Annotated in this window: 51 protein-coding genes, 1 other RNA gene and 1 pseudogene (1 of these 53 cut by a window edge); 23 read left to right on the top strand and 30 right to left on the bottom strand. The window is 66.1% G+C overall.

The genetic code is table 11. The features are described 5' to 3' along the window. The 3 genes in view from U4Y88_RS34780 to U4Y88_RS34770 are tightly spaced (each overlapping or abutting the next) and all read left to right on the top strand, a layout consistent with a single transcriptional unit that may run on beyond the window. Positions 1-476, top strand: the 3' portion of a protein-coding gene (locus U4Y88_RS34780) for an amino acid ABC transporter permease (protein WP_224004712.1). The gene continues 265 nt to the left of window position 1, outside the view; only the last 476 of its 741 coding nucleotides appear in the window; the start codon falls outside the window, past its left edge; it ends in the stop codon at positions 474-476. Further along, on the top strand, positions 476-1,153 hold the full coding sequence (gltK, locus tag U4Y88_RS34775; RefSeq protein ID WP_224004715.1) for a glutamate/aspartate ABC transporter permease GltK: 678 nt from the start codon (positions 476-478) through the stop codon (positions 1,151-1,153). The genes U4Y88_RS34780 and gltK overlap by 1 nt, the downstream gene beginning before the upstream one ends. Further along, the gene (locus tag U4Y88_RS34770; protein ID WP_310632326.1) at positions 1,150-1,875 is read left to right on the top strand and encodes an amino acid ABC transporter ATP-binding protein; all 726 of its coding nucleotides are present in this window, start codon (positions 1,150-1,152) and stop codon (positions 1,873-1,875) included. The genes gltK and U4Y88_RS34770 overlap by 4 nt, the downstream gene beginning before the upstream one ends. Positions 1,876-2,027: 152 nt before the next feature. Here U4Y88_RS34770 and U4Y88_RS34765 read toward each other — a convergent pair whose 3' ends face one another. Continuing rightward, a complete protein-coding gene (locus U4Y88_RS34765) occupies positions 2,028-2,948 on the bottom strand; it encodes a class II glutamine amidotransferase (RefSeq protein WP_321789401.1) in 921 nt (306 codons plus the stop codon). Positions 2,949-3,273: 325 nt separating this feature from the next. Between U4Y88_RS34765 and pyrC the strand changes: the two genes are divergently transcribed. The 3 genes from pyrC to rnpB all read left to right on the top strand — a co-directional run bounded on the left by pyrC (position 3,274) and on the right by rnpB (position 5,761). Next, positions 3,274-4,329, top strand: a complete 1,056-nt coding sequence (gene pyrC, locus U4Y88_RS34760; protein ID WP_321789399.1) for a dihydroorotase — start codon at positions 3,274-3,276, stop codon at positions 4,327-4,329. After that, positions 4,326-5,273: a DUF3025 domain-containing protein gene (locus U4Y88_RS34755; protein WP_415774539.1), complete on the top strand. Its 948-nt coding sequence runs from the start codon at positions 4,326-4,328 to the stop codon at positions 5,271-5,273. Before pyrC ends, U4Y88_RS34755 begins: the two co-directional genes overlap by 4 nt. 77 nt (positions 5,274-5,350) lie before the next feature. Next, an RNA gene (gene rnpB, locus U4Y88_RS34750) (RNase P RNA component class A) lies at positions 5,351-5,761 on the top strand. Positions 5,762-5,870: 109 nt separating this feature from the next. On the opposite strand, the gene U4Y88_RS34745 is transcribed toward rnpB, so the two are convergent. Then, positions 5,871-6,293 (bottom strand): OsmC family protein, encoded by a 423-nt coding sequence (locus U4Y88_RS34745; protein ID WP_065065131.1) that lies wholly within the window; start codon positions 6,291-6,293, stop codon positions 5,871-5,873. Positions 6,294-6,967: 674 nt separating this feature from the next. Between U4Y88_RS34745 and rplM the strand changes: the two genes are divergently transcribed. From rplM to erpA, 3 genes are all read left to right on the top strand, one after another. Next, positions 6,968-7,396, top strand: a complete 429-nt coding sequence (gene rplM, locus U4Y88_RS34740) for a 50S ribosomal protein L13 (RefSeq protein ID WP_065065130.1) — start codon at positions 6,968-6,970, stop codon at positions 7,394-7,396. 11 nt (positions 7,397-7,407) lie between these two features. Then, positions 7,408-7,800 (top strand): 30S ribosomal protein S9, encoded by a 393-nt coding sequence (gene rpsI, locus U4Y88_RS34735; RefSeq protein WP_065065129.1) that lies wholly within the window; start codon positions 7,408-7,410, stop codon positions 7,798-7,800. Positions 7,801-8,013: 213 nt separating this feature from the next. Beyond that, a complete protein-coding gene (gene erpA / locus U4Y88_RS34730; protein ID WP_065065128.1) occupies positions 8,014-8,379 on the top strand; it encodes an iron-sulfur cluster insertion protein ErpA in 366 nt (121 codons plus the stop codon). A gap of 101 nt (positions 8,380-8,480) precedes the next feature. On the opposite strand, the gene U4Y88_RS34725 is transcribed toward erpA, so the two are convergent. Continuing rightward, on the bottom strand, positions 8,481-9,698 hold the full coding sequence (locus tag U4Y88_RS34725) for an anhydro-N-acetylmuramic acid kinase (RefSeq protein WP_415774538.1): 1,218 nt from the start codon (positions 9,696-9,698) through the stop codon (positions 8,481-8,483). Positions 9,699-9,891: 193 nt separating this feature from the next. Between U4Y88_RS34725 and tyrS the strand changes: the two genes are divergently transcribed. The 4 genes from tyrS to U4Y88_RS34705 all read left to right on the top strand — a co-directional run bounded on the left by tyrS (position 9,892) and on the right by U4Y88_RS34705 (position 13,875). Then, on the top strand, positions 9,892-11,145 hold the full coding sequence (gene tyrS, locus U4Y88_RS34720) for a tyrosine--tRNA ligase (protein ID WP_224004732.1): 1,254 nt from the start codon (positions 9,892-9,894) through the stop codon (positions 11,143-11,145). 49 nt (positions 11,146-11,194) lie between these two features. Then, entirely contained in the window at positions 11,195-11,659 is a 465-nt protein-coding gene (dtd, locus tag U4Y88_RS34715; RefSeq protein WP_224004735.1) for a D-aminoacyl-tRNA deacylase, read from the top strand. Positions 11,660-11,723: 64 nt separating this feature from the next. Next, positions 11,724-12,395, top strand: coding sequence for a histidine phosphatase family protein (locus U4Y88_RS34710; protein ID WP_321789398.1), 672 nt, complete (start codon positions 11,724-11,726; stop codon positions 12,393-12,395). Between the two features lie 334 nt (positions 12,396-12,729). Next, complete coding sequence (locus U4Y88_RS34705) at positions 12,730-13,875, top strand: branched-chain amino acid ABC transporter substrate-binding protein (protein ID WP_224004754.1); 1,146 nt, start codon at positions 12,730-12,732, stop codon at positions 13,873-13,875. A 108-nt stretch (positions 13,876-13,983) separates the two neighbouring features. On the opposite strand, the gene U4Y88_RS34700 is transcribed toward U4Y88_RS34705, so the two are convergent. The 9 genes from U4Y88_RS34700 to U4Y88_RS34660 form a co-directional block, all read right to left on the bottom strand. Beyond that, the gene (locus U4Y88_RS34700) at positions 13,984-14,943 is read right to left on the bottom strand and encodes an oxygenase MpaB family protein (RefSeq protein WP_415774537.1); all 960 of its coding nucleotides are present in this window, start codon (positions 14,941-14,943) and stop codon (positions 13,984-13,986) included. A gap of 28 nt (positions 14,944-14,971) precedes the next feature. Continuing rightward, positions 14,972-16,060 carry a Holliday junction branch migration DNA helicase RuvB gene (gene ruvB / locus U4Y88_RS34695; RefSeq protein ID WP_321789397.1) on the bottom strand — a complete coding sequence of 363 codons (1,089 nt, stop codon included), beginning with the start codon at positions 16,058-16,060 and terminating at the stop codon, positions 14,972-14,974. A 328-nt stretch (positions 16,061-16,388) separates the two neighbouring features. Next, positions 16,389-16,970 carry a Holliday junction branch migration protein RuvA gene (ruvA, locus tag U4Y88_RS34690; RefSeq protein WP_224004760.1) on the bottom strand — a complete coding sequence of 194 codons (582 nt, stop codon included), beginning with the start codon at positions 16,968-16,970 and terminating at the stop codon, positions 16,389-16,391. A 132-nt stretch (positions 16,971-17,102) separates the two neighbouring features. After that, positions 17,103-17,645, bottom strand: a complete 543-nt coding sequence (ruvC, locus tag U4Y88_RS34685; RefSeq protein WP_224004763.1) for a crossover junction endodeoxyribonuclease RuvC — start codon at positions 17,643-17,645, stop codon at positions 17,103-17,105. Between the two features lie 149 nt (positions 17,646-17,794). Then, positions 17,795-19,360 carry a bifunctional phosphoribosylaminoimidazolecarboxamide formyltransferase/IMP cyclohydrolase gene (gene purH, locus U4Y88_RS34680; protein WP_310632317.1) on the bottom strand — a complete coding sequence of 522 codons (1,566 nt, stop codon included), beginning with the start codon at positions 19,358-19,360 and terminating at the stop codon, positions 17,795-17,797. Positions 19,361-19,424: 64 nt separating this feature from the next. After that, positions 19,425-19,658: a Fis family transcriptional regulator gene (locus U4Y88_RS34675; RefSeq protein ID WP_065065118.1), complete on the bottom strand. Its 234-nt coding sequence runs from the start codon at positions 19,656-19,658 to the stop codon at positions 19,425-19,427. Further along, a complete protein-coding gene (gene dusB / locus U4Y88_RS34670) occupies positions 19,655-20,779 on the bottom strand; it encodes a tRNA dihydrouridine synthase DusB (protein ID WP_224005182.1) in 1,125 nt (374 codons plus the stop codon). Before dusB ends, U4Y88_RS34675 begins: the two co-directional genes overlap by 4 nt. A gap of 247 nt (positions 20,780-21,026) precedes the next feature. Further along, positions 21,027-22,400, bottom strand: coding sequence for a UbiH/UbiF/VisC/COQ6 family ubiquinone biosynthesis hydroxylase (locus U4Y88_RS34665; RefSeq protein WP_321789396.1), 1,374 nt, complete (start codon positions 22,398-22,400; stop codon positions 21,027-21,029). A 26-nt stretch (positions 22,401-22,426) separates the two neighbouring features. Then, entirely contained in the window at positions 22,427-23,878 is a 1,452-nt protein-coding gene (locus tag U4Y88_RS34660) for an aminopeptidase P N-terminal domain-containing protein (RefSeq protein ID WP_321789394.1), read from the bottom strand. A gap of 181 nt (positions 23,879-24,059) precedes the next feature. On the opposite strand from U4Y88_RS34660, the gene U4Y88_RS34655 reads away from it, so the two are divergent. Beyond that, a complete protein-coding gene (locus tag U4Y88_RS34655) occupies positions 24,060-24,671 on the top strand; it encodes a glutathione S-transferase C-terminal domain-containing protein (RefSeq protein ID WP_321789392.1) in 612 nt (203 codons plus the stop codon). A 136-nt stretch (positions 24,672-24,807) separates the two neighbouring features. On the opposite strand, the gene U4Y88_RS34650 is transcribed toward U4Y88_RS34655, so the two are convergent. The 3 genes from U4Y88_RS34650 to U4Y88_RS34640 form a co-directional block, all read right to left on the bottom strand. Then, a complete protein-coding gene (locus U4Y88_RS34650; protein WP_321789389.1) occupies positions 24,808-26,415 on the bottom strand; it encodes an FMN-binding glutamate synthase family protein in 1,608 nt (535 codons plus the stop codon). A gap of 271 nt (positions 26,416-26,686) precedes the next feature. Beyond that, entirely contained in the window at positions 26,687-27,913 is a 1,227-nt protein-coding gene (mnmA, locus tag U4Y88_RS34645; protein ID WP_321789388.1) for a tRNA 2-thiouridine(34) synthase MnmA, read from the bottom strand. 33 nt (positions 27,914-27,946) lie between these two features. Continuing rightward, complete coding sequence (locus U4Y88_RS34640; protein ID WP_321789386.1) at positions 27,947-28,483, bottom strand: NUDIX hydrolase; 537 nt, start codon at positions 28,481-28,483, stop codon at positions 27,947-27,949. Positions 28,484-28,854: 371 nt separating this feature from the next. On the opposite strand from U4Y88_RS34640, the gene U4Y88_RS34635 reads away from it, so the two are divergent. The 3 genes from U4Y88_RS34635 to U4Y88_RS34625 are packed head-to-tail and all read left to right on the top strand — an operon-like array spanning position 28,855 to position 31,795. Then, on the top strand, positions 28,855-30,006 hold the full coding sequence (locus U4Y88_RS34635; protein ID WP_224004794.1) for a Re/Si-specific NAD(P)(+) transhydrogenase subunit alpha: 1,152 nt from the start codon (positions 28,855-28,857) through the stop codon (positions 30,004-30,006). Positions 30,007-30,019: 13 nt separating this feature from the next. Beyond that, positions 30,020-30,340 carry a proton-translocating transhydrogenase family protein gene (locus U4Y88_RS34630; protein WP_224004797.1) on the top strand — a complete coding sequence of 107 codons (321 nt, stop codon included), beginning with the start codon at positions 30,020-30,022 and terminating at the stop codon, positions 30,338-30,340. Continuing rightward, entirely contained in the window at positions 30,341-31,795 is a 1,455-nt protein-coding gene (locus U4Y88_RS34625) for an NAD(P)(+) transhydrogenase (Re/Si-specific) subunit beta (RefSeq protein WP_224004800.1), read from the top strand. Between the two features lie 109 nt (positions 31,796-31,904). On the opposite strand, the gene U4Y88_RS34620 is transcribed toward U4Y88_RS34625, so the two are convergent. Together U4Y88_RS34620 and U4Y88_RS34615 are read right to left on the bottom strand one after the other, a co-directional pair. Then, positions 31,905-32,591, bottom strand: coding sequence for a YafY family protein (locus U4Y88_RS34620; protein ID WP_310632308.1), 687 nt, complete (start codon positions 32,589-32,591; stop codon positions 31,905-31,907). Between the two features lie 184 nt (positions 32,592-32,775). Then, on the bottom strand, positions 32,776-33,168 hold the full coding sequence (locus U4Y88_RS34615; protein ID WP_065065108.1) for a VOC family protein: 393 nt from the start codon (positions 33,166-33,168) through the stop codon (positions 32,776-32,778). A 333-nt stretch (positions 33,169-33,501) separates the two neighbouring features. Here U4Y88_RS34615 and U4Y88_RS34610 point away from each other — a divergent pair, with 333 nt between their 5' ends. Beyond that, complete coding sequence (locus U4Y88_RS34610; protein WP_321789384.1) at positions 33,502-34,296, top strand: glycosyltransferase family 2 protein; 795 nt, start codon at positions 33,502-33,504, stop codon at positions 34,294-34,296. A 69-nt stretch (positions 34,297-34,365) separates the two neighbouring features. Here U4Y88_RS34610 and U4Y88_RS34605 read toward each other — a convergent pair whose 3' ends face one another. From U4Y88_RS34605 to U4Y88_RS34570, 8 genes and pseudogenes are all read right to left on the bottom strand, one after another. Next, on the bottom strand, positions 34,366-35,703 hold the full coding sequence (locus U4Y88_RS34605) for a THUMP domain-containing class I SAM-dependent RNA methyltransferase (RefSeq protein WP_224004818.1): 1,338 nt from the start codon (positions 35,701-35,703) through the stop codon (positions 34,366-34,368). 242 nt (positions 35,704-35,945) lie between these two features. Further along, entirely contained in the window at positions 35,946-36,254 is a 309-nt protein-coding gene (locus U4Y88_RS34600; RefSeq protein WP_224004821.1) for a HigA family addiction module antitoxin, read from the bottom strand. Positions 36,255-36,264: 10 nt separating this feature from the next. Then, positions 36,265-36,543 carry a type II toxin-antitoxin system RelE/ParE family toxin gene (locus U4Y88_RS34595; RefSeq protein ID WP_224004824.1) on the bottom strand — a complete coding sequence of 93 codons (279 nt, stop codon included), beginning with the start codon at positions 36,541-36,543 and terminating at the stop codon, positions 36,265-36,267. A gap of 229 nt (positions 36,544-36,772) precedes the next feature. Further along, a complete protein-coding gene (locus U4Y88_RS34590; protein WP_321789383.1) occupies positions 36,773-39,016 on the bottom strand; it encodes a site-specific recombinase in 2,244 nt (747 codons plus the stop codon). A gap of 216 nt (positions 39,017-39,232) precedes the next feature. After that, entirely contained in the window at positions 39,233-39,994 is a 762-nt protein-coding gene (locus tag U4Y88_RS34585; protein WP_321789381.1) for a PqiC family protein, read from the bottom strand. Continuing rightward, complete coding sequence (locus U4Y88_RS34580; protein ID WP_224004833.1) at positions 39,991-41,643, bottom strand: intermembrane transport protein PqiB; 1,653 nt, start codon at positions 41,641-41,643, stop codon at positions 39,991-39,993. Before U4Y88_RS34580 ends, U4Y88_RS34585 begins: the two co-directional genes overlap by 4 nt. After that, positions 41,636-42,301, bottom strand: a complete 666-nt coding sequence (locus U4Y88_RS34575; RefSeq protein ID WP_310632751.1) for a paraquat-inducible protein A — start codon at positions 42,299-42,301, stop codon at positions 41,636-41,638. Before U4Y88_RS34575 ends, U4Y88_RS34580 begins: the two co-directional genes overlap by 8 nt. Before the next feature lie 215 nt (positions 42,302-42,516). Continuing rightward, positions 42,517-43,233 (bottom strand): annotated as a pseudogene (locus U4Y88_RS34570) (paraquat-inducible protein A); the annotation flags it as partial. 627 nt (positions 43,234-43,860) lie between these two features. Here U4Y88_RS34570 and U4Y88_RS34565 point away from each other — a divergent pair. Both U4Y88_RS34565 and U4Y88_RS34560 read left to right on the top strand, forming a co-directional pair. Continuing rightward, complete coding sequence (locus U4Y88_RS34565) at positions 43,861-44,367, top strand: YceI family protein (RefSeq protein ID WP_321789431.1); 507 nt, start codon at positions 43,861-43,863, stop codon at positions 44,365-44,367. Positions 44,368-44,525: 158 nt separating this feature from the next. Then, entirely contained in the window at positions 44,526-45,080 is a 555-nt protein-coding gene (locus tag U4Y88_RS34560; RefSeq protein ID WP_224005185.1) for a YceI family protein, read from the top strand. Between the two features lie 166 nt (positions 45,081-45,246). Here U4Y88_RS34560 and secF read toward each other — a convergent pair whose 3' ends face one another. From secF to queA, 5 genes are all read right to left on the bottom strand, one after another. After that, positions 45,247-46,197 carry a protein translocase subunit SecF gene (gene secF, locus U4Y88_RS34555; RefSeq protein ID WP_321789379.1) on the bottom strand — a complete coding sequence of 317 codons (951 nt, stop codon included), beginning with the start codon at positions 46,195-46,197 and terminating at the stop codon, positions 45,247-45,249. 15 nt (positions 46,198-46,212) lie between these two features. Then, on the bottom strand, positions 46,213-48,270 hold the full coding sequence (gene secD, locus U4Y88_RS34550; RefSeq protein ID WP_224004848.1) for a protein translocase subunit SecD: 2,058 nt from the start codon (positions 48,268-48,270) through the stop codon (positions 46,213-46,215). A 186-nt stretch (positions 48,271-48,456) separates the two neighbouring features. Beyond that, positions 48,457-48,786: a preprotein translocase subunit YajC gene (yajC, locus tag U4Y88_RS34545; RefSeq protein ID WP_065065097.1), complete on the bottom strand. Its 330-nt coding sequence runs from the start codon at positions 48,784-48,786 to the stop codon at positions 48,457-48,459. A gap of 338 nt (positions 48,787-49,124) precedes the next feature. Beyond that, positions 49,125-50,324: a tRNA guanosine(34) transglycosylase Tgt gene (tgt, locus tag U4Y88_RS34540; protein WP_321789377.1), complete on the bottom strand. Its 1,200-nt coding sequence runs from the start codon at positions 50,322-50,324 to the stop codon at positions 49,125-49,127. Positions 50,325-50,461: 137 nt separating this feature from the next. Then, positions 50,462-51,523, bottom strand: a complete 1,062-nt coding sequence (gene queA / locus U4Y88_RS34535) for a tRNA preQ1(34) S-adenosylmethionine ribosyltransferase-isomerase QueA (RefSeq protein WP_321789375.1) — start codon at positions 51,521-51,523, stop codon at positions 50,462-50,464. Between the two features lie 305 nt (positions 51,524-51,828). Between queA and recG the strand changes: the two genes are divergently transcribed. The 3 genes from recG to U4Y88_RS34520 form a co-directional block, all read left to right on the top strand. After that, entirely contained in the window at positions 51,829-54,147 is a 2,319-nt protein-coding gene (gene recG / locus U4Y88_RS34530; protein ID WP_321789373.1) for an ATP-dependent DNA helicase RecG, read from the top strand. A gap of 182 nt (positions 54,148-54,329) precedes the next feature. After that, on the top strand, positions 54,330-55,289 hold the full coding sequence (locus U4Y88_RS34525) for a hydrogen peroxide-inducible genes activator (protein ID WP_205996654.1): 960 nt from the start codon (positions 54,330-54,332) through the stop codon (positions 55,287-55,289). Positions 55,290-55,714: 425 nt separating this feature from the next. Continuing rightward, positions 55,715-56,032 (top strand): catalase (locus U4Y88_RS34520; protein ID WP_321789371.1); only part of this gene is annotated, 318 nt, incomplete at its 3' end.

Raw genomic sequence — 56,032 nt, 5'->3', positions numbered from 1 at the left:
TGCCGGAAATCCTGCCGCCCTCGATCGGCAACGCGTTCAAGCAACTGCCGCCCGGCGTGCAGTTCTTCTCGGCGTCGGTGATCTGTCTCGGCCTGTTCACGGCCGCGCGCGTGTGCGAGCAGGTGCGCTCGGGCATCAACGCGCTGCCGCGCGGCCAGCGCGCCGCCGGTCTCGCGATGGGCTTCACGCAATGGCAGACGTACCGCTACGTGCTGCTGCCGGTCGCGTACCGCATCATCGTGCCGCCGCTCACCTCCGAGTTTCTGAACATCTTCAAGAACTCGGCGGTCGCGTCGACCATCGGTCTGCTCGATCTTTCGGCGCAGGCGCGCCAGCTCGTCGACTACACGGCGCAAACCTATGAGTCGTTCATCTCGGTCACGCTCGCCTATGTGCTGATCAACCTGATCGTCATGATGCTGATGCGCTGGGTCGAAGCGAAAAGCCGGCTGCCAGGCTATATCGGAGGCAAGTGATGCATCATTTCGACTGGAGCGGTATTCCGGGCGCACTGCCGACGTTGTGGACCGGCGCCATCGTCACGTTCAAGATCACGGTCTGCGCGATCGTGGTGGGCGTTCTCTGGGGCACGCTGCTCGCGCTCATGCGGCTCTCGGGCGTGAAGCCGCTCGAGTGGTTCTCGAAGGGCTACGTCACGGTGTTCCGCTCGATTCCGCTCGTGATGGTTCTGCTGTGGTTCTTCCTGATCGTGCCGCAGGTGCTGCAGAATCTGCTGGGCCTCTCGCCCGACATCGACATTCGCCTTGCGTCCGCGATGATCGCGTTCTCGCTGTTCGAGGCCGCGTATTATTCGGAAATCATCCGCGCGGGCATTCAGGCGGTGCCGCGCGGGCAGGTGAACGCGTCGTTCGCGCTCGGCATGCGCTATGGCCAGGCGATGCGCTTCGTGGTGCTGCCGCAGGCGTTTCGCGCGATGGTGCCGCTGCTGCTCACGCAGGCCATCGTGCTCTTTCAGGACACCTCGCTCGTCTACGTGATCAGCCTCGCCGACTTCTTCCGCACGTCCGCCAATATCGGTGACCGTGACGGGACGATGGTCGAGATGGTACTGTTCGCGGGCGCATGCTATTTCGTGATCTGCGTGATCGCGTCGAGCCTTGTGAAAGGTCTTCAGAAAAAGGTCGCAAGATGATTTCAATTAAGAACGTATCGAAGTGGTACGGCCAGTTCCAGGTGCTGACCGACTGCACGACGGAAGTGAAGAAGGGCGAAGTCGTGGTCGTGTGCGGCCCGTCGGGTTCGGGCAAGTCGACGCTCATCAAGACCGTCAACGGTCTGGAGCCGTTCCAGCAGGGCGAGATCCTCGTCAACGGCCAGTCGGTGGGCGACAAGCGCACCAATCTCTCGAAGCTGCGCTCGAAGGTGGGCATGGTGTTCCAGCACTTCGAGCTGTTCCCGCATCTGTCGATCACCGAAAACCTCACGCTCGCGCAGGTCAAGGTGCTCGGCCGCAGCAAGGACGAAGCCACCGAAAAGGGCCTCAAGCTGCTCGATCGCGTGGGTCTGCGCGCTCATGCCGACAAATTCCCGGGCCAGCTTTCGGGCGGCCAGCAGCAGCGCGTGGCGATCGCGCGGGCGCTCTCGATGGACCCCATCGCGATGCTGTTCGACGAACCCACCTCGGCGCTCGACCCCGAGATGATCAACGAAGTGCTCGACGTGATGGTCGAACTCGCCCAGGAAGGCATGACCATGATGTGCGTGACGCACGAAATGGGCTTTGCGAAGAAGGTCGCGCACCGCGTGATCTTCATGGACAAGGGCGCCATCGTCGAGGACGACCGCAAGGAAGACTTCTTCGCCAATCCGAAGTCGGATCGCGCGAAGGATTTTCTGGCGAAGATCCTGCACTGATGCGTTGGGCCCGCGCCGGTTATATCGGCTCGGGTTCGCGCTTGCAGCAGCACGGCGGTCAATGAAAAAAGCCGCGCGGCCCTTTGGGCTTGCGCGGCTTTTTTGCGTGCGTGATCGACGATGCGCGATGTTGCGCTGATGAAATCGCGGCCTTATTCGCCCCAGCTCTGCAGCGCGGCGACTGCTTCCGGGTCGACGGCGCCGGGCTGCTGCGCGCACGGCGACACGCGCGAGGCGCTCGCCGACGCGTCCAGCGACGGATTCTTGAGCTTGTCGAGCACCTTCTGCGGCACCGGCACGCTGGTCTGCGCAACGACTTCGCCGTGCTGGAACATCAGCAGGTCGCCGGGCGCGAAACGCGTCCAGACTTCGTTGTCGGTGAGCGGCGCGGTGGCGATCACGGCCACGCGGTCCTCGGGCGTCGTGTATTTCGCGAAGTCGATCGACACGTCGGCATCCACGAGATGCGCGGTGGAGAACGGCCAGCGCCGCACCAGATAGTAAAGATGCGTGGAGCAGTGCGCGAACAGCGCCTGGCCGTTCGACATCAGAAAATTGAACACGCCGAACTGCGTGATCTCGCGCGTGAGCGTTTCGAGCGTGGCGAACAGTTCTTCGAGCGGCGGCTGCGAATTCGGAAACGCCTTGCGCAGCCCTTGCAGCAGCAGGCAGAACGCGCGTTCGCTGTCGGTGGTGCCGACCGGCTGGTAGACGCCCGACATCACCGGATTGAAGTCCTGCAGGTCGCCGTTGTGCGCGAAGATCCAGTGGCGGCCCCACAGCTCGCGCTGGAACGGATGACTGTTCTCCAGCGCGCAACTGCCCTGGGTGGCCTTGCGGATATGCGCGATGGTGTTGCGCGACTTGATGGGGTAGTTCTTCACCATCTCGGCGATCGGCGAGCGCGCCGATGCCTGATTGTCGATGAAGAGGCGGCAGGCCTTGTCCTCGAAGAACGCGATCCCCCAGCCGTCGGCGTGGTGATCAGTGGCGCCGCCGCGCGCCGCGAATCCTGTGAAGGAGAACGTGACGTCCGTCGGCGCGGCGCAGTTCATTCCGAGAAGTTGGCACATGGTGCTGGTGTCGTGCTGCGGGCGAAGCTGGGCGCGTGACCCGGTACAATGATGATTTTCCAAGCATATCACCGGCCCGCTGCGCGCCAATACGAAATTTGTCGGATGCTTTCCGGCCCGGCTCACAAGGCCGCCGCACGGGCATCGGCGATGCGCGTCAGGTCGGGCGCTGTCGTGCGCACGCGACGCCTCGCGTTATCGAGGCGCGATCGAACCTCGGCGCACGCCGCCGCGCGCCGTTACGCGCAGTTACGATATGCCTGGAAGGTACGGAAAGCCGCCGCCGGCGCTCCGATCGATCCCTAGCCGCGCCTCACATCACGCCATGAACGCTTCTTCCCCCACGACCCTCACGCTCTCCCGCCCCGACGACTGGCACCTCCACGTGCGCGACGGCGCGATGCTGGCGGCGGTCCTGCCGCACACGGCGCGCCAGTTCGGCCGCGCGATCATCATGCCGAACCTCAAGCCGCCGGTCACGACGACCGAGCTGGCCGCCGCGTATCGCGACCGCATTCTCGCGGCGCTGCCCGCGGGCATGAAGTTCGAGCCGCTGATGACGCTGTATCTGACCGACAACACGCCGCCCGAGGAAATCCGCCGCGCCAAGGCGAGCGGTTTCGTGCATGGCGTGAAGCTGTATCCGGCGGGCGCGACCACGAATTCGGACGCGGGCGTGACCGACATCCGCAAGTGCGCGAAAACGCTCGAAGCGATGCAGGAAGTGGGCATGCCGCTGCTCGTGCACGGCGAGGTGACGAGCGCCGACATCGACCTGTTCGACCGCGAGAAAGTCTTCATCGACCGCGTGATGACGCCGCTGCGCCGCGATTTCCCGGGCCTGAAGGTGGTGTTCGAGCACATCACGACGAAGGACGCCGTCGATTACATCCGCGCCGATAACGCCGCGCCCGGCCTGCTCGGCGCGACCATCACGGCGCACCATCTGCTCTACAACCGCAACGCGATTTTCCAGGGCGGTATCCGTCCGCACTATTACTGTCTGCCGGTTCTCAAGCGCGAGACGCATCGCGTGGCGCTGGTCGAAGCGGCCACGTCGGGCGACGCGCGCTTCTTCCTCGGCACCGACAGCGCGCCGCACGCGAAGGGCCTGAAGGAGCACGCCTGCGGCTGCGCGGGCTGCTACACGGCGCTGCACGCGCTGGAGCTTTACGCCGAAGCGTTCGACAACGCGGGCGCGCTCGACAAGCTCGAAGGCTTCGCGAGCTTCTTCGGCGCGGACTTCTACGGCCTGCCGCGCAGCGCCGAAAAGGTCACGCTGCGTCGCGAAGACTGGACGCTGCCCGCCGAAGTGCTGGCCGGCGACGTGCCCGTCGTGCCGCTGCGCGGCGGCGAGACGATCGGCTGGAAGCTGGTTTGAGTTTGACGCCCGGTGCGACGCCTGGTGTGACACCGCAGACGCTCGATGCGCACGCATCGACCGCGGCGCGCGCCGGGTCCGCCGCATCCCAGAAGCGCCGTCTGCCCGAAGGCAGTTTCGCCGACATCGACTGGGCGCACCCGTGGTTCGCCCAGCACGAAGCGCGCGGGCGGCGCTGGCAGCAGGCCGCGCTGGCGGGCTACGCGCGCTATCTGGAAGAACTGAACGCCGATGCGCGCGCGGCCGGTCATCGCACCGGACGCGGCGAGGCGCTCGGCTTCATCGCTCAGGACGATCTGCCCGAGGGCGCGTCCTACGAAGGGCATATCGCCGCGACGGGCGGCGTGCCCACGCGCCACAACCTCCACGACTTCTTCAACGCGCTGCACTGGTTTGCGTTTCCGCGCATCAAGGCGGCGCTCAACGCGCGCCAGGCGGCGGCGATCGACGTGTTCGGCGTCGGCCCGACGCGCGGCGGCGTGCGCGACGCGCTCACGCTGTTCGACGAAAACGCCGTGCTGTTCGCGTCGGCCGATCCGGCGCTCACGCAGGCCTTGCGCGGTTTCGACTGGCGCGCGCTGTTCGTGTCGGGGCGCGCGCTGTGGGAACCGGCGATCGGCGAAACGCTGGACGGCGCGGCGCGCTGCGAAGTGCGCGTGTTCGGCCACGCGCTGCTCGAAAAACTCATCGCGCCGTATGCCGCGTGCACGGCGCACGCTTGGGTGGTCGAGGTGCCGCAGGCCTATTTCACATGGCCGCGCGCCGAGCGCAACGCGTTTCTCGACGCCACGGTCAGCGCCGAACTCGCCGCCGCCACGCAGTTGAGCGGGCGCAGCTTCGCGCCGCTGCCGGTGCTGGGCATTCCCGGCTGGTGGGCGCCCAACGAAGACGCCGCGTTCTACGACGACACCTCCGTGTTCCGCCCCGGCCGGCGCGCGCGCTGAATCGTCCCGGGTTGGTCCCGGCATCGCCCCGGCGCGGCGGGCACAGTCGGCGCGACCGTGCTAAGATCGCGCCTCGCAAAGTAGGCCAGGCAGTCGCGGCCCCGAGGTTTCGGCCAAGGGGGCGAGGAAAGTCCGGACTCCACAGGGCAGGGTGATGGCTAACGGCCATCCGTGGCGACACGCGGAACAGGGCAACAGAGAACAGACCGCCGATGGCCCGATTTCGGTCGGGATCAGGTAAGGGTGAAACGGTGCGGTAAGAGCGCACCGCGTCTGCGGTGACGTAGACGGCACGGTAACCTCCACCCGGAGCAATTCCAAGTAGGCAGGCGCGCATCTTCGGGATGCAGGATGGGGCCCCCATTTCGTCTGCGGGTAGGAAGCTTGAGCGCGTCAGCAATGGCGCGCCTAGAGGAATGGCTGCCACGCGCGGCGCGTCTTCGGATGCGGCGCGTGCACAGAATCCGGCTTATCGGCCTGCTTTGCCGCCTCATATCGACAAAAAGCCGGCGCGGTTCATTGAGAACCGCGCCGGCTTTTTCATTTCCCGACGTCCGGATCGTGTGACTCGCCCGGATCGCGCGAGTCGTGCGTGTCTTACGCCGCGACGATCTCGAACGAGTGCGTGATCTCGGCGGTCTTGCCGATCATGATCGACGCCGAGCAGTACTTGTCGTGCGACAGGTTGATCGCGCGTTCCACGGTGGCCGGGTTCAGGTTCTTGCCGGTCACGGTGAAGTGGAAGTGGATCTTCGTGAACACCTTGGGGTCTTCGCTCGCGCGGTCGGCCTTGAGCGTGACGCTGCAGCCGCTGACTTCCTGGCGGCTTTTCTTCAGGATCAGCACCACGTCGTAGGCCGTGCAGCCGCCCGTACCGAGCAGCACCATTTCCATCGGGCGCGGCGCGAGGTTGTGGCCGCCGCCTTCCGGTGCGCCGTCCATGTTGACGAGGTGGCCGCTGCCCGTTTCGGCGGCGAACGCCATGCCGTCCTGACCCATCCAGCTAACTTTGCATTCCATGCGCTTTGCCTCAGCTCAATATTCTTGATTCAGCCGGCATTGTAGCCCGCGCCTTACAGGTATGTCCGGGGGGACATGGCGCGCGCGGCTTATGCCCGTGACTTGAATGTTGCGGCGCGACATCTCACGAACAAGAGGGATTTCCCTGATGCAATTAGGGGATTCGTTCTAGTCAAAGCGCCCCGGTCCGCGGATGAAATTTCTCAACATATTGATTTTTATGGGAAACACCCGCGCTGCGTCGTGGATTTACCATTTCACATTATGGTTTCGTCTTTCGCGATACGAATTTCCTTGCGCCGCACAAGGCCGATCCGTATAATTCGTCACATTGGTTGTCGTGCTTCACGACACCTCAGCATGTCTCCTCCACCCTCCTCCAAAAGGTGGATTAAGCCCGAGCCAACAACGCTTGGGCTTTTTTTCGTCCGCGTTTTTCAGGGCGATTCCCGTGCGTCATCGCGCGCATCCGGCCCCGCATCCGGCATGGCGCCGACCGCCGTCAGCAGAAAGTCCGTACGATTTTTGACCGCTGGCCAAATTTCCCTTTATAATCCGAGGTTCCCCGCATTCATGCCCGCGGGAGAAATCAGGGAGAGCCTGCGCCGGCGCCAACGAGTGCCATTACACAAGCAGGACCGAATCAGGGCACAAGTTATTTTTTTGGATCGATCATGAAGACTTTTTCCGCCAAGGCACATGAAGTGCAGCGCGAATGGTACGTGATTGACGCGACGGATAAGGTTCTCGGCCGTGTCGCCAGCGAAGTGGCGCGCCGTCTTCGCGGCAAACACAAGCCTGAGTTCACCCCGCACGTCGACACTGGCGATTTCATCGTCATCATCAACGCCGGCAAGCTGAAGGTCACGGGCAACAAGACCACGGACAAGAAGTACTACCGTCACTCGGGTTACCCGGGCGGTATCTACGAAACGACGTTTGGCAAGATGCAAGAACGCTTCCCGGGCCGCGCGCTCGAGAAGGCTGTTAAGGGCATGCTGCCGAAGGGCCCCCTGGGCTACGCGATGATCAAGAAGCTCAAGGTCTACGCAGACGCAACGCATCCGCACTCGGCTCAACAGCCGAAGGCGCTCGAGATCTAAGGGGAGCCCACATGATCGGTAACTGGAATTACGGTACGGGCCGCCGCAAGAGCGCCGTCGCTCGCGTCTTCATCAAGTCGGGCAAGGGCGACATCATCGTCAACGGTAAGCCCATCGCTGACTACTTCTCGCGCGAAACGTCGCTGATGATCGTGCGTCAACCGCTGGAACTCACGAACCACGGCGCGACGTTCGACATCAAGGTGAACGTGAACGGCGGCGGCGAAACCGGCCAGGCCGGCGCAGTTCGCCACGGCATCACGCGCGCGCTGATGGACTACGACGCAACGCTCAAGCCGGCACTGTCGCAAGCTGGCTTCGTGACGCGTGACGCACGTGAAGTGGAACGTAAGAAGGTCGGTTTCCACAAGGCACGTCGCCGCAAGCAGTTCTCGAAGCGTTAATCGCGCTTTGGCGTGCGCTCCTCGCGGAAGCGCACGTTGCTGCAAAAACCGCCTCGCGCACTCGTGCGCCGGGCGGTTTTTTCGTTTACGGGACGAGCCCCTATTCGAGATATGCATCAAGAATGCGGCGAGAAACCCTTGATTTCCTGGGCTTAAGCACGATCTCAGGAACAGCCCTACAATAGCGGCTAGAAGCTTTTTTGGAGAGTTCGAATGAACGCTGTCACCGAGACCCCCGTGACTGAAATGCCCGGTCCCTTCGTTTTTACCGACGCAGCGGCTGACAAGGTCAAGCAACTGATCGACGAGGAAGGCAACCCGGAGCTGAAGCTGCGCGTGTTCGTGCAAGGCGGCGGCTGCTCGGGCTTCCAGTACGGATTCACGTTCGACGAGACCGTCAACGAAGACGACACCGTGATGAACAAGAACGGCGTCCAGTTGCTGATCGACTCGATGAGCTATCAGTACCTCGTCGGCGCTGAGATCGACTACAAGGACGATCTGAACGGCGCGCAATTCGTCATCAAGAATCCGAACGCCTCGACCACCTGTGGTTGCGGCTCGTCGTTCTCGGTCTGAGCGAAGCGCAGCAGGCATAAAAAAACGGGGCTTCATGCCCCGTTTTCTCGTTTACGTCCGCGATTTCTTGCTGATCGTGCGCCGATTTCGCGCAACACGCCTCAGCGCGGATAAATCGCTCCCAGCACGCGCTCGCCCGCCGCGCCCGTGACCGCCGGCAGATTGCCCGGTTCGCGCGCTACGCAGCGCATCGCCAGCCACGCGAACGCGAGCGGCTCCACCTGCTGCGGCGGCACGCCGAGCGCCTCGGTCGTCATGACCGGCACGCCGGCCACGCCGCCCGTCTCCAGCGCCTTGTGCAGCGCATCCATCAGCACCGGATTGCGCGCGCCGCCGCCGCACACGTACACTGCGCGGCAGTCGCCCGCGTGGCGCTCGATCTCGCGCGCGACGCTCACGGCAGTGAGTGCGACCAGCGTCGCCTGCACGTCGGCGGGCGCGAGCGTGCTGAAATCCTTCAGTTTGGCGTCGAGCCACTGTGCGTTGAACAGGTCGCGGCCCGTGCTCTTGGGCGGCTGCTGCTCGAAAAACGGCTCGTCGAGCAGGGCGTTCAGCAAGGGCTGATTCAGCGTGCCGCTGGCCGCGAACTGGCCGTTCTCGTCGTAGGGCTTGCCCAGATGCCGCTCGGACCAGAGGTCGAGCAGCGCGTTGGCCGGACCGCAGTCGAAGCCGCGCACCGAGCCCGTGGCGTCCAGAATCGTGATGTTGCTGATGCCGCCCAGATTGCAGACGACGCGCGTTTCCTCCTGCGAGCCGAACAGCGTCGCGTGGAACGCGGGCACGAGCGGCGCGCCCTGGCCGCCCGAGGCGACGTCGCGGCTGCGGAAGTCGGCGATCACGTCGATGTGCGCGAGTTCGGCGAGCAGCGCGGGATTCTGGATCTGCACCGTGAAGCCTTTTTCGGGCCGATGCCGGATGGTCTGGCCGTGCGCGCCGATCGCGCGCACCTCGCTCGCGTTCAGGTTGCCCGCGCGCAGCAGTTCGTGACAGCACACGGCGTAGCGCGCCGCGAGCGCGTTGCCCGCGAGCGACGCGCGCTCGATCTCGTTTTCGCCGGGCTGTTGCAGCGAAAAGAGCGCCTCGCGCAGCCCCTGCGCAAAGCCGACGAACGCCTCGGCCAGCACGACCGGCCGCTGACCCTGCTCGAACCGCACGGCGATGCCGTCCACGCCGTCCATGCTGGTGCCCGACATCAGGCCGAAATACACGCCGTCGGCGGGATGTGCGCTGTCTTTTCGTGCTTCGCGTGGCGCCACGTTGTGCTCCTCTCGGAAAGGCAAAGAAGGGAATCTGACGGAGATTATCGGGGCAATAGCCATTCGGCGTAAGCCGATCGGATGAATTGAGCGGATCGGCGCGATATGCGACCCTGCATGGAGTTCGCGAGTGCTGCGCAAAGCCCCGCCCGGCGTGAAAAAAGCCGCCGCGCCGCCGCGATCCTCGGCCCTGTCAGTCGAATCACGTAAAATCCCGGTCTAGACCCAGACCTAACGCAATCCAAACGATCGAAGCATGAGCACCGATTCCACTCCAAACAGCGGCGCCAAAACCGCCTTTCCGGTCACCGACGAAGTTCGTCACGCGCTCGCCGTCACGAAGCGCGGCGTCGACGAACTGCTGATCGAAGAAGAATTCGAGCAGAAGCTCGCGAAAAGCGCGGCCACCGGCAAGCCGCTGCGCATCAAGCTCGGCCTCGATCCGACCGCGCCCGACATCCACATCGGCCATACGGTCGTGCTGAACAAGATGCGCCAGCTGCAGGATCTCGGCCACAACGTGATCTTCCTGATCGGCGACTTCACCTCGCTGATCGGCGACCCGTCGGGCCGCAATGCCACGCGTCCGCCGCTCACGCGCGAGCAGATCGAGTCGAACGCCAAGACCTACTTCGAGCAGGCCGCGCTCGTGCTCGACCGCGAAAAGACCGAGATCCGCTACAACAGCGAATGGTCGATGCCGCTCGGCGCCGACGGCATGATCAAGCTCGCGTCGCGCTACACGGTCGCGCGCATTCTGGAGCGCGAGGACTTCACCAAGCGCTTCCAGAGCGGCGTGCCGATCTCGATCCACGAATTCCTGTACCCGCTGATGCAGGGTTACGACTCGGTCGCGCTCAACGCCGACCTCGAACTCGGCGGCACGGACCAGAAGTTCAACCTGCTGGTCGGCCGCGAATTGCAGAAGCAGTACGGCCAGGAACAGCAGTGCATCTTGACGATGCCGCTGCTCGAAGGCCTCGACGGCGTCGAGAAGATGTCGAAGTCGAAGAACAACTACGTCGGTATCAGCGAGAAGCCGAACGACATGTTCGGCAAGCTGATGTCGATCTCGGACACGCTGATGTGGCGTTACTTCACGCTGCTCTCGTTCCGTCCGCTGGCCGAGATCGAAGGCTTCAAGCGTGAGATCGAGGCGGGCCGCAATCCGCGCGATTTCAAGGTGCTGCTCGCGCAGGAAATCGTCGCGCGCTTCCATTCGCAGGGCGACGCCGAGCGCGCGCTCGAAGACTTCAACCACCGCGCGAAGGGCGGCGTGCCGGACGACATTCCGTCGGTCACGCTCGCGGGCGCGCCGCTGGCCATCGGCCAGCTGCTCAAGCAGGCGGGCCTCGTGCCGTCGACCAGCGAAGCGCTGCGCAATATCGAGCAGGGCGGCGTGAAGATCGACGGCGCCACCGTGTCCGACAAGGGCCTGAAGGTCGAAGCGGGCGAGTTCATCGTGCAGGTCGGCAAGCGCCGCTTCGCGCGCGTGACGCTGACCGCGTGATGGCGCATTCGGGCTGGAACGGCGTGCGCGTGTCGAAGGCGCGCGCACGATGATCGCGCTGATTCAACGCGTGCGCCGCGCGCAGGTGGACGTCGAAGGGCGCGTGACCGGCGCGATCGGCCAGGGGCTGCTCGCGCTCGTTTGCGCGGAGCGCGGCGACACCGAGGCGAACGCCGACAAGCTGCTCGCGAAGTTGCTGGGCTACCGCGTCTTCAGCGACGCGGCGGGCAAGATGAATCTGCCGGTGCAGAACATCGACGGCAACGGCACGGCGGGCGGGCTGCTGCTGGTTTCGCAGTTCACGCTGGCCGCCGATACGAACAGCGGCCTGCGTCCGAGCTTCACGCCGGCCGCGCCGCCCGACGAGGGCCGCCGCCTGTTCGACTATTTCGTCGCGGCGGCGCGCGCGAAGCACCCTGTGGTGGAGACCGGCGAATTCGGCGCCGACATGCAGGTGTCGCTCGTCAACGACGGTCCCGTGACGTTCTGGCTTCAGGTGCCGTCAGGTGCGTAACGACGCATCCACAGGCACTCGCAACTAACAGCGGTTTTCCGCTTCGCTATTTCATCGCCGACTCATGACCACGCAGATTCTCTTCATCCGTCACGGTGAAACCGCCTGGAACCGCATCAAGCGCATCCAGGGGCATATCGACATTCCGCTCGCTGAAAGCGGTGTCGAGCAGGCACAGCGGCTCGCCGCGAAGATCGCGCAAGCAGCGCAAGCCGGTGTGCGGCTCGATGCGGTCTGGTCCAGCGATCTGATGCGCGCGCAACAAACGGCGCAACCGATCGCCGACGCGCTCGGCCTGCCGCTGCAACTGACCGAAGGCGTGCGCGAGCGCAACTACGGCGCGTTCCAGGGCCACGACAGCGACGAGATCGCCGAGCGCTTCCCCGACGAATACGCGCACTGGCAAACGCGCGATCCCGGTTTCGAGCCGCCCGAGGGCGAGTCGCAGCGCGCGTTCTATCACCGCGTGCTGCATGCGCTGGAGCCGATCCTCGCGAAGCATCCCGAAGGCCGCATCGCGGTCGTCGCGCACGGCGGCGTGCTCGATTGCATCTACCGTTTCGCCAACAGCATCGAGCTTGCTGCGCCGCGCGCGTGGCCCTTGCTGAACACGAGCGTCAATGTCGTCGATTTCACGCGCGACGGCGGCGTGACGCACGCGCAAGTCGTCAATTGGGGCGATGTCTCGCATCTGCCTTCGGCCAGCGACGACGACGGCCTCAAGCGCGCGACCTGAGCGCGTTTTTTCGCACTTGTCCTCTCGTCGGGCCGTCCGGCCCGGCAAGCTGCTCCCGGCTATCTCCAGCGTCTGCGTCAAACGGCTTACCCGCCTCTTTCACCGGCTTTCCAAAGGCCAACCGCAAAGCGGGGGCGCCTGATACCATTCATCCGACCTTTGTGCTTTGTCGCACCGGTGGGGCCTCGTCGCGATTTCCCGTGTTTCGGGCGATGGCATCGAGCGCCGGCCGCGCGTTGATGAGGGACGCGCGCGCACCACGGGCAGGCGGTGCCGACGAAGCCAGGGTTGCATACGAAAGGCTGTTCCCAGAACAAATCGCAGGAGATTTTCAATGACGTTCAAGCTTCACAAGCTGTTGCCGGTGAGCGCCGCCGTGGTGGCGTTCGGTGCGATGTGCGCAAATGCGTCCGCGGACCAGGTCGTCAAGATCGGTCACGTCGGTCCGCTCACGGGCGGTTCCGCGCACCTCGGCAAGGACAACGAAAACGGCGCGCGCCTCGCCATCGAAGAAATCAACGCCAAGGGGCTGACGATCGGCGGCCAGAAGATCACGCTCGCGCTCGACGGTCAGGACGACGGCGCCGACCCGCGCCAGGCCACCCAGGTTGCGCAGAAGCTCGTCGACGACAAGGTCGTCGCCGTGATCGGCCATCTGAATTCGGGCGCGTCGATTCCCGCCTCGAAGATCTACAGCGACGCGGGCATCGTGCAGATCTCGCCGTCGTCGACGAATCCGTCCTACACGCAGCAGGGCTTCAAGACAACGTACCGCGTGGTCGCCACCGATGCGCAGCAAGGTCCGGCGCTCGCCGACTACGCGCTCAAGAGCCTGAACGTGAAGACCGTCGCCGTGGTCGACGACTCGACCGCCTACGGCCAGGGCCTCGCGAACGAGTTCGAGAAGACCGCGAAATCGCTCGGCATGAAGGTCGTCTCGCACGACGCGACCAACGACAAGGCCGTCGATTTCCGCGCGATTCTCACCAAGATCAAGGGCGAGAACCCGGACGCGATCATGTACGGCGGCATGGATTCGACCGGCGGCCCGTTCGCCAAGCAGGCGCGCCAGCTCGGCCTGCGCGCGAAGGTGCTGGCGGGCGACGGCGTGTGCACGGAAAGCCTCGCGCAGCTCGCGGGCGCGGCGGCCGACAACATCGTCTGCTCGCAGGCCGGCATGGCGCTCGAACGCATGGACGGCGGCGCGGCGTTCTCGGCGAAGTATCAGAAGCGCTTCGGCCATCCGGTCGAATACGATGCGCCGTTCACCTACGACGCGGTGTACATCGTCGTCGATGCGATGAAGCGCGCGAACTCGACCGATCACGCGAAGATCCTCGCGGAAATCCCGACCACGAACTACAAGGGCGTGATTGGCGAGACGGCGTTCGATGCGAAGGGCGACCTGAAGCACGGCGTGATCTCGCTCTACAACTACAAGGCGGGCAAGAAGACGCTGCTCGACGTGGTGAAGATGTAAGCGCGCATCACGTTGCATCACGTCGCGTCACGCCGTGCGCGTGATGCGGATGTGAAGCGAACGTGATGCAAAACGGCCAACCTGCGCGAGCGGGTTGGCCGTTTTCTTTTACGCGGGCGAACCCGGTGATGCAGGCGGCGCCGCTGCGCGGCGGCGCGCACGCTTCGACACACCGTTGACGAGCGCCCAGCGCAGCACGGGCGCCACGGCGCGCATGCCGGGCTGTACGACGGCGCGGCGCGCGAACGCAAAGCGCTCGAAATCCAGCATGCGCAGCGCGAACGGCGGCAGCAGATCGATGCCCGCCTGACGCAGCAGCGCGCCAGCGGGCCGCATCGCCGGGCGCGGCGCGGGCGCCTCCATGAGCACGCGCACGACTTCGCGCGTACGCTCGCTCGCGACCAGTTCGGGCTGCATCGATTCGAGGTAGGCGGCGATTTCCGCGCGCGAAGCGGGCACCTCGGTCGCGCCGAGCAACTGCGCGATGCGCGCGACTTCGGCGTAGTACTGATCCTGCTGCGCGCCAGGCAGCGCGGGATTCACGTAGCGCAGATACGCCGCGAGAAAACTCGACACCTCCGCCACGTGCACCCACGTGAGCAGCGCCGGGTCGCTCGCGCGATACGGACGCCCGTCGGGCGCGAAGCCGGTCACGTTTTCGTGGATGGTTTTCACGCGCGCGATCAGCGCGAGCGCGTCGGCGCGGCTGCCGTAGGTCGTACCTGCGATGAAGGTCGCGGTGCGGCGCAGACGTCCGAGGATGTCGGTGCGAAACGTCGAGTGGTCCCAGACGCCCGCGAGCGCGAGCGGATGGAGCGCCTGGAGCAGTAGTGCGCTGATGCCGCCCGCCATCATGCCTGCGAAGTCGGCGTGCACTTTCCAGCAGATGGCGTCGGGGCCGAACAGGCCGGGATCGCCCGGCGGATTCGAATAGTCGAGTTTCGGGCCGCTACCCGTGGTGAGATGCGTGACGCTCTCGGCGAGCGTCATGCGCAGGCGATGCGCGAGCTGGCCGACGAAACCGCTTGGCTCGGGAGCGTCGTGACGGCGGCCGGCGTGGTCGGACATCGTGAACTCGCTCGCGGGACGGCGCGCCTTACGACGCGTCCGGCTCCCAGTCCGTGCCGCGCGCGTCGCGGGCGTCGTCGGGTACGGTCAGGCCGAAATGGCGATAGGTGAGCTGCGTGGCCACGCGGCCGCGCGGCGTGCGCTGCAGGAAGCCCTGCTGGATCAGATACGGCTCCAGCACGTCCTCGATCGTGTCGCGCTCCTCGCCGATCGCGGCGGCGAGATTGTCCACGCCCACCGGGCCGCCGTCGAACTTGTAGAGAATCGCTTCGAGCAGCTTGCGGTCCATCAGGTCGAACCCGACGGGATCGACGTCGAGCATGCGCAGCGCGGCGTCGGCGACTTTCGCGGTGATCGAGCCGTCGGCCTTCACTTCGGCGTAGTCGCGCACGCGGCGCAGCAGACGATTGGCGATACGCGGCGTACCGCGCGAGCGGCGCGCGATTTCGAGCGCGCCCTCGGGATGAATCTGCGCGCCGAGCAGCGCGGCCGAGCGCTGCACGATGCGCGACAGCTCGCCCGCGTTGTAGAACTCGAGCCGCGAGACGATGCCGAAGCGGTCGCGCAGCGGGTTCGTGAGCATGCCCGCGCGCGTGGTCGCGCCGACGAGCGTGAACGGCTGGAGATCGAGCTTCACGCTGCGCGCGGCCGGACCTTCGCCGATCATGATGTCGATCTGATAGTCCTCGAGCGCCGGATACAGGATTTCCTCGACGACCGGCGAGAGCCGGTGGATTTCGTCGATGAACAGCACGTCGTGCGCTTCGAGATTGGTGAGCAGCGCGGCGAGGTCGCCCGCGCGTTCGAGCACCGGCCCCGACGTCTGCCGCAGATTGACCCCCATTTCGCGCGCGATGATGTGCGCGAGCGTGGTCTTGCCGAGACCCGGCGGCCCGAACAGCAGCACGTGGTCGAGCGGCTCGGAGCGGCGCTTGGCGGCTTCGATGAAGATCTCGAGCTGGCCGCGCACCTTTTCCTGGCCGACGTATTCGTCGAGCTGGCGCGGGCGCAGCGCGCGCTCGAACGCCTCTTCGCCAGTCGAGGCGGGCGCGGCGGAAATCACGCGCTCGGGCGCGGCGCTGGCGCGGTTGGCGGCGAGTTTGTCGGTTTCGATCATGCAGCGATTGTACCGCGCGACCTGGACGCGGGCAGGGCGCTTTCAGGCCGCGCAGCGCGGGGTGCGCGCGCTGGGCGAGGCTGTGTTCTTCTTCGCAACTAACAGCCAGCGTAGTGCGCAAGACTGTGCGCCACACTGCGTGTTACGCGATGCGCCACGCGCAGCGTCTGACGCGGTGCTTCGCGCGATCTGGTGTGCCGAGAAGCGCTGTATTGCGCGAAGCGGAGCGCTGCCGCACCAGTCCACGCCCGCCACGCCGAACCTCGCGTGCCGCGCGGAGCCGAGCAGGGCGTTGCCGAACCCAACGTGCCGCGCGCGCGAGCACCGCTCAAACCTTCGACAGCACCTTGAGCGCGAGCTTGATGCCTTCGGAGACGCCCGTACCGGCCGGCACGTTCTTGATCGCCGCGACGCCTTCCTTTTCCGAATAGCCGAGCGCGAGCAGCGCGTTGAGGATGTCGCTCGCGTGATCGGACGGCGACGCCGCAGCAGCCATCGCGCCCAGGTCGGCGCCGAGCTTGCCCTTGAGTTCGAGCAGCAGACGTTCGGCCGTTTTCTTGCCGATGCCGGGCACGCGCGTGAGGCGCGCGGAATCCTGCATGGAGACCGCTTGCGCGAGGTCGTTCACGCTCATGCCCGAAAGCACTGCGAGCGCCATGCGCGCGCCGACGCCGGTGATCTTGAGCAGTTCGCGGAACGTCGAGCGTTCTTCGATCGTGGCAAAGCCGAACAGCAGATGCGCGTCTTCGCGCACGATCATCTGCGTGAGCAGCACGACTTTTTCGCCGTTGCTGGGCAGGTTGTAGAACGTGCTCATCGGCACGTCGACTTCGTAGCCGACGCCGTTGCAGTCGATGAGCAGGTGCGGCGGGTTCTTTTCCAGCAGTACGCCGGCAATGCGACCGATCATGGCGGATTCAGTGATGAGGGAAAGCGCAGAGTGTAGCGGAGCGCGGCGCGCGTGCGGCCAACCTTAGCCGTCCGGCCAGGATTTACCGGCGCGATTGGCCGATCAAGCGAGTGAACCGATCAACCGATCAGATCAACCGATCAAGCGCCCGCGACGCACGCGCACGCCCTTTTTCGCGAGCGCGGGCGCAATGCCGCCGAGCGTCGCGAGCGTGTCGCCGCCGTGGGCGTGACAGATCGCCATGCCGAGCGCGTCGGCGGCGTCGGTGCCCGGCGTGCCGGTGAGGTTCAGCAGGCGCACGACCATCTGCTGCATCTGCTCCTTGGTCGCGCGGCCGTAGCCGACCACGGCCTGCTTGAGCTGCAGCGCGGTGTATTCGGCCACCGGCACGCCGCCCGAGACGAGCCCGCAGATGGCCGCGCCGCGCGCCTGGCCGAGCAGCAGCGTCGACTGCGGATTGACGTTGACGAAGACCTTTTCGATCGCGGCCTGATCGGGCGCGTGCTGGCGGATCAGCGTCGAAACGCCTTCGAAGATGGTGCCCAGGCGCGTCGGTAGATCGGCATCGGCGGTACGGATGACGCCGCTCGCGACGTAGGAGAGCGTGTGGCCGTGACGTTCGATCACGCCGAAGCCCGTGACGCGCAAGCCGGGGTCGATGCCGAGAATTCTCATGAAATGCGGGAAAAACGAGTGTGTTTCGGATGGTACAACGAATGACGGCGATGCCGCGAGCCATGCGCGGGGCGGCCGGCTGAGGCCGCAAAGAAAAAGCCCGCTGGACGCACAGTCCAGCGGGCTTTCGCATGTTCAATGCGTGCCGATCAGTGACGGAAGTGGCGGATGCCCGTCATCACCATGGCGATGTTGTGCTCGTCGGCGGCGGCGATCACTTCGTCGTCGCGCATCGAGCCGCCCGGCTGGATCACGCAGGTCGCGCCTGCGTTGACCACGACGTCGAGGCCGTCACGGAACGGGAAGAACGCATCCGACGCCACAGCCGAACCCGCGAGCTTCAGACCTGCGTTTTCCGCCTTGATGCTGGCGATGCGCGCCGAGTCCACGCGGCTCATCTGGCCCGCGCCCACGCCCATCGTCATGCCGTTCGCGCAGAACACGATGGCGTTCGACTTCACGAACTTCGCGACGCGCCAGGCGAACAGCAGATCGTCCATTTCCTTCGGCGTCGGGTGACGCTTCGTGACGACGCGCAGTTCGTGCGGCTGCACGTTCTTCGAGTCGAGCGACTGCACCAGCAGGCCGCCGCCCACGCGCTTCAGATCGAACGCGTTATGGCCTTCGCCGAGCGCGATTTCGAGCAGACGCACGTTCTGCTTCGCCGCGAACACGGCCTTGGCCGCGTCCGAGAACGACGGGGCGATCAGCACTTCGACGAACTGCTTCGACACGGCTTGCGCCGCGGCTTCGTCGACTTCGCGGTTGAAGGCGATGATGCCGCCGAACGCCGAGGTCGGATCGGTCTGGAACGCCTTCGAATAGGCTTCGAGCGCGTCGGCGCCGACAGCCACGCCGCACGGGTTCGCATGCTTGACGATCACGCAGGCGGGCGCGTCGAAGGTCTTCACGCATTCCCAGGCCGCGTCGGAGTCGGCGATGTTGTTGTACGAGAGTTCCTTGCCCTGGAGCTGCGTGTAGTTCGCGAGCGCGCCGGCGGGCGTCGCGATGTCGCGGTAGAACGCGGCGCTCTGGTGCGGGTTCTCGCCGTAGCGCAGATCCTGGACCTTGTCGAACGCGATGTTCAGCGTGGCCGGGTAGGCGTTGCGCGACTTGTGCTCCAGCGCGTCGGTCAGGCTCGTCAGGTAGTTCGTGATCGCGCCGTCGTACTGCGCCGTGTGCGCGAACACCTTGGTCGCGAGGCGGAAGTTCGTGGCGTAGCCAACGCTATTGCCGTTCGCGCGCATCTCTTCGAGCACCTTCGCGTAGTCGGTCGGATCGACCACGACGGTGACGTCGCGATGATTCTTCGCCGCCGAGCGCAGCATGGTCGGGCCGCCGATGTCGATGTTCTCGATCGCGTCTTCCAGCGAGCACTCTTCCTTCGAGATCGTCTGGACGAACGGGTAGAGGTTCACGACCAGCAGGTCGATCGTCGGGATGTCGTGCTTTTCGAGCGCGGCCATGTGCTCCGGCAGGTCGCGGCGCGCGAGGATGCCGCCGTGGACCTTCGGATGCAGCGTCTTCACGCGCCCATCGAGCATTTCCGGGAAGCCGGTGTAGTCGGCGACTTCGGTCACGGGCAGGCCCGCGTCCGCGAGCAGTTTCGCGGTGCCGCCGGTCGAAAGGATCTTGACGCCGAGGTCCGACAGCGATTTCGCGAAGTCGACGATGCCTGACTTGTCGGAAACGGAGATGAGCGCTTGCTTGATCATGATGGGGGAGAGTTGCCGAGAGATCGAGGAGTGAGCGCCGGAAGCGGAATGCGGGCGACGGCCGTTACAGCAGGCCGTGCTGCTGGAGCTTCTTGCGCAGCGTATTGCGGTTGATGCCGAGGTACTCGGCGGCCAGCGACTGGTTGCCGCCGGCCTGCTCGAGCACCACCTCGAGCATCGGTTTTTCGACGCACGCCATCACCATTTCGTAGACGTCGTGCGGATTGGAGCCGTCGAGGTCCTGGAAATACATGCCCAGACTCTCGCGGACGGATTGTTCGATGTTGTGCTTGCTCATGCTGCCAGTCGATCGGTTGGTTCGCGCCCGCCGTTTTGCTCGCCTTCCGCGCCGTTTTCCTCGTCGACGTAGACGAGACGGTCGGATACGGCCTTCTGCTCGTCGAAGAACTGGTTGACGGCGGCGAGTTGTTCGCGCGTGGTGTCCAGCGTATTCATGCGGTGCCGGAAGGTATTGGCGCCGCAAAGGCCGCGAGTGTACCAGCCGATATGCTTGCGCGCAGTACGCACGCCCGTAAACTCGCCATAAAACGCGTAGTGGTCCTCCAGATGCTCATTCATGATGGTCTGGATTTCGTCCACGCGCGGCGACGGCAGCAGCTCGCCGGTGGCGAGGAAATGCTCGATTTCGCGGAACAGCCACGGACGCCCCTGCGCCGCGCGGCCGATCATGATGGCGTCGGCGCCGGTGACGGCGAGCACGTGCTGCGCCTTCTGCGGCGTGCGGATGTCGCCGTTGGCGACGACCGGAATGCGCGCGGCGGCCTTCACGGCGGCGATCGTTTCGTACTCCGCGTCGCCGTGATAGAGGTCGGCGCGCGTGCGGCCGTGCACGGTCAGCATGGAGATGCCGCTTTCCTCGGCGATGCGCGCGATGGTGAGCGCGTTGCGGTTGTCGCGGTCCCAGCCCGTGCGGATCTTGAGCGTGACGGGCACGGCATCCGGCCCCACGCCCACGGCCTCGACGACGGCCTTGACGATGCGCGCGACGAGCGGCTCGTTTTGCAGCAGCGCGGAGCCCGCGGCCACGTTACAGACCTTTTTCGCCGGGCAGCCCATGTTGATGTCGATGATCTGCGCGCCGTTTGCGACGTTATACCGCGCCGCTTCGGCCATCATCTGCGGGTCGGCGCCCGCGATCTGCACGGAAATGGGTTCGACCTCGCCCGCGTGGTTGGCGCGGCGCATGGTCTTTTCGCTTTTCCAGAGCTGCGCGTTCGACGCGACCATTTCCGACACGGCGTAGCCCGCGCCGAGACGCTTGCACAACTGGCGGAACGGCCGGTCCGTGACGCCCGCCATGGGAGCGACGAACAGGTTGTTACGCAGGCTGTGACGGCCGATGGTGAGGCCGTTGTTTAGGCCGGCACTTAGGCCGATGTTGGACCCGGATGTGGACATGACGCGCGAAAATGCAGCGGCGCGCCCGGTTGGCTCCGACAGTGGTCGAAGCAGGCGGCGCGGCGGCTCAAAAGGGGAAACGCGTATTTTAGCGTTAACGAGATGCGGGGGCTCGAGTCGCGGACCCTGGTGTGGCGGGGGCGTTGATGGAATCGGGGCGGCGCGAACCGGGCAGGTGCGCCCGGGCGCGTTATTTTTTATGCGATTCGACCCTGATGTGAAGTTCAGCGGCGGGCGTTGTGCCGCCTCAACTCCGCTGCCCGAACATCATCTGCCGCGCGAGCGCCGCCTTCACGGGCGGCACGAATTCGAGCGCCGTCAGCGCGAGGCCGCGCAGCGTCGCGAGCGGCGGGAAATCGATGGTGAACAGGCGCGCGAGCGTGTCGGTGGCGCCGATCGTCAGGCGGCGGTCGAGCGCGCGGCGGCCCGCGAAATCGGCGAGCGCGTGCGGCGTGGCGCCGTGTTGCGCGAGCGCGTCGGCGAGCGCGTGGGCGTCGCGCAGACCGAGATTGAGGCCTTGTCCCGCGACCGGATGCAGCGTCTGCGCCGCATTGCCGACTGCCGCGATGCGGCTTTGGCCCGACACCAGCGTGTCGAGCGCCGTGAGTCCGAGCGGAAACGACGCGCGTCCGTGGATCTGCGTGAAGCGGCCCATGCGTGCGCCGAACGCCGCGCCGAGTTCGGCGAGGAAATCGGCGTCGGAGAGCGCGGCGCGGCGTTCGGCTTCGGCCGGCGCGCTGCACCACACGAGCGCGTAGTCGGCGCCGCGCACGCCGCCCATCGGCAGCAGCGCGATCGGACCTTCTTCGGTGAAGCGCTCCCAGGCCACGTGCGGCTGCGGCGCCGAGGCCGTCACCACGCCGACGAGCGCCGTCTGGCCGTAATCGCGCGTGCGTTTTTGCGTCGCGGCGCGCGGGGCTTGCTGCGGGTTTTGCTGCGGATTTTGTGCTGCGCTGGCCGCATCGGCACCGGATTTATCGGCATCAACTTCGTCGGTATCGACTTCGCCGGCATCGATTTCATCGGCCGTTTCCGACGCTTGCTGCTTCGCCTTGCGCTCCGATTGCGCGCGGTACAAGCCGCCTTCCGCGTTCACGAGAATGCGCGCGCGCAGCGTGCGCACGACGCCCGCGCTCTCCACCGGCAGCGTGACGCCGTCGTGATCGACCGTGGGTTCGTGCGCGTGCGTGTGATGCAGCCAGTGCACGCGCGAGCCGGGCAAGACCGCCTTGAGCGCGTGCGCGAGCGACTGCACGATCGCGCCGTAACGCGCGACGTAGCCGAGCGCGGGCAACGCGTAATCGTGACGGTCGATCAGCGTGCGTCCGAAGTGACCGCGCTGCGAGACGTGGATGCGCTCGATCGGCGTTGCGTCCTGCGGCCACGCGAGCGCCTGCAGCAGCGTGCGGCTGCCCTGCGAGACGGCGATCGCGCGCGGGTCGCCCGCGCTGTCCTCGGGTTCGCGCGCGTCGATCAGCGCGACCGAAAGCTGCGACGTCGCGCTGCGTCGGGCCAGCCAGCCCGCGAGCGCGAGCCCCACCGGCCCCGCGCCGACGATGATCACGTCGTAGTCGTAGGGCGCGCGTTCGGCGTGCGTCGGATGATCGGTCGCTGCGTTCATAGTGGTTCTGTCGGTTCTCGTCGTGCTCACGCGCCGCGGCGCGCGTCCTGCATCAGGGCTTCGATTTCGTCGGCGTTAACGGGCACGTCGCGCGTGATCAGCTCGCAGCCGGTTTCGGTGACGATCGCGTCGTCCTCGATACGGATGCCGATGTCCCAGTAGCGCTCGGGCACGTCCTCGGCCGCGCGCACGTAGAGGCCGGGCTCGATCGTCAGCGTCATGCCCGCGCGCAACGTGCGCCACGGCGGCGGCGCGTCGGCTTGCGCGCCCGCGCTTTTCGCGCCGCGCTCGCGGTAATCGCCCACGTCGTGCACGTCCATGCCGAGCCAGTGGCCCGTGCGGTGCATGTAGAAGCGCGCGTAGGCGCGTTCGGCGATCACTTTGTCGACCGAGTCGAAACGCGTCTTGTCGAGGATGCCGGTGTCGAGCAGCCCTTGCGCGAGCACGCGCACGGCGGCGTCGTGCGGCGCCTCGAAGTTCACGCCCGCGCGCGTGGCGTCGATGGCGGCCTGCTGCGCGGCCAGCACGATGTCGTACAGCTCGCGCTGCGCGCTCGTGAAGCGCCCGCTCGCGGGAAACGTGCGCGTGATGTCGGAGGCATAGCCGTTCAGCTCGCACGCGGCGTCGATCAGGATCAGGTCGCCCTCGCGCGCCACGGCGTTGCCCGCCGGATAGTGCAGCACGCACGCGTTCGCGCCCGCGGCGACGATCGAGCCGTAGGCGGGCGCCTGCGCGCCGTGCTTGCGGAACGTGTAGAGCAGCTCGGCTTCGATCTCGTATTCGTGCATGCCGGGGCGGCACGCCTGCATCGCGCGCACGTGCGCCTGCGCGGAAATCCTCGCGGCGCGGCGCATGGTGTCGAGCTCGTGCGTGTCCTTGATGAGGCGCATGTCGTCGAGCAGCGGAACCAGGTCGTACGCGGCGGCGGGCGCGGTCGTGCCGCCACGGGCCTGCGCGCGCACGGCATCGATCCAGCGTTTCACCTGGCCGTCGAAGCGCTCCGACGCCGCGAGCGCGTAATGCAGCGCGGGCCGGTTCGCGATCAGACGCGGGATCTGTGCGTCGAGGTCGTCGAAGGGCAGCGCGGCATCGAAGCCGAACGCCTCGCGCGCGCCGTCGGGCCCGAAGCGGAAGCCTTCCCACGTCTCGTGCTCGACGTTCTTCGCGCGGCAAAAGAGGATCGACGACGGCTGGTTCTCGCCCGCGTTCGCGTCGAGCACGAGCAGCGCCTCGGGCTCCGTGAAGCCGGTGAGGTAGTAGAAATAGCTGTCGTGCCGATAGGGATAGTCGGCGTCGCGGTTGCGCAGCGCTTCGGGCGCGGTCGGCACCAGCGCCACGCCGCCGCCTTGCGCGCGCAGCGCGGCGAGTACGCGTTCGCGGCGCGCGCGGTACAACTCGGCGCCGCCGTCGGGGCCGCGCGGCGCATCGGCAGCGGCGCGCGAAGCGGCCGAGGCGCTTTCCGTGAGGGTCGTGTCCATCGTGCGATTGTAGCGTCTGATGGCTTTGTCCGACGGGCCGCCCGATGCTGCGGCGCGGGGCGTGCCGAGGGCCGCTCGGTTGGCGCCCGTGTCGGCAAAATCCTGCACGGCCGAAGTCGATCCGTCAGAATTCGGTGAATCCAACGTATACTTCGGCCGGATTCCAGAAAAGGCAGGTGCGATGAAACTTATCGGTTCGCTCGGCAGCCCGTATGTCCGCAAGGCGCGGATCATGCTCGCTGAAAAGAAAATCGACTACAAGCTGGTGCTTGAGAACGTGTGGGGCGAGGACACCGCGATCCACGATTTCAACCCGCTCGGCAAGGTGCCGTGTCTCGTGATGGAGGACGGCGAGGCGGTGTTCGATTCGCGCGTGATCTGCGAATACGTGGACATGCGCTCGCCGGTCGGCAAGCTGATTCCGCAGAACGGGCGCGAACGCGTCGAAGTGCGGTGCTGGGAAGCGCTCGCCGACGGCATGCTCGACGCCGCCGTGATGATCCGCACGGAAAGCACGCAGCGTCTGCCCGAGCAGCGCAACGCAGCCTGGATCGAGCGTCAGCAGCGCAAGATTCAGGAAGGCCTGAAGGCGATGGCCAAGGGGCTCGACAACAATGCGTGGTGCGCGGGCAACCGCTACACGCTCGCGGATATCGCCGTGGGCTGCGCGCTCGGCTATCTCGACTTCCGTCAGCCGGAACTCGACTGGCGCGAGCCGTACCCGAATCTCGCGCGTCACTTCGAGAAGCTGATGCTGCGTCCGTCGTTCGCGGATACGGTGCCGCAAGGCTAAGTCCCGACGCCCGCGAAGCTCACATCGCGGATACAAAAAAAGCGCGCAGATTCGCTCTGCGCGCTTTTTTTTCGCCATGCGCACGCTACGCGGTTAACGTTGCGTGCGCATCGATCGTCGAATCGTCAGACGAACATCAGACGATCTTTTCCACTTCCGGCGCGAACGAATCGCTGCGCGCGACCGGCCACCACTTCTCGTACAACTGATAGCGATAGCGGCCTTCGAGCAGATCGCCGGGCTTCAGATACTTGAGCAGTTCCGACATCAGCTTCACTTCATACGACGACACGCGCCGCACGATGTGATGCGCGCGCAGATCGGCGGGGCTGTCGAGGCCCGCGGCCTGAATCAGCTCTTGCAGCGCGTGCAGCGTGTTGCGATGGAAGTTGTAGACGCGCTCGCCCTTGTCGGGCACGTTGAGCGCGCGCTGACGCACGGGGTCTTGCGTCGCGACGCCGGTCGGGCAGCGGTCCGAGTGACACTTCTGCGCCTGGATGCAGCCCACCGCGAACATGAAGCCGCGCGCCGAGTTGACCCAGTCCGCGCCGATCGCGAGCGTGCGCGCCATGTCGAACGCCGTGATGATCTTGCCGCTCGCGCCGATCTTGATCTTGTCGCGCAGGCCGATGCCGACGAGCGTGTTGTGCACCAGCAGCAGCCCTTCCTGGAGCGGCGTGCCGATGTGATCGGTGAATTCGATCGGCGCCGCGCCCGTGCCGCCTTCCGCACCGTCCACGACGATGAAGTCGGGCAGGATGCCGGTTTCGAGCATCGCCTTGGCAATGCCGAAGAATTCCCACGGATGGCCGATGCAGAGCTTGAAGCCGGTCGGCTTGCCGCCCGAGAGCTTGCGCAGGCGCTCGATGAATTCGAGCAGGCCGCGCGGCGTGGAGAACTCCGAATGGCGCGACGGCGACACGCAGTCCTGACCCATCGGAATGCCGCGCGTTTCGGCGATTTCGGGCGTGACCTTCGCGGCCAGCAGCATGCCGCCGTGGCCCGGCTTCGCGCCTTGCGAGAGCTTCACCTCGATCATCTTCACTTGCGGCTCGTGAGCGAGGCGCTGGAATTTGTCGGCGCTGAAGGTGCCGTCGTCGTTGCGGCAGCCGAAGTAGCCCGAGGCGATTTCCCAGATGATGTCGCCGCCGTGCTCGCGGTGATATTTCGAGAGCGAGCCTTCGCCCGTGTCGTGCGCGAAGCCGCCTTTTTTCGCGCCCAGGTTGAGCGCGCGGATCGCGTTCGCGGACAGCGCGCCGAAGCTCATCGCCGAGACGTTGAACAGCGACATCGAATACGGCTGCTCGCGCGTCGCGCCCACCAGCACGCGGAAGTCGCTGCTGTCGAGTTTGGTCGGTGCGAGCGAGTGGCTGATCCACTCGTGGCCGACGGCCTTCACGTCGAGTTCGGTGCCGTACGGGCGGCTGTCGACGACGTTCTTCGAGCGCTGATAGACCACGCTGCGCTGCACGAGCGAGAACGGCTTTTCGTCGGTGTCGTCTTCGACGAAGTATTGGCGGATTTCAGGCCGGACGAATTCGAACAGGAAGCGCAGATGGCCCCAGAGCGGGTAATTGCGCAGGATCGCGTGGCGCTGCTGGGACATATCCCAGATGCCGAGCGCGACGATCAGCGCGGGCACCACGGCGCAGAGCCAGGACAGGTGATGGAGCGCCGATGCGATCACGCAGGCTGCGAGCAGCAGCACCGCGCACCACATGGCGAGGTAACGTCGGGAAAACATTCGGGGGACTCCTCGATCTCTTGTGTCGTCGCGCCAGGCCGGTCGGGCGGCGCGCGTTCGCCGCGCCCGGGTAACGGCGGCGGCGTGCCCGAATGATGCCGCAAGTTCGTGAAACTGGCCGTCAGGCGGGCAAATTTGTCGCATTGACAAATGCGCGCGGAAAGCTACGCGAAAGAATCGGCGGAGGCGGGCGGCAGGAGAGGGAGAGTCGGATGAAACACGCGCGGCGCAGGACGCGCCGCGCGCAGGGTGCTTGCGCGCGGGTGCGCGCTTAAGCCTGGCTGGCGGTGGTGGCGCCGGCTTTCGCGTTGGCGGCAAACTGTGCCGATTTCTTGCGCGGCGAACGCTTCTTCTTCGGCGCGACCGGCGGCAGGACCGCGGGCACATGCGGTTCGAGCGTCGTGACCGCTTCGATGATGCCGCCGCCCAGGCACACCTCGCCGTCATACAGCACGGCGGACTGGCCGGGCGTCACGGCCCATTGCGCGTCGGGGAAATGCAGCGAGAACTGGCCTTCGCCGAACTCGCTGGCGTTCGCGAACGAGCAGGGCGCGTCGGCCTGGCGATAACGCGTCTTCGCGCCGCAGGCGTGGCCCTCGGCGGGCGGCTCGCCCGCGACCCAGCTCACGTTGCCCGCGCGCAGATCGTGCGCGAGCAGCCACGGATGATCGTGACCCTGCACGACATAAAGCGTGTTCGACGCGATGTCCTTGCCCGCGACGAACCACGGATCGCCGCTGCCGTCCTTGCTGCCGCCCAGACCGATGCCCTTGCGCTGCCCGAACGTGTAGAACGCGAGGCCGATATGCTCGCCGACGGTCTTGCCGTCGGGCGTCATCATCGGGCCGGGTTTGGTCGGCAGATAGCGGTTCAGGAAGTCGCGGAACGGCCGTTCGCCGATAAAGCAGATGCCGGTCGAATCCTTCTTCTTCGCGTTCGGCAGGCCGATCTGCTCGGCGATCTCGCGCACTTTCGTCTTCGGAATTTCGCCGAGCGGAAACATCGTCTTCGAAAGCTGCGCCTGATTCAGACGATGCAGGAAGTACGACTGATCCTTGGTGTGATCGAGCGCCTTCAGCAACTCGAAGCGGCCGTTGCTTTCGTTCTGGCGCACGCGCGCGTAATGACCGGTCGCGATGGTTTCCGCGCCCAGCGTCATCGCGTGATCGAGGAAGGCCTTGAACTTGATCTCGGCGTTGCAGAGCACGTCGGGGTTCGGCGTGCGGCCCGCGGAATACTCGCGCAGGAACTCCGCGAACACGCGGTCCTTGTACTCGGCGGCGAAGTTCACCGCTTCGACGTCGATGCCGATCAAATCGGCGACCGACACCACGTCGATCCAGTCCTGACGCGTCGAGCAATACTCGCCGTCGTCGTCGTCTTCCCAGTTCTTCATGAAGAGACCGACGACGTCGTAACCCTGCTCCTTGAGCAGCCATGCGGTCACCGACGAATCCACGCCGCCCGACATGCCTACCACCACTCTACGTTTGCTCATCTTCTGCTGCCTTGTTGCGCCGGATCGCGGCGCTTAGCCTTTGGGTCCCACTGGGTTTGCCGCGCTGTTTGCCATGCTATTTGCCATGCTGCCGACCTTCGGTCCGACCGCGTGCGTCTGCACGAAATCGAGCGGCGTGCGCTTGCCCGCGAGGTAATCGTCGACGCATTGCATCACGAGCGGCGTGCGATGGCGCGCGCTCGCGGCGCGCAACTCGTCGACGCTCATCCACAACGTGCGGACGATGTCCGGGTCGAGCGCGCGATTCTCCGGCTCGGCCGCGACGCTGCCGCAGTACGTGAAGCGCAGATAGGTCGTGCCGGACTCGCCCGGCTTGCCGAAGTGCGTCATGTACATGCCGACGAGCGCCTCGGGCGCAAATGCGTAGGCGGTTTCCTCCAGCGTTTCGCGCACGACCGCTTGGTGCAGCGTCTCGCCGGCCTCCAGATGGCCGGCGGGCTGGTTCAGGCGCAGGCCGTTCGCCGTGTGCTCCTCGACGAGCAGAAAACGCCCGTCGCGCTCGACGACGGCGGCCACGGTGACGTGGGGTGCCCAGGTTTCATCATTCATGGGCCGCTATTTTACCGGGACGCGCCAAACGTTGCCCGGGGCCGGATCGTCGGCGCGATGGGAGCGTTGCACGCGCGTGCCGGTGCTTCGGATGCCTTGCGATGCCGCGTGCATGGGCTCGCCGGCCGCGCCGCCAACCGTCCGGTCGGACGGCAGGGGCTTTGTGTGCAGCGCAAAAAAAAGGGATAAATCCTGCTTCAAAGTCGTCACGGCTTTCGGTTAAAGTGGTGCGTCGTTTGCCGTTGCCTTGCCCGTTTGAAAACGTTGAGAACGCTGAAAACGTAGCAATAAGTGCCGGCGCGCCTTGTCGGCCTTACTCCGCTCGATTCGAGCCAGATCAGAAAGAGAAGCAGGCCGAGGAGGAAACAACGATGCATATCGGAGTGCCCGCAGAAACCCGGGCGAACGAAAGCCGTGTGGCCGCGACGCCGGAGACCGTCAAGAAATACGTCGCGCAGGGCCATACGGTCACCATTCAGGCGGGCGCCGGTGTCGGCGCGAGCTTTCCCGACGAGACCTATACGGCCGTCGGCGCGCAGATCGCCGACGCGGCCGCCGCATTCGGCGCCGATCTCGTGCTCAAGGTCCAGTCGCCCAGCGTCAGCGAACTCGCCTTCATGAAGCGCGGCGCGACGCTGGTCGGCATGCTCGATCCCTTTAATGCAGACAACGCGCAAAAGCTCGCCGAAGCGGGCCTGACCGCGTTCGCGCTCGAAGCCGCGCCGCGCACCACGCGCGCGCAAAGCCTCGACGTGCTCTCGTCGCAGGCCAATATCGCCGGGTACAAGGCGGTGCTGGTGGCGTCGAATCTGTATCCGCGCTTCATGCCCATGCTGATGACCGCCGCCGGCACCGTGAAGGCCGCGCGCGTGCTGATTCTCGGCGCGGGCGTGGCGGGCCTGCAGGCGATCGCCACGGCGAAGCGCCTCGGCGCGGTGATCGAGGCCTCGGACGTGCGTCCGGCCGTGAAGGAGCAGATCGAATCGCTCGGCGCGAAATTCCTCGACGTGCCCTACGAAACCGACGAGGAGCGCGAAGCCGCGCAAGGCGTGGGCGGCTACGCGCGGCCCATGCCGCCGTCGTGGCTCGCGCGCCAGTCGGCGCTCGTGCACGAGCGCGCGCGCCAGGCCGACATCGTCATCTCGACCGCGCTGATTCCGGGCCGCGACGCGCCCACGCTGCTGCCATCGGAAACCGTGCAGGCGATGAAGCCGGGCTCGGTGGTGATCGACCTCGCGGCCGGACGCGGCCCGGTCGCCGATGCGGCCACGGGGCGGCGCGGCGGCAATTGCCCGCTCACCGTTGCGGACCAGGTGGTGACGGCGCACGGCGTGCAGATCTGCGGCTACACGAATCTTGCGTCGATGGTGGCCGCCGATGCGTCGGCGCTCTACGCGCGCAATCTGCTCGACTTCCTCAAGCTGATCATCGCGAAGGAAGGCACGCTCAACATCGACCTCGCGGACGACATCGTCGCGGCCACGCTGCTGGCTCGCGACGGCGCCGTCACGCGCAAGGCATGACGAGGAGACCGAGATGGAACTCATCAACCATACCGTCATCAACCTGATCATCTTCGTGCTGGCCGTGTACGTGGGCTATCACGTGGTCTGGAACGTCACGCCCGCGCTGCATACGCCGCTCATGGCCGTGACCAATGCGATCTCCGCGATCGTGATCGTGGGCGCGATGCTCGCCACCGGCCTGACCGTCGGTTTCGCGGGCAAGTTCTTCGGCACGCTGGCCGTGCTGCTGGCTGCGGTGAACGTGTTCGGCGGCTTTCTAGTCACGCGGCGCATGCTGGAGATGTTCCGCAAGAAAGAGCCGAAGAAAATCACGAGCAAGGAGGGCGCGTAAATGAGCATGAACGTCGTTACGCTGCTTTACCTGGTGGCGTCGGTTTGCTTCATCCAGGCGCTCAAGGGCTTGTCGAATCCGCGCAGCGCGCGCGCCGGCAATCTGTTCGGCATGGTCGGCATGGCGATCGCCATCCTCACGACCCTCGCGCTGATCGTCAAGGAGTCCGCACAGTTCGGCTCGAATCTCGGGCTCGGCCTCGGGCTGCTGTTCGCGGCGCTGATCGTCGGCGGCGGGCTCGGTGCGTTCGTGGCCGCGCGCGTCGAGATGACCAAGATGCCCGAACTCGTCGCGGCCATGCACTCGCTGATCGGTCTCGCGGCGGTGTGCATCGCGTATGCGGTGGTGTCGGAGCCGGCCGCGTTCGGGCTGGTCGCGGAGGACGCGCCGTATCCGGGCTTCCTGCCGTACGGCAACCGCATCGAACTGTTTATCGGCACCTTCGTGGGCGCGATTACGTTCAGCGGCTCGGTGATCGCCTTCGGCAAGCTCTCGGGCAAGTACAAGTTCCGGCTGTTTCAGGGCGCGCCCGTGGTCTATGCGGGCCAGCATCTGATCAACCTGATGCTCGCGCTCGGCATGATCGGTTTCGGCATCCTGTTCTTCGTCACGCAGTCGTGGCTGCCGTTCATCATCATGACGCTGATCGCGTTCGCGCTGGGCGTGCTCATCATCATTCCGATCGGTGGCGCGGACATGCCCGTGGTGGTCTCGATGCTCAACTCGTACTCGGGCTGGGCGGCGGCGGGCATCGGCTTCTCGCTGAACAACGCGATGCTGATCATCGCCGGTTCGCTGGTCGGCTCGTCGGGCGCGATCCTCTCGTACATCATGTGCCACGCGATGAACCGCTCGTTCTTCAACGTGCTGCTGGGCGGCTTCGGCGCCGAAGCGGGCGGGGCGGCGGCGGGCGGCGCGCAGGAACAGCGTCCGGTGAAATCCGGTTCCGCCGACGACGCCTCGTTCATGCTCGGCAATGCCGAAAGCGTGGTGATCGTGCCGGGCTACGGTCTCGCCGTGGCGCGCGCGCAGCATGCGCTGAAGGAGCTGACCGACAAGCTCGTCGAAAAAGGCGTGGACGTGCGTTACGCGATTCACCCGGTCGCGGGCCGCATGCCGGGCCACATGAACGTGCTGCTCGCCGAAGCCGAAGTGCCCTACGACATGGTGTTCGAGATGGAGGACATCAACAACGAGTTCGGCCAGACCGACGTGGTGCTGGTGCTCGGCGCGAACGACGTGGTGAATCCGGCGGCGAAGAACGATCCGAAGTCGCCGATCGCGGGCATGCCGATTATCGAGGCGTACAAGGCGCGCACGATCATCGTCAACAAGCGGTCGATGGCGGCCGGTTACGCGGGTCTCGACAACGAACTCTTCTACATGGACAAGACCATGATGGTGTTCGGCGATGCGAAAAAGGTGATCGAGGATATGGTGAAGGCGGTGGAGTAGGCGCGGGTTTTATCCGTCGCTTCGTCTACCTTTTCGCAGGGGGTAAAGCGCGCAGCGATGCGCGCTTTTTTATTGCGCGCGCGGCGCGGTGTCCGAGGTGCGGCAAACGTCAGCGCGACGGCGCGTTCACGTGCCGCAGATAATCGGCGAGCCGACGTCCGCTCACGTCGGGAAACGGTTCGAGCACTTCCACGCCTTCCATGCGCGCGATGTTGAAATTGCGAAAGCCTTCGCGCATTTCGCACCACGCGCCGACTGTCCACTGCGCGCCCCAATAGACGAGCCCGAGCGGCCAGACGCGCCGCTGTGTTTGCGCGCCGATGCGGTCGCAATACGCGAAACGCACCACGAGCCGCGAATCGACGGCGCGATGCAGCGCATCCACTTTCTCCGAATACGCGGGATCGACGTGATACGACGGCGCGAACACGGCGATGCGTTCGAGCACTGCGCGCTTCTCGGCGGGCATGGCCGCGGCGATCTTCGCGAGCGCGCCGCGCGCGCCCGTGCCGAGCGCCGCGCCGCCCCACGATTCGGCCATGCGCGCGCCGACGGCGAGCGCGGTGAGTTCGTCGGCGGTGAAGGTTAGCGGCGGCAGACTCGCGGTGCGCGCGAGCCGGTAGCCGATGCCCGCTTCGCCCTCGATCGGCACGCCCGAGAGTTGCAGGTCGCGCACGTCGCGATAGACGGTGCGCGGCGAGACTTCGAGCCACTCGGCAAGCTGCTGCGCCGTGGTGAGGCGGCGCCCGCGCAGCAGTTCGGCGATGCGGAAAAGTCGGTCGGCGCGGCGGGTCATGGCGGGCGGGCGCGGGAGAGTCGATGGGCGTGAATGGGGCGGCTGCGGGCTTGCGTGACGGGCGCGGCGGCGCGCGGATCGCGTTGCGCAGATCGCATTGCGCTGATGATAGCGCCGTGCGCGCGCAGCGCTTGACCGCGATGCCGCCTTACTTCAAGCACGAGACCGCACCGCCGCACCGCGCTCAGCCCAGCTTGGCCGCGTGCAGCCCGACGCGGTTGCCCTCCGTATCGATGAAGAAGCCGATGTAGCCGTAATTGTTCGGCAGCTCCAGCGCCGGGCCTTCCTTCCTGCCGCCGGCTTTCTCGACGCGATCGAGCACGGCGGTGACCGAGGGCTGCGCGTTCAGATAGACGAGCACGCCCTTGGTATCGGGCCGGGCGTCGCGCGGATTGAACACGATGCAGCCGCCGGTTTCGTTGTCGGTGTGCGCGAACAGGGCCATCGGCACGCCGCCCATGACTTCGCGCTGCAAGGACGTATCGAAAGCGGTTTCGTAGAACCGCGCGGCGCGCTCCAGATCGTGCGCGGGGATTTCGAACCACGAGATGACGCGGGTGGCTTCAACGGTCGACATGATGCGCTCCTCGAATGAGCAGGTTGGACGACGTAAAGAAACTGGCAGCAGATGACGGCAAGTGGCGCGAGCCGGGCTTGCCGGGTAGTTCGCCGTGTTTTGCGGTATTGGCCGTGTTTGACGGTGCGCGGACGGCGTGGAAAGGAGTGTGCGGCCCGCCTGCTGACAGCGTCCTGTCAGTAGGCTGCGTCGATTGCGCGACGCGCTTTCGAGTTTTTCTGAGAGAGGCGCGGACGCGACTCTGTTGTAATCGATTCATCCCGATCGATTCATCCGCCTTGATCTTCGGCCGCCGCTTCACGGAACGCGGCCGCTTCTCTCATTGCCTCGTCCATGTCTCCAAACGTTTCCATCATCACGCCCACAGCGAACCGCGACGCCTTCCTGCCCGCCATCGCGCGCTGCGTGGCGCGCCAGCAGGTCGACTGGGAGTGGCTAGTATTCGACGACAGCCCCGCGCCGAGCGCTTTCATGCGCGATCTCGCGCAGCGCGACGCGCGCGTGCGCTACTTCTGGTCGAGCGAGCGTCTGACGATCGGCGCCAAGCGCAACCGGCTGGTGAGCGAGGCACGCGGCGAACTGATCGCCCATTTCGACGACGACGACCACTACGCCTCGCACTATCTCGCCGACATGACCGCGATGCTGCGCGCGAACGACGCCGCGCTGATGAAGCTCTCGACGTTCTGGATGTACGCGCCGCACACGCGTTTTCTCGGCTACATGGACCTGAACGCGCGCGTCGGGCTGCACTATGAACTGAAGGGGCAGGAAGTCGGCACCGTGACCTTCCACGAGAAGATGCAGATCGGCGCCGACTTCATCCTCTTCTACGGTTTCGCCTACGTGTATCGCAAGTCGCTGTTCGAGATCGCAAGCTTCGACGATGTGAATCTCGGCGAGGACGAAAGCTTTATCCGCCGCGTGGTGAGCGCGGGCCAGAAAGTGCTCGCCGCCGAGGATGCGCGCGCGAGTTGCCTGCATCTGATCCATCCGGCTTCGACGTCGCGTTGTTTCTCGCGCTACAGCCTGCCGGATTTTCTGCTGCCGAAGTTGTTTCCCGAGTACGAAGGGTATCCGCTGGCCGTCGATGCGCGCGGTGCGGAGGTGGGGCCGTCGCGCGTGTGAGTGAGCGCGAGGTGAAGCGAGGTGGGGCGGTTCCGGCGCGGCATGGGGCCGCGCCGGTGAAGGTGCTGCTTACTCGCGCGAGTCTGCGGGTTTGTCTGCGGATTGAGTACCCGCATCGGCATTACTCGCCGCCGGACGCTGACGCACGCTGCCCGCGATCAGGTCGAAGCGGAACAGACGGCATTCGAGCGCGCCGTTGAACAGCGGCGTCTTGGCCGATTCGCGCAGGCGCAACTGGCCCGGCAGCTTGCGGTCCGAGGTGAGGATGAACGCGCGCCAGCCCGTGAAGCGCTGCTTGAGCGCATCGCCGAACGCCTGGAAGAACTCGGCGTCGGGCGCGTCGGTGTGGACGCGGCGGAACGCTTCCGGTGCATCGTAATCGTCTTCGTTACGCGGATTGCGCTCACGCAGTTCACCGCGCGCGTTGCGGCCGCGCACCTCGATACGCTCGCCGTACGGCGGGTTCGCCACCAGAATGCCGTCGCCCTCGGCGGGCGGCGTCATGTTGCGGGCGTCGAGCTGCTTGAGCGGCACTTTGCCGAGCCCGGCGCGCGTGAAGTTGGCGCGCGCCTTGTCGAGCATCACGTCCGAAATGTCGCTGCCGAAGATATGCAGGTCTTTCGCGCGGCTCAGCGCCGTGTTGCGCGCCGTGTTGGCCTCGCTTTTCAGATGGCGCCAGGCGGCCGAGTCGGCCTGCTTGAGGCGCTCGAAGCCGAAGCTGCGTTCCAGACCCGGCGCGATGTCGAGCCCGACCTGCCAGGCTTCCGCGAGGAAGGTGCCGGAGCCGCACATCGGATCGTAGAGCGGCTGCTCGGGCGTCCAGCCCGTGAGGCGCAGGATGCCGGCCGCGAGATTCTCGCGCAGCGGCGCTGCACCCTTGTCGAGACGCCAGCCGCGCTTGAACAGCGGCTCGCCCGAGGTGTCGAGATAAAGCGTGCACTCGGTGGCGGTCAGGAACGCGAAGATGCGCACGTCGGGATAGGCGGTATCGACGCTCGGACGCGAGCCGGCCTTGTCGCGCATGCGGTCGCAGATCGCATCCTTCACGCGCAGCGTGGCGAATTCGAGGCTGCGCAGCGGCGATTTGATCGCGGTGATGTCGATGCGGATCGTCTCGTTCGGCGAGAACCACTTTTCCCACTGTTGTTCGCGGGCGAGCGCGTAGATGTCCTGTTCGCCGCGATACGGACGCTGGGCGATCTTGAGGAGCACGCGGCTCGCGATGCGCGAATGCAGGTTCGCGGCCATGCCGCCGGCCCAGTTGCCGCGGAAATGCACGCCGCCGGGTACTTCGGCGCCGACCTGGAGCGCGCCGGGCGGCAGGCGCCGTTGCGCGGTTTCCGCGAGTTCGGCGGCGAGCGCGGCTTCGAGGCCACGCGGGCAGGGGGCGAAGAAATCGAAAGACATGAGAGAAGAGAGGTGACGCTGCGGGGGAAGGCGCTATTGTACGCGGGTTGTGAGGGCGCGCCGGGACGCGTGTCCGCGCCGGACGACGACGCGGGCTGCGGACGCTCGCGCGGCGGCTGGCGGGACGGCTCGCGAAGTGGCTGCGAGGTGCCTCGCAACCGCACGCGCTGGCGCGTGGCAGAACGCCTTCGGGCGGACGTTACGCGCCCTCCGTGCGGCTTCTGCTCGCTCTCTGCATGCCCTCAGTTCGCCGCCAGATCGGCTTGTGCGGCCACGCGCGCGAGCGGCCGGATGCGCGGACGCGGCTGGCGGCGCGCCTGCCAGAGATCCCATTGCGCCTGCAGCCCGAGCCAGTGTTCCGGCGTGGTGCCGAGCCACGCCGAAAGCCGCAGCGCGAGATTGGCAGTCATGCCGGCCTTGCCGTTCAGCAGGTTCGACAGCGTGACGCGGTTGATGTGCAGCTCGTGCGCCGCCTGCGTGACGGTGACCGCCGCGGGAATCCAGTCCCGCAGTACCTCGCCGGGATGCGGCGGATTATGCATTCTGCTCATGCGTGTGCCCTCAGTGGTAGTCCTGGTAATCGACGAGGATCGCGTCGGCGCCTTCGAACAGGAAGGTGAGGCGCCAGTTGCCGTTCACCCACACCGCCCAGTGGCCGGCGAGGCTGCCTTGCAGCGCGTGCAGGCGCCAGGGCGGCGCGTTCATGTCGTGCGGCCCGCGCGCCTGATCGAGCGCGCCGAGCAGGATGCGCAGACGCGGCGCGTGATGCGCCTGGATGCCCGCCTTGCTGCCTTCCAGAAAAAACGATGCAAGACCTTTGTGCCGAAAGGTTCGAATCATGAGGACTGTAGCCCAGGTGACTACACGCGGCAACGGCTTCGAGTGACGCGCCGCGACGTAGATCAAACATAAGGGACGCCTCGCAGACGGATGAATGCGTGCCTGCTGCCAGCAGGTCGAGTGCGAGGCGAATGCGTCCCTTAGCGTGGCGCCTGGGGCGGCGAGCACGCGATGGCCAACGTCAACCTGGGCAGCAACGTTGGCCGAACGGCAGATCAAAACGTGGTGTTCACTCGTTGTCTTCACGCAACTGGCCGCGCCGCAGCGGCCACACCAGATCGACAGGATGCCGCGTCACGCGCCGCCAGAACGCGCGCATGAGCGGGCGCACGTCCTTGCGCGCGAGGCCGCGCGAGCGCAGCGCCATCTGCAGCGCGAGCGCGAAGCTCACCGTCACGTTGAGCACCGCCATGCTCGCAACGCCCGCCACGGCCCACCAGAGTTCGCCGCTCTTGAACGTCGCCGGGCCGAGCACGCCCAGCGCCACGCCGATCGACCCCGCCGAAAGCGTGACGTGGCGCACCTCGAAGTGAAACGCGACCGCCGAGACGATCGCCGGCACGAGGCCGAGCATCATGCCGAGCACGAGATTGCCCCACACACCCGCCGCGTTCACACGGCAAAAGCGCGCGAGCCGCGCTGCGCCCGAGACGCCGAGCGTCATGCGCAGACGGCGGTTCCACGCGAGCGCGTCCTCGACGTGATGGAGTACGAACCAGTTGTCGGCCCATCCGGCGAACAGGCTCGACGCCCACAGCAGCACGCCCGTGAGCGCCGCGTAGAACGGCGTCGGTCCGATCAGCGAGAACGATTGCAGCGTCGCGTGCGCCTTGGCGGGCGAGATCAGATCGGCGTGAAACAGCCAGCCGCAGACGAGCTGGATCGCAAGGCAGGCCGGAAACACCAGCAGCACGTTGCCGAGCACGGCCGCCGCCTGGGTGCGGATCAGCGCCACCACCGACGAGACGAAACGCACGCGTCCCGGCGCTTCGTTCGCGCCGTCGAGCTCGCGCGCGAGCGTGGGCGCGGTCATCGCGGGCTGCTTGGTCGCGAGCGAGAAGTGGCAGAAGTGCATCACGAGGAAGCTGAGCGCGTAGTTGATGCCCGCGAACAGTCCTTCGATCATCGATGGCAGATGCGCGCCCGTGATGCCGAACTTCACGTACACCGTCACCGCGGTGACAAGGCCGCCGCCCGCCGCCATGCGCAGCATCGTCAGATATTCGGCGCGGTCGCGTGCGATGTAGTGCTCGCCGGTGTCGGCGGACAGCTCGACCACCTTGCGCGAGAGCAGCGCGAAATTGCTGCGCACGAGGTGCGAGACGCTCTGGCTCTGCTGGTTCGCCTTGACGAGATCGGCGGCGAGGCGCGCCTGGGTGCGGGCGTCGTCGCTCGACATCCAGGCGTCGAGCAGTTGCTCGGCGCGCACGATGCGCATGCGCATGCGTTGGACCTGAAACACCGTATCGACGCGCACGCCGTGGCGGTAGAGATGCGCGAAGACGTCGTCGGTGGCCTTGCGGCATTCGTCGAGCAGCAGGCGCAGCCACGTCACGTCCTGACGCAGCCGCGCGATGTCGCCCGAATCGCGCGCGTTTTCCACGGCGAGCATCGCGCGCGTGAGGCGGAAGAACGGCAGCTTTTCGACCGCGACGTGCGATTCGTCGCGCGACAGGCGGCTGCGCACGGTCGGCGAGAGGCCCGTCGAGCTGATCTGGCAACTGAGGTTGTGCAGCGCGGTCAGCAGGTCGAGCGTGAATTCGGTGCCTTGCGGCGCGCGCTGGGGGCGGATGTCGCCGGATGGCGCGGGTTCGGGCGCGTTGGTTTGCGCGGCGGTTTGTGCGTCGATGTGCGATTCGTCATGCGTCACGGCTTCGCTGCGCGGTTCGGCGATCAGCGCGCGCAGGCGTGCGAGCACGTCGGGCGGCAGTGTTGCGATCCACTCGGGATCGTGCGCGGCGGGGAACATCAGCGTGACGATCGCGGCGAGATCGCGGCGGTTCGGCGCGGGCGGAATCAGCAGCGCCTGGACGCGGCCGACCAGCGCGCCGAACAGACCCGAGTGGACCGGCATGCCGGCGTCGCAGAGCAGCGAGATGCTGTCGCTTTCGCGCAGCAGCTTGCGCACGATGGCGCTGACATTCGCCTTCCAGCCGGGATTGCGGTCGAGCACGTGCAGCAGGTAGCGCAGGCGGGCGTGTTCGGGCGGCGGCGGGGCATCGGCATCGGCATCGACGGCGGCATCGGCGTCATGGTCTGAGTTCGTGACGGCGTCCTGTGCGAGCGAAGCCAGGCGGCTGGCGCCGTCGAGCGTGCCGCGCCGGTGAATCCAGTGGGCGAGCTCGATCAGCCAGTCGCTGCGCTCGGCGTAGGGCGCATCGGCGTCGGCGGTGGCGAGCAGGGCGTCGAGCTGCTGGCCTGCGCTGCGCGAGGCGCGCCATTTTTTCCAGAGCGTGGGGAACGAGCGAAACATAGGCAAACGGTCAAAAGCGGTGGGGCAAGCCGACATTATCGCGGGCCGCGCGCGTTTGACCGTTTTAGATGGACCGATCGGGTCTGGCCGATGTGCGCGGGCGCGCCTGGCTTAAAGCCACGGAATCGAATGAGGAAGGGGGAGCGTCGCGCGCCGCATTCCGTCGGGAAGGCAGCGCGCAATCGAGAACGTAGAGGGAAAGCAGAGGGAAAAGCGTCAGCCCGCCGATCCAGCCGATTGTGCGGTCGGTACGACTTGCGGGCAGGCGATGCTGACGGGCGGCTTCGCCTTCACGACGGCCTTCGCGCCGCCCTTCGACGAGGCCGACGACGAGCCACCCGTCACAGGCGCGCTCACCCGCGGCGCGGCCGCGAGCGCGCGCACGCCGCTCGAAATCGCCTGCGACAGCGACGCGACGGCGCGGCGGTGGCCGACCACGAGCGCGTCGTAACCGTCGCCGACCGGTTCGTTGAGCACGCTGCGGCAAGTCATGACGGTCTGCGAATCGAGCGAGCGCACGCTCCAGACCGCGTCGATCAGGGCGTGCGAGCCCGGCCACGATTCGAAGCGCTGCACGTTCACGCTCACGCGATAGACCGGCACGCCGTCGGGATGCGGCGAACCGTACACGTCGATCGTGTTCAGCTGCTGCGTGAGGTCGCCCGAAAGCGCGCGGCGGATTTCGTCGCCGGGCATCGACGCCCAGCGTTCCTGTTCGAGCACGCGCACCTGCGTGGCGTCGGTCTGCACGACGAACTGCGCCTTCGCGACCTGCGGCGGCACGTCGACGGGCGCGAGTTCGATCAGCCACGCCGGGTTGCCGCTCGTCGCGGCGGCGGGCTGGGTGCGCGCCGCGTCGTCGGTCGGGCTCAGCGTGTAGAAGTGGCTCACGGGCGAGGCGCAGCCCGCGAGCGCCGACAAGGCAGCCACGGTAGCGAGGGCGGCAACGCGCCGGAGGGGGCGCCGGCGAAACGTCATGGCTTGTCTCCTGATTTGCCGCGCAGCAGCGATTCGGGATGGCGCTCCAGATAATCCGAGAGCGAGTTGAGCGATTGCAGCGTGCGCGTCAGTTCCTGCAGCGCCTGGTGCACGTCCGACTGCAGCGGCGAATCCTGCTGCAAGGTGGACTGCGCGGCGCTGAAGGTCTTCTGCGCCTCATCGAGCGTGCCCTTCATCTGCGGCAGAAGCTGGTCGTTGACCTGGCCGAACAGCTGGTTCGCGCTCTTGAGCGATTCGTTCAGGTTGTTGCCGATCTTGTCGAACGGAATCTGATCGAGCTTCTTGGCGATGTCGGCCACTTGCAGCTGCAGTTCTTCGAGCGAGTTCGGCACCGTCGGCAGCTCCATCGGGTCGCGGTCGAGATCCACCTTGGCCGGGCCGGCCTTCGGGAAGATGTCGAGCGCGATGTAGAGCTGGCCGGTGATCAGATTGCCCGTGCGCAGCTGGCCGCGCAGACCACGCGAGACGAGCCGCTTGATCAGCTCGTGGCTCTGCGGCGTATGCGGCGCGGGCGCTTCGCCGCGCGTGCGGCGCGACAGACGCAGCGGATACAGATCCATCGTCACCGGCATGGTGAAGTTGTGTTCCTTCGGATCGTATTCGATGCCGATATCGGTCACCTGGCCGAGCACGATGCCGCGGAAGTCCACGGTCGCGCCCACCGCGAGACCGCGCAGCGACTGGTTGAAGTACATGACCACGCGCACCGGCGCGCCGTCCGGCTCGTGCATTGCCTCGCTTTCGTCGCTGGCGAGCGTGAAGGTGGCGGCGTCGGGCGCCTGCGGACCCATCGCCTGGCCCGGCGGCGCCTGGAAGGCGAGGCCGCCCGTCACGACCGTCGCGAGCGACTGCGTGTTGACCTTGAAGCCGCTCGAATCGAGCTGCACGTTCACGCCGCTCGCGTGCCACCAGCGCGTGTTGGTGCCCACGTACTGGTCGTACGGCGCGCTCACGAACACCTGCACGGTCACGCCCGTGCCGTCCTTGTCGAGCGAATAGCCGGTGACCTGGCCCACCTGGATGCGGCGATAGAAGATCGGCGTGCCGATGTCGAGCGAGCCGAGGTTTTCGCTGTGCAGCGTGTAGCGATGGCCTTTCTCGTCGATGGTCACGGCGGGCGGCGTTTCCAGCCCGGTGAAGTCGCTGGCGGTTTCGTCGGAGCGGCCCGCATCGGCGCCGATATACGAGCCCGACAGCAGCGTGCCGAGACCCGAGACGCCGCTCGCGCCCACGCGCGGACGCACCACCCAGAAGCGGCTGTCCTTCTTGGCGAAGTTTTCGGCGTCCTTCGTCAGCTCGACGGTCACGAACACGCGCGAGAGGTTCGGCGAGAGCTTGATGGCGCGCACCGAGCCGATATCGACGTCCTTGTACTTGACCTTGGTCTTGCCGGGTTCGAGCCCTTCGGCGGTCATGAAGCTGATGGTGATGGTGGGCCCGCGCGTGGCCACCGACTTCACCACGAGCGCAACGCCGATCAGCGCCGCGACGAGCGGCACGATCCAGACGAGCGAGGGCAGCCAGCGTTTGGGCTTGACGATGTCCGGTTCGGGCAGGTCGGGCGGCAAGCCGCCGCCGCCTGAACCCGAGCCGCCGGCGGCCGGGGTCGGTCCTTTCGGACTATTCATGTGGGTGATCCTGAGAGTGTTGCGTGGGTTGTTGCTTGTCTTCGTCTACCGGATCCCAGATGAGACGCGGATCGAACTGCATCGACGCGATCATCGTCAGGATCACGACCGAGCCGAACGCGATGGCGCCGGGGCCCGCCGTGATCACCGCAAGCGACTGGAAGCGTACCAGCGCCACGGTCAGGGTGACAACGAAGACGTCCAGCATCGACCAGCGGCCGATGAATTCGACCAGACGGTAGAGTTTGGTGCGCTCGGCGGGGCGCCAGGTGGAGCGGCGCTGCGAGGTGAAGCAGAGCAGCGCGAGCACCGACAGCTTGAGCATGGGCACCAGGATACTGGCGATGAACACGATCACGGCGAGCGGCGCGTCGCCCGAGGTCCAGAAGTAGACGACGCCGCTCATGATGGTGTCGTCCTCGTCGCCGACCAGCGAGGCCGTGTGCATGACCGGCAGGATGTTGGCCGGAATGTAGAGCAGCGCGGCGGCGATCAGCAGCGCCCAGGTGCGCATCAGGCTGTCCGGGTTGCGCGTGTGCAGCGGCGAGTGGCAGCGCAGGCAGCGCGGATGGCCGATCCGGCGCTGGAGCGGCTGCACGTGGCCGCAGGCGTGGCAGGAGATCAGGCCGGCGTCGGCGGCGGTGAGGTATTTGTTCATCGCGAGCCCTCGGGACGGGGATGCGGCGGGGTGTCTTGCCCGACGTCTTGCCGGGCGTCGTGGGCCGTGCCGCGGATTTCCGGGTCGGCGATCGCGCCCGATGCTCCGGCCTGGGCGATCACCGACGGCACGCCCGGATCGAGCAGGCCGAGCGGATCGATGCCGTGGCCGTCGGGCGTGTGCGGGCCGGCGGCGGTGTCTAGGCCGCCGCTGCCGCCCGGACTGCCCGAGCCGACCGGACCGCCGTTCGGACTGCCATTCGAACCGCCATTCGAACCGCCATCCGGCACCGGACCCGCGCCGCCGCGGCGCGCCGCGAGCGCGCTGTCACGCAGCGCATCGGCGATATCCCAGAGCGTGCGCGAGTCGAACGTCACGACCACGGTGAACATCAGCGTGAGCGCGCCGAACGCGAACAGCGCCGTTTCCGGGATTACGCGCGCGAGGCTCACCATCTTCACGATCGTGATCAGCACGCCGAGCATGAACACTTCGAGCATGCCCCAGGGCCGCACGAACTGGATCGCGCGCAGCACGAGATCGAAGCCGGGCGGGATGAAGCCGCGCCGGATCGGCAGCAGCACGTAGAGCAGCGCCACCATCTCGGTGAGCGGAAAAAGGATGGTTGCGCAAAAAACCATCACCGCGACGATCTGCATGTCCTCGTTCCAGAGCACCACGAGCGCGCCGAACAGGCTCGATTCCGTGGTGATGCCGTTGGCGTCGAGTTCGATGATGGGAAACGACTGCGCGATGATGAACGTGAGCAGTGCGGCGACGGTGATCGCGCAGATGCGGTCGAGCTGTGACGAAGCGCTGTGATAGAGCGTGGCGCCGCAGCGCGTGCAGCGCGCGGTTTCACGCCCGAGCAGGCGAGGTTTGCGGTAGAGCGCGTCGCATTCGTGACACGCGATCAGTTTTTCCTGGGCCATGCGGGCAGGTGGCGCAAAACGACGTGAACGGGGCATGCAGCGCGGGCCGAACGGCGGCACGGCCGCTCGACGTGCGCGGGCGCACGCGGCGCGCTTGCCGGCCATGTTACCAAACGGCCCGTGGCGCGGACGTTTGCTTGCCCGTGGGGTGCGGCGGCGTCTGGACGGCGCCGCGGCGCGTCCTGGCGCGCGTGTCGGCAAGCGTCGGCGCTCGTCGGGAAGGCTTAGCAATTTGCGGGCCGAGGTCTCGCCGGACTCGCCGCCGGGCCGTGCTGCATGACGGGCGAGGGAGTGTGCCACGTTTGCGCGGCCCATGCGCGCACGCCGGCAGGCGCACAGGCGGCGGGCACGCCCGGCGCGTGTGCGCGGCAAGCCGCGCTATCCTCTATCCGCAGATGTTTGCAGTCGCGCGCATGGGCTATCTTTGCAGCTGAGGGGCCGATTCGACGGCCCTCCCTCCTCGGGGCCTGCGCGGGCGGCGGGCGTCGTTGTCGGAGGCGGCCGGCGCTCGCTGCGGGGAAGATCATGGAAGGAATGTCCAGACTGGCGCGTTGGGTCAGAGGGCGGAGCCAGTGGGGGGCCGCGTGGGGGGCCGCGTGTGTGGCCGTGCTGCTGGCGGCGATCTGCATGCAGACCAGCGCGCTCGCGCAGATCGACGCCGACAAGAGCACGCTCGTGGCGATCTCGCGGCAGATGAACGTGCGGGTCGAAGGGCGCTTCATGAAGTTCGACGCGCAGATCGCCTTCGATCCGGCCAAACCGTCGGGCGGCACGGCGCGCATCACGGTCGACACGGGCAGCTACGATCTCGGCAGCCCGACCTACAACGATTCGGTGCGCGGGCCCGAGTGGTTCGATGCGAAGACGTTTCCGCAGGCCACGTTCGTGTCCACCGCGATCGTCTCGACCGGACCGAGCCAGTACAGCGTGACCGGCAATCTGACCATCAAGGGCCGCACCCAGCCCGTGACGGTGCCGGTCGTGCTCACGCAGCAGGGCGGCACGCAGACCTACGACGGCACCTTGCCCATTCACCGGCTGGCGTTCGCCATCGGCACGGGCGAGTGGAAGGACACCTCGACGGTCGCGGACGAAGTGCTGATCAAGTTTCATATCGTCGTCGCGCACAAGTAAGGGCAACGCACGCGGCGACGCGCTTCTTTTCCATGACGTTGCCGACTCTGGAGACGCACTTGAACAAGCATGCCAAGCACACCGCGCAGTCCAACGCGAAGTCCGCCGCAAAATCCACCGCGCTATTCGCCTTGCCCAAAGCCGCGGCCGCCGTCGCGCTGCTCCTCGCCGCCTCGTTCGCCGCCCCGCTCGCGCACGCCGCCGACGTCTATCAGCTCGATCCGAATCACACCTATCCGAGCTTCGAGTCCGACCACTTCGGCGGCCTCTCGGTGTGGCGCGGCAAGTTCACGAAGACCACCGGCACGGTCACGCTCGACCGCGCGGGCAAGACCGGCACCGTCGACGTGACGATCGATCCGGCTTCCGTGCAGACGGGCAACACGGAGCTCGACAAGCATCTGCGCAGCGACGAATTCTTCGACGTCGCGAAATATCCGACGGCCACCTACAAGGGCACGCAGATCGTGTTCGACGGCGACCGGCCCAAGGAAGTGATCGGCACGCTCACGCTGCACGGCGTGACGAAGCCGCTCAAGCTCGAAATCGAATCGTTCAAGTGCATGCAACACCCGATGCTCAAGCGCGAGGTGTGCGGCGTGGAAGCCGAAGCCGAGTTCGACCGCGACGCGTTCGGCATGGACATGGGCAAGAAGTACGGCTTCAAGATGGAGACGAAGCTGCACATCCAGGCCGAAGGGATCAAGCAGTAAGCAGTAAGCAGTAAGCAGTAAGCAGTAAGCAGTAAGCAGTAAGCGCCATGCATTGCCTGACGCATGCACGCGCGCGCAAAAAGAAAAAAGCCCCGCGAATGAATATCGCGGGGCTTTTTTTGCACGGCTGCGTTCGAAGGAACGTAGCGCGTGATCTAAACCAGCATTAAACCTGTGCGCCGGCGTTCGGATCGTTCGGATCGAACTTGTCCTTCTTGTCCTTGATGAGGTCTTCGCGCTTCACGCCGAGCCACATCGACAGCGATGCCGCCACGAACACCGACGAGTAGATACCGAACAGAATACCCACGGTCAGCGCCAGTGCGAAGTAGTGCAGCGTCGGGCCGCCGAAGAAGAACATCGACAGCACCATCATTTCCGTACAGCCGTGGGTGATGATGGTTCGCGACATCGTGCTCGTGATCGCGTGGTTGATGACCTGCACGACGCTCATCTTGCGCTCGCGGCGGAAGGTCTCGCGAATCCGGTCGAAGATAACGACCGATTCGTTCACCGAATAACCGAGCACCGCGAGCACCGCCGCGAGCACGGAGAGCGAGAACTCCCACTGGAAGAACGCGAAGAAGCCGAGAATGATCACCACGTCGTGCAGGTTGGCGATCACGCCGGCCACGGCGTATTTCCACTCGAAGCGGAACGACAGATAGATGATGATGCCGGCGACCACGCACGCGAGCGCGAGCAGGCCGTCGGTGGCGAGTTCCTTGCCCACCTGCGGACCGACGAATTCCACGCGCTGCAGCAGCACTTGCGGATTGTCGGCCTTGAGCGTGTTCATCACCTGGTCGCTTTGCTGCGCCGAGGAGAGGCCCTGCTTGATCGGCAGGCGGATCAGCACGTCGCGCGAGGTGCCGAAGTTCTGCACCTGGGCGTCGCCGTAACCGATCTTGCCGAGCGAGTCACGCAGCGGTTCGAGCGGCACCGCCTGCGGGTACTGCACTTCGATGACCGTGCCGCCCGTGAATTCGATCGACAGATGCAGGCCGCGGTGGAACAGGAAGAACACCGCCGCGATAAACGTAATGAAGGAGATCGCGTTGAAGATCAACGCGTGCTTCATGAACGGGATGTCTTTGCGGATGCGGAAAAATTCCATTTTCTAGTCTCCGTATCAGCGGGGCGAGCCGGTGTTGTCCGGGCCGTTCGCGCCGTTGCGGCGGCGCACCGTGGGCTTGGCGCGCGCGCTGCCCTTCGCGCCGGCCTTGGCCGGTTCGCGTTTGGTGGCGTTCGCGGCGTTGCTGGCGAGGGCACGGCCCGTGTCGGTGTCGGTGTCCGCGTCGGAGAGCGCGGGCGCGCCCGCCGTCTCGGGTTCGGGACGCCAGACCTGACCCACGGCCAGCGACTTCAGCTTCTTCTTGCCGCCGTACCAGAGGTTCACGAGACCGCGCGAGAAGAACACGGCCGAGAACATCGAGGTCAGGATGCCGATACAGTGCACGATCGCGAAGCCGCGCACCGGGCCCGAACCGAACGCGAGCAGCGCGAGACCGGCGATCAGCGTGGTGACGTTCGAGTCGAGAATCGTCGCCCAGGCGTGCGCATAGCCGTTCTGGATAGCCAGTTGCGGCGGCGCGCCGTTGCGCAGTTCTTCACGCACGCGCTCGTTGATCAGCACGTTCGCGTCGATCGCCATACCGAGCGCGAGCGCGATAGCGGCAATACCCGGCAGCGTGAGCGTGGCCTGCATCATCGAGAGCACGGCCACCAGCAGCAGCAGGTTGACCGAGAGGCCGATCATGGAGATCATGCCGAACAGCATGTAGTACGCGATCATGAACACGGCGATCGCGGCAAAGCCGTAGACCACCGAGTCGAAGCCCTTGCGGATGTTGTCCGCGCCGAGGCTCGGACCGACCGTGCGTTCTTCGATGATGTCCATCGGCGCCGCGAGCGAACCGGCGCGCAGCAGCAGCGCGAGGTCGGCGGCGGCTTGCGGCGTGGGCTGGCCCGTGATCTGGAAGCGGTCGCCCAGTTCCGACTGGATCGTGGCCACCGTCAGCACTTCGCCCTTGCCCTTTTCGAACAGCACCATCGCCATCGGCTTGCCGATGTTGTCGCGCGAAACGCTGCGCACCGCGCGGCCGCCCGCCGAGTCGAGGCGGATGTTGACCGACGGACGCTGATGTTCGTCGAAGCCCGCCGACGCGTCGATGATGCGGTCGCCCGTGAAGATCACGGCCTTGCGCAGCAGCACCGGCGCGGCGTTGCCTTGCGTGAACAGCTCGTCGCCCGGCGGCACCGGGTCGCCCGGGCTCGGGTGCAGGCCGTTCGGGTCGGCGAGGCGCGCTTCGAGCGTCGCCGTGCGGCCGATGATGTCCTTCGCCTTCGCGGTGTCCTGCACGCCCGGCAGTTCGACCACGATGCGGTCGTCGCCTTGCTGCTGGATCACGGGCTCGGACACGCCCAGTTCGTTCACGCGGTTATGCAGCGTCTGGATGTTCTGCTTGAGCGCGGCGTCCTGCACCGCTTTCTTGACCGCCGGCGTGAAGGTGCCGACCAGCTGTACGCCGCCTTCCGGCGCGTTCTGCGTGGCCCACACGAGTTCGCCGATGCCGCCCGAACCCGACAGCACCTTGTTCGCCTGGTCGGCCACGGCCGGGTCGGCGAAATTGATCACGACGCTCTGGCCGACGCGGTTCACGCCGCCGTCGCGGATATTCTTGTCGCGCAGGAGCGTGCGGGCGTCGGAAGCGTCGGAATCGAGCTTCTTGTTCAGCGCGCCGTTCATGTCGACCTGGAGCAGGAAGTGCACGCCGCCGCGCAGGTCCAGACCGAGGTACATCGGCAGCGCGTGCAGCGCCGTCAGCCAGCGCGGCGAGGCGCTCTGCAGGTTCAGCGCGACGATGTACTGCGGATCGCTCGGGTCGGCGTTCAGCGCTTTGCTGAGCGCGTCCTTGAGGCGCAGCTGGGTGTCGGTGTCGGCCACGCGCACGCGGATGTTCGCGTTCATCGACGAATTGTCGAAGGTGACGTCGTCGGCCTTGATGTTGGCCGCGGCCACCGCGGCTTCGACCTGCGCGAGCGTGCCGGAGTCGAGTTTGACGGTGGCTTTACCGCTCGACACCTGGACCGCGGGCGCTTCGCCGAAGAAATTGGGCAATGTGTACACGAGGCCGATGACTAGCGCCACCAGCATCACGACATATTTCCAGAGGGGATAACGGTTCATTGGTTGGCCCAACGGGGGAGGGGAATTGCCATCTCGATGCGCGCGCGTCCGGCAAGGCCCGCTTGCCGCCCCGTGCGAGGCGCTTCAGTGCGCCTCAGGGTGATGCAGGGGGCCGGGCCGGACGCGCCGGGCCGCGGACTCAGCCGCGGCCTGAAGTGATCGACGAGGTGATCGATCGTCTCGCGCTTACAGCGACTTGATCGTGCCCTTCGGCAGGATGGTCGTAACCGACGACTTCTGCACGGTGACTTCCGTGCCGTCGGAGATTTCGACGCCAACGTAGGCTTCGCTGACTTTGGTGACCTTGCCGACGATACCGCCGCTGATGATGACTTCGTCGCCCTTGGCCATGGCGGCGAGCATGTTGCGGTGTTCCTTCTGGCGCTTCATCTGCGGACGGATCATGATGAAGTACAGCACGGCGAACATCAGAATCAGCGGCAGGAAGCTCATCAGGCTCGATTCTGCGCCGCCAGCTGCGGAGCCTTGGGCGAAGGCATTGGAAATGAACGACACGTTGGTCTCTCCGTTTATACGATCACTACGATCAAAGGTACGATCAAAAAGCGAGCCGGTTATTCTACCACCGGCTTAATACGCGACGACGACGCCAAATGGGCTTTGCGATCAAGCTGTTAACACCTGGTGATCACCTGGTTGATACCAGGTTGCCTCGTCGCGCGAAGCATGTGTTGCAGAGGTGTTGCAGCCCGATCGGCGATTCGCCCGGCTCGGCGCCGATGTCGCGAAAGGCAATTGTAAAGTCTGAGGGCGCTTGCCGTCGCGCGCGATCGGAATCCTTCTAAAGCGCGCCCGGGCCGGGCAATCCTGGTCAAAGCGGGTTGAATCCCGCGTCAATCCACCCCGCGTGCGCGGTTTTCGGCGAAACGCAGACGGAAGGCCTCGAAGGTCTTCGTCTCGATCGCCTCGCGCATCTCGCTCATCAGTTCCAGGTAGTAGTGCAGGTTGTGGATCGTGTTGAGCTGCGCGCCGAGGATTTCGCCCACGCGGTGCAGGTGATGCAGATAGCCGCGCGTGAAGTGGCGGCAGGTGTAGCAGCCGCACTGCTCGTCGAGCGGGCGCAGCGAGTTCTTGTGCGTGGCGTTGCGGATCTTGATGTCGCCGAAACGCGTGAAGATCCAGCCGTTGCGCGCGTTGCGGGTCGGCATCACGCAGTCGAACATGTCGACGCCCGAGGCCACGCCCGCCACCAGATCTTCCGGCGTGCCGACGCCCATCAGATAGTGCGGCTTGTCGGCGGGCAGCTTCGGCGCGATGTGCTGGAGCACGCGCATCATGTCTTCCTTCGGCTCGCCCACCGAGAGCCCGCCGATCGCGTAGCCGTGGAACGGCATCTGTGACAGACCGGCCAGCGATTCGTCGCGCAGATCCTCGAACATGCCGCCCTGCACGATGCCGAACAGCGCGTTCGGATTGCCGAGGCGGTTGAATTCGTCGATCGAGCGCTGCGCCCAGCGCATCGACATGCGCATCGAGTCGGCGGCTTCCTTGTGCGTGGTCGGCACGCCGTTGGTCGCGTAGGGCGTGCATTCGTCGAACTGCATGACGATGTCCGAGTTCAGCACCTTCTGGATCTGCATCGACACTTCGGGCGAGAGGAACAGCTTGTCGCCGTTCACGGGCGAAGCGAAGCGCACGCCGTCTTCCGAGATCTTGCGCAGATCGCCGAGCGAGAACACCTGGAAGCCGCCCGAATCGGTGAGGATCGGCCGGTTCCAGCCCATGAAGCGGTGCAGGCCGCCGTGCGCCTCGATGGTTTCCAGACCCGGACGCAGCCAGAGGTGGAAAGTGTTGCCGAGGATGATCTGCGCCTTCATCTCTTCCAGCTCGCGCGGCTGGGTGGCCTTCACGGTGCCGTAGGTGCCCACGGGCATGAAGATCGGCGTTTCGACCACGCCGTGATTGAGCGTGACGCGGCCGCGGCGCGCGAGGCCGTCGGTGCCGAGCAGTTCGAATTTCAGGCCGTTTTGCGGGCGTTCGCCCAGATAAGCGCCGTGTTCGGCGCGTGCGTTGCTGTGCTGACCGTCGGTCATGCGTTTGACTCCTGTGCAACCGGAAAACAGTCCGGCGCGGATGGTGATACGCCGTCGCGCGGGTTTGTTACGCGCGCGGCGGCGGGGAAATGGGGCGTGAACTACGCAACGATCGACGCCACGATCGACGTCGTGCTTTAAGCCTTGAGCGCGTCGGCGGTGCGCGTGAGCAGCATGGCGTCGCCGTAGCTGAAGAAGCGATAACGCTCGGCGATGGCGTGACGATACGCCGCACGAATCGTCTCGATGCCCGCGAACGCGGACACCAGCATCAGCAGCGTCGACTTCGGCAGGTGGAAGTTCGTCACGAGCCGGTCCACCACGCGGAACTGATAGCCCGGCGTGATGAAGATATCGGTTTCGGCCTGGGTGGCCGCGAGCGGGCGGCCTTCGCGGTCGGCGTCGCGCGCGGCGGCTTCGAGCGCGCGCATCGAGGTCGTGCCGACGGCGATCACGCGTCCGCCGCGCGCACGCGTGGCCGCGATCTTGTCGACGAGCGACTGCGGCAGCTGATACCACTCGCTGTGCATCGTGTGGTCGGCGATGTTTTCCACGCGCACCGGCTGGAACGTGCCCGCGCCGACATGCAGCGTGAGCGTCGCGCGCTCCACGCCTTGCGCGTCGAGCTTGGCGAGCAGCGCGTCGTCGAAGTGCAGGCCCGCGGTGGGCGCGGCCACCGCGCCCGGATTCTGCGCGAACACGGTCTGGTAGCGGGTTTCGTCGCTCGCGTCGGCGTCGTGCGTGATGTACGGCGGCAGCGGCAGACGGCCGAACTGCTCGATCAGCGTGAGGCAGTCGTCGGGGAAATGCAGCGTGTAGAACGGCTCGACACGCTCGCCCACCGTCACGTCGAAGGCGTCGGCCAGACGCAGCACCGTGCCGGGACCGGGGCTCTTGCTCGCGCGGATCTGCGCGAGCGCCGTGCGCGCGCCGGTCAGGCGCTCGACGAGCACCTCGATCTTGCCGCCGCTGGCCTTCTGGCCGAAGAAGCGCGCCTTCAGCACCTTGGTATCGTTGAACACCAGCAGATCGCCGGGCGCGATGCAAGCGGGCAGGTCCGCGACGGTGCGGTCGGTCAGCCGCGCGGGCTGCACGGAATTGTCCACTTCCAGAAGGCGGCTCGCGCTGCGCTCGGGCAGGGCGATCTGCGCGATCAGTTCTTCGGGAAGATCGAAATCGAAATCGGAAAGCTTGAACATGCGGCCTGATGAAACGGAAATGCGCCAAACGGCACTGCGCCGACGATGCGGCGCGCGGCGGTGAAAAGCGGTTGTTGCTGCGGTCGTTGCCGCGCCCAGGGCGCGCTGCAGACGCACTCAGGACACCCTCGGGACGTCCTCAGGACGTCCACTCGCGCCCCAAAAAGCGCCCGTACTGTCGGCCCGCGCGCGTTGAAACGCTATGATTGCGGGGGTGCGCTCGACGAGGCGGCCTGCACGGCAGGCGGTCGCGCCGATGCGCCGCGCCTGACCGGAAAGCCGATATTGTACTTGCGAAGCCGCCCATGCCCTCGTCCGTTAGCCGAATGATGTCCGAAGCCGAATCCGCGAGCGTCCCGCACGACGACACGCGTGCGGACGCGCGCGACGAGGCGGCGGACGCGCCCGCGCCGCGCAAACGCGCGGCCGCGAAGAAAAGCGCCGCGAAAAATGCGCCAGCCGCCGAAGAAAACGGCGCGGAAATTGCCGCCGGAAAAGCCGCGCGGAAAGGCGCAGCCAAAGACGCGGCGAAAGACAAACCCAAGCTCGCCAAAACCGCCGACAAGCTCGCCAAACTCGGCCTGCGCAGCGACATCGACCTCGTGCTGCATCTACCCATGCGCTACGAGGACGAAACCACGCTCACGCCCATCGGCGAACTGCTGCCAGGCGGCGTCTCGCAGACCGAAGGCGTGGTGTTCGACAACGAAGTCGCGTATCGCCCGCGCCGCCAGCTGGTCGTGAAACTGCGCGACCACAACGGCGACGAACTGCATTTGCGCTTCCTGAACTTCTACGGCTCGCAGGTCACGCAGATGGCGGTCGGCAAGCGCCTGCGCGTGCGCGGCGACGTGCGCGGCGGCTTCTTCGGCATGGAGATGGTGCACCCGGCCGTGAAGGTCGTGGAAGGCGACGCACCGCTGCCGCAGGCGCTCACGCCGGTCTATCCGTCGACGGCGGGCGTGAGCCAGGCGTATCTGCGCAAGGCCATCGACAACGCGCTGTCGCGCGCGCATCTGCCCGAACTGCTGCCGGAATCCGTCGCGCGCGAGTTCATGGCGCCGCTCGATCTGCCCGGTCTGATGGACGCGGTGAAGACGTTGCACCATCCGCCCATCAACGCCGACGAACACGCGCTGATCGACGGCACGCATCCCGCCTGGACGCGCATCAAGTTCGACGAACTGCTCGCGCAGCAGCTCTCGCTCAAGCGCGCGCACGAGGAGCGCCGCACGCGCGCCGCGCCCGCGATGCCGCGCCACGTCGCGGGGCGCAACAGCGAAACCACGCTGCTCGCGCGGCTGCGCGAACAACTGCCGTTCACGCTGACGAACGCGCAGGAACGCGTGGTCGGCGAGATCGCGCATGATCTGGAGCAGCCGCATCCGATGCAGCGTCTGCTGCAAGGCGACGTGGGCGCGGGCAAGACCGTGGTCGCGGCGCTCGCGGCCGCCCAGGCCATCGACGCCGGTTATCAGGCCGCGCTGATGGCGCCCACCGAAATTCTCGCGGAGCAGCACGCGCGCAAGCTGCGCGGCTGGCTCGAACCGCTCGGCGTGCAGGTGGCCTGGCTCTCGGGCAGCCTCAAGGCGAAGGAAAAGCGCGCCGCGCTCGAAGCCGCCGCGCTCGGCACCGCGCAGCTCGTGATCGGCACGCACGCGATCATTCAGGACGCCGTGGAATTTGCGCGGCTCGGTCTCGTGATCGTCGACGAACAGCATCGCTTCGGCGTGGAGCAGCGCCTCGCGCTGCGCGCGAAGGCGCAGAACGCGAAGTCGCCGGATGACGCGAAACGCGAGTTCCAGCCGCATCAGCTGATGATGACCGCGACGCCGATCCCGCGCACGCTCGCGATGACCTATTACGCCGACCTCGACGTCTCCACCATCGACGAATTGCCGCCCGGCCGCACGCCGATTCTCACCAAGCTCGTCTCCGACGCGCGCCGCGAGGAAGTGATCGCACGCGTGCGCGCGGCGGCGCTCACGGGGCGTCAGGTGTACTGGGTCTGTCCGCTGATCGAGGAAAGCGAGACGCTGCAGTTGCAGACCGCCGTGGAGACTTACGAGACGCTCGTGGCCGCGCTGCCCGAACTCACGGTCGGGCTCGTGCACGGGCGGCTGGCGTCGGCCGACAAGGCGGCGGTCATGGATGGCTTTTCGCGCAACGAAGTGCAGCTGCTGGTGGCGACGACGGTGATCGAAGTCGGCGTGGACGTGCCCAACGCCTCGCTGATGGTGATCGAGCACGCGGAGCGCTTCGGCCTCGCGCAGCTGCACCAGTTGCGCGGACGGGTGGGGCGCGGCACGGCGGCCTCGGTCTGCGTGCTGCTCTACACCGGGCCGCTGTCGCCCACGGGCCGCGCGCGCCTGCAAACCATGCGCGAAACCACTGACGGCTTCGAGATCGCGCGCCGCGACCTCGAAATTCGCGGCCCCGGCGAATTCCTCGGCGCGCGTCAGTCGGGCGCGGCCATGCTGCGCTTCGCCAATCTCGAAACCGACACCTGGCTGATCGACCCGGCCCGCGACGCCGCCGAACGCCTGCTGCACGAGCATCCGCATGTGGTCACGCAGCATCTGAACCGCTGGCTGGGCGCGCGCGAGCAGTATCTGAAGGCCTGATCCGAAGGCGTCAACAGTTCATTTCTTCAACTAACGGCACGCTTGCGGAACCTGCGAGCGTTCTCGCCGTCTGACCCTGTTCGTGATCCCGCCCCGCATAGGGGCGTTGATTATTGGCGAATCGCCGCCATAGGTGTATAAGTACAAACTATTGATTCACCCTTTTTGATTGGTCCCTAGAAATGACGCTCACTGAATTGAAATACATCGTCGCGGTTGCTCGTGAGCGCCACTTCGGACGGGCCGCGGAAGCGTGCTTCGTGAGCCAGCCGACGCTGTCGGTCGCGATCAAGAAGCTCGAAGACGAACTCAACGTGCAGATTTTCGAGCGCGGCACGAGCGAAGTGAGCGTCACGCCGATCGGCGAACAGATCGTCACGCAGGCGCAGCGCGTGCTGGAGCAGACGCTCGCCATCAAGGAAATCGCCAAGCAGGGCAAGGACCCGCTGATCGGGCCGCTGCGCCTCGGGGTGATCTACACGATCGGGCCGTACCTGCTGCCCACGCTCGTCAAGCAGATGATCAAGCGCGTCCCGCAGATGCCGCTGATGCTGCAGGAGAACTACACGCTCAAGCTGATCGAGCTGCTCAAGCAGGGCGAGATCGACGTGGCCATCATGGCGCTGCCGTTCCCGGAAACGGGCCTCACGCTGCGTCCGCTCTACGACGAGCCGTTCGTCGTCGCGCTGCCGTCGGGCCATGCGTGGGAAAAGCGCCCGAAGATCGACCCGGACGATCTCAAGCAGGAAACCATGCTGCTGCTCGGCAGCGGCCATTGCTTCCGCGACCACGTGCTTGGCGTGTGCCCGGAACTGATGCGCTTCTCGCAGAACGCGGACGGCATCCAGAAAACCTTCGAGGGCTCGTCGCTGGAGACCATTCGCCATATGGTCGCGAGCGGCGTCGGCATCACGGTGCTGCCGCGCATGTCGGTGACCGAGGTCAAGCCGCATGCGGGCGGCGTGGATTCGGGCCTGCTCTCGTATGTGCCGTTCGACGAACCCGTGCCCGATCGCCGCGTCGTGCTCGCGTGGCGCAAGAGCTTCACGCGCATGCCCGCGATCGAGGCGATTGTCGATGCGATTCACGCCTGCGAACTGCCCGGCGTGAAGAAGATCGAGACGCCGGTCGAGACGGTCTGAACACCTTTCCTCTCAGTTGTTGCACCGCGCCCTGACACTGGGCGCGGTGTTTTCCTTCCTTCCGCGCGGCATTCGCCCGCGTTCTTCTACCTTCCTTCCGACGCATCTTGCGACCCCAATAAACTCAGCCTATTTGATAGATTAAGTAAATCAAATTATCACTATCAATAGCGTTTGATACAGTTTCCTCAACCGATCCCCAACACGATCAACCGGAGGAAGCGATGCAAAACCAGGCCAACACGACCGCTACGACCACCGCCCCGACGCGCACTGCGTCGAGCCTGCGCACCGTCGCGTTTTCGCTGCTCGTCGACCGCGCGCTGTCGGCCTGATCTGGCCTGAACGGGCGTGTTCCGCCGCCTGCATCGCATTCCCAGCCGTTGGCTGAAAACTGAAATCCCCACGAAATACAGGAGTCCAGGATGACCGAACGCACTCTCACCTCGGCCGCAGGCGCACCCGTCGTCGATAACCAGAATTCGCAGACCGCCGGCCCGCGCGGCCCCGTGATGCTCCAGGACGTGTGGCTGCTCGAAAAGCTCGCGCACTTCGACCGCGAAGTGATCCCCGAGCGCCGCGTGCACGCCAAGGGCTCGGGCGCGTTCGGCACGCTCAAGGTCACGCACGACATCTCGCGCTTCACGAAAGCCAAGGTGTTCGGCGAAGTCGGCAAGGAAACGCCGATGTTCATGCGCTTTTCGACGGTCGCGGGCGAGCGCGGCGCCGCCGACGCCGAGCGC

The organism is Paraburkholderia sp. J94, from assembly GCF_905220285.1.
Lineage (GTDB): Bacteria > Pseudomonadota > Gammaproteobacteria > Burkholderiales > Burkholderiaceae > Paraburkholderia > Paraburkholderia tropica_A.
Note: the sequence above shows the minus strand (reverse complement) of the source record. Positions and strands in the feature narration are given on the sequence as shown.

Bases quoted from the DNA above. Each gene is read 5' to 3' on its own strand.
- mnmA (WP_321789388.1), bottom strand. From the start codon at position 27,913: ATGAGCAAACGTAGAGTGGTGGTAGGCATGTCGGGCGGCGTGGATTCG.
- secF (WP_321789379.1), bottom strand. From the start codon at position 46,197: ATGGAATTTTTCCGCATCCGCAAAGACATCCCGTTCATGAAGCACGCG.
- U4Y88_RS34770 (WP_310632326.1), top strand. From the start codon at position 1,150: ATGATTTCAATTAAGAACGTATCGAAGTGGTACGGCCAGTTCCAGGTG.
- ruvB (WP_321789397.1), bottom strand. From the start codon at position 16,060: ATGATCGAAACCGACAAACTCGCCGCCAACCGCGCCAGCGCCGCGCCC.
- queA (WP_321789375.1), bottom strand. From the start codon at position 51,523: ATGTTCAAGCTTTCCGATTTCGATTTCGATCTTCCCGAAGAACTGATC.
- U4Y88_RS34625 (WP_224004800.1), top strand. From the start codon at position 30,341: ATGAGCATGAACGTCGTTACGCTGCTTTACCTGGTGGCGTCGGTTTGC.
- U4Y88_RS34605 (WP_224004818.1), bottom strand. From the start codon at position 35,703: ATGTCTTTCGATTTCTTCGCCCCCTGCCCGCGTGGCCTCGAAGCCGCG.
- tgt (WP_321789377.1), bottom strand. From the start codon at position 50,324: ATGACCGACGGTCAGCACAGCAACGCACGCGCCGAACACGGCGCTTAT.
- ruvA (WP_224004760.1), bottom strand. From the start codon at position 16,970: ATGATCGGTCGCATTGCCGGCGTACTGCTGGAAAAGAACCCGCCGCAC.
- U4Y88_RS34700 (WP_415774537.1), bottom strand. From the start codon at position 14,943: ATGTCCGACCACGCCGGCCGCCGTCACGACGCTCCCGAGCCAAGCGGT.
- pyrC (WP_321789399.1), top strand. From the start codon at position 3,274: ATGAACGCTTCTTCCCCCACGACCCTCACGCTCTCCCGCCCCGACGAC.
- tyrS (WP_224004732.1), top strand. From the start codon at position 9,892: ATGAGCACCGATTCCACTCCAAACAGCGGCGCCAAAACCGCCTTTCCG.
- U4Y88_RS34660 (WP_321789394.1), bottom strand. From the start codon at position 23,878: ATGGACACGACCCTCACGGAAAGCGCCTCGGCCGCTTCGCGCGCCGCT.
- U4Y88_RS34665 (WP_321789396.1), bottom strand. From the start codon at position 22,400: ATGAACGCAGCGACCGATCATCCGACGCACGCCGAACGCGCGCCCTAC.
- U4Y88_RS34590 (WP_321789383.1), bottom strand. From the start codon at position 39,016: ATGTTTCGCTCGTTCCCCACGCTCTGGAAAAAATGGCGCGCCTCGCGC.
- U4Y88_RS34640 (WP_321789386.1), bottom strand. From the start codon at position 28,483: ATGAATGATGAAACCTGGGCACCCCACGTCACCGTGGCCGCCGTCGTC.
- secD (WP_224004848.1), bottom strand. From the start codon at position 48,270: ATGAACCGTTATCCCCTCTGGAAATATGTCGTGATGCTGGTGGCGCTA.
- U4Y88_RS34705 (WP_224004754.1), top strand. From the start codon at position 12,730: ATGACGTTCAAGCTTCACAAGCTGTTGCCGGTGAGCGCCGCCGTGGTG.
- U4Y88_RS34635 (WP_224004794.1), top strand. From the start codon at position 28,855: ATGCATATCGGAGTGCCCGCAGAAACCCGGGCGAACGAAAGCCGTGTG.
- U4Y88_RS34585 (WP_321789381.1), bottom strand. From the start codon at position 39,994: ATGACGTTTCGCCGGCGCCCCCTCCGGCGCGTTGCCGCCCTCGCTACC.
- U4Y88_RS34620 (WP_310632308.1), bottom strand. From the start codon at position 32,591: ATGACCCGCCGCGCCGACCGACTTTTCCGCATCGCCGAACTGCTGCGC.
- U4Y88_RS34610 (WP_321789384.1), top strand. From the start codon at position 33,502: ATGTCTCCAAACGTTTCCATCATCACGCCCACAGCGAACCGCGACGCC.
- U4Y88_RS34725 (WP_415774538.1), bottom strand. From the start codon at position 9,698: ATGGCTATTGCCCCGATAATCTCCGTCAGATTCCCTTCTTTGCCTTTC.
- recG (WP_321789373.1), top strand. From the start codon at position 51,829: ATGCCCTCGTCCGTTAGCCGAATGATGTCCGAAGCCGAATCCGCGAGC.
- U4Y88_RS34525 (WP_205996654.1), top strand. From the start codon at position 54,330: ATGACGCTCACTGAATTGAAATACATCGTCGCGGTTGCTCGTGAGCGC.
- U4Y88_RS34675 (WP_065065118.1), bottom strand. From the start codon at position 19,658: ATGAGCAAGCACAACATCGAACAATCCGTCCGCGAGAGTCTGGGCATG.
- purH (WP_310632317.1), bottom strand. From the start codon at position 19,360: ATGATCAAGCAAGCGCTCATCTCCGTTTCCGACAAGTCAGGCATCGTC.
- U4Y88_RS34595 (WP_224004824.1), bottom strand. From the start codon at position 36,543: ATGATTCGAACCTTTCGGCACAAAGGTCTTGCATCGTTTTTTCTGGAA.
- U4Y88_RS34650 (WP_321789389.1), bottom strand. From the start codon at position 26,415: ATGTTTTCCCGACGTTACCTCGCCATGTGGTGCGCGGTGCTGCTGCTC.
- ruvC (WP_224004763.1), bottom strand. From the start codon at position 17,645: ATGAGAATTCTCGGCATCGACCCCGGCTTGCGCGTCACGGGCTTCGGC.
- U4Y88_RS34615 (WP_065065108.1), bottom strand. From the start codon at position 33,168: ATGTCGACCGTTGAAGCCACCCGCGTCATCTCGTGGTTCGAAATCCCC.
- erpA (WP_065065128.1), top strand. From the start codon at position 8,014: ATGAACGCTGTCACCGAGACCCCCGTGACTGAAATGCCCGGTCCCTTC.
- rplM (WP_065065130.1), top strand. From the start codon at position 6,968: ATGAAGACTTTTTCCGCCAAGGCACATGAAGTGCAGCGCGAATGGTAC.
- dusB (WP_224005182.1), bottom strand. From the start codon at position 20,779: ATGTCCACATCCGGGTCCAACATCGGCCTAAGTGCCGGCCTAAACAAC.
- U4Y88_RS34655 (WP_321789392.1), top strand. From the start codon at position 24,060: ATGAAACTTATCGGTTCGCTCGGCAGCCCGTATGTCCGCAAGGCGCGG.
- dtd (WP_224004735.1), top strand. From the start codon at position 11,195: ATGATCGCGCTGATTCAACGCGTGCGCCGCGCGCAGGTGGACGTCGAA.
- U4Y88_RS34575 (WP_310632751.1), bottom strand. From the start codon at position 42,301: ATGAACAAATACCTCACCGCCGCCGACGCCGGCCTGATCTCCTGCCAC.
- U4Y88_RS34765 (WP_321789401.1), bottom strand. From the start codon at position 2,948: ATGTGCCAACTTCTCGGAATGAACTGCGCCGCGCCGACGGACGTCACG.
- U4Y88_RS34630 (WP_224004797.1), top strand. From the start codon at position 30,020: ATGGAACTCATCAACCATACCGTCATCAACCTGATCATCTTCGTGCTG.
- gltK (WP_224004715.1), top strand. From the start codon at position 476: ATGCATCATTTCGACTGGAGCGGTATTCCGGGCGCACTGCCGACGTTG.
- U4Y88_RS34710 (WP_321789398.1), top strand. From the start codon at position 11,724: ATGACCACGCAGATTCTCTTCATCCGTCACGGTGAAACCGCCTGGAAC.
- U4Y88_RS34580 (WP_224004833.1), bottom strand. From the start codon at position 41,643: ATGAATAGTCCGAAAGGACCGACCCCGGCCGCCGGCGGCTCGGGTTCA.
- U4Y88_RS34600 (WP_224004821.1), bottom strand. From the start codon at position 36,254: ATGAGCAGAATGCATAATCCGCCGCATCCCGGCGAGGTACTGCGGGAC.
- U4Y88_RS34745 (WP_065065131.1), bottom strand. From the start codon at position 6,293: ATGGAATGCAAAGTTAGCTGGATGGGTCAGGACGGCATGGCGTTCGCC.
- rpsI (WP_065065129.1), top strand. From the start codon at position 7,408: ATGATCGGTAACTGGAATTACGGTACGGGCCGCCGCAAGAGCGCCGTC.
- U4Y88_RS34565 (WP_321789431.1), top strand. From the start codon at position 43,861: ATGCAGACCAGCGCGCTCGCGCAGATCGACGCCGACAAGAGCACGCTC.